This window comes from Acinetobacter brisouii, assembly GCF_008993995.1.
GTDB classification, from domain to species: Bacteria; Pseudomonadota; Gammaproteobacteria; order Pseudomonadales; family Moraxellaceae; genus Acinetobacter; species Acinetobacter brisouii_A.
This window is the reverse complement of the sequence record NZ_BKNN01000020.1, coordinates 1-41,204: the sequence shown is the minus strand read 5'-3', so window position 1 is coordinate 41,204 and position 41,204 is coordinate 1. Positions and strand designations below refer to the sequence as shown.

Sequence of the window (41,204 nt, the reverse complement as noted above, 5' to 3'; positions counted from 1 at the left end):
ACCAATATTTAAATAAATACATATCAGTTTTTTTAATTTAAATAATCAATATGCTTGTTAAGTATGCAAAAAATGCATCCAAATAGTGCAAAAAATGCATAATTTCAATAAGAAAATCTTAAGTATATTTTTGATCTGGCGATCTGTATTTGTATTTATTTACGAAATGTCTTAAGGTCAGAAAACAGAAAAATATCATTTGACTCATGTGTTAAAATTTCTCATTAGGCATGAAATTTGCTTTAAAAGAAACTGCAACCATAAAAGCATCATCATGATCAAGATGATTTACATTTAAGGAATAGAAAGAATGAAATCACGTGCTGCCGTTGCATTTGGCCCAGGTCAACCCTTACAGATTGTAGAAGTCGATGTTGCACCACCAAAAGCTGGTGAGGTTCTGATTAAAATTACCCATACAGGCGTTTGTCATACAGATGCATTTACTTTATCTGGTGATGACCCGAAGGTATCTTTCCTGCAATTTTAGGGCATGAAGGTGCGGGTATTGTTGTATAAGTGGGCGAGGGTGTAACTAGCGTGCAAGCTGGTGATCATGTTATTCCATTATATACAGCTGAATGTGGCGAATGTCTGTTCTGTAAATCTGGCAAAACTAACCTCTGTGTTGCAGTGCGTGCCACTCAAGGTAAAGGGGGCATGCCAGATGGAACAACCCGTTTTTCATACAATGGTGAGCCAATTTATCATTGTATGGGTTCTCAACCTTTAGTGAATATACGGTTGTAGCTGAAGTCTCTCTCGCAAAAATCAATCCTGAAGCCAATCCTGAGCAAGTCTGTCTATTAGGCTGTGGTGTAACAACAGGTATTGGCGCAGTACAGGTAATGTCAATGTAATGCGTTCAGCTTTAGAGTGTGCATTATTAAGGCATCACGATAGATTTTTGTTGTATATAAAAAACCTCAGCTTAAAGCTGAGGTTTCTTTGAGAAATGGCGTAACCATTTTTCGGATATTGGTTTGCGCATCTAAAACGGTCATAAAGGTATAGGCGCCAATAAATTTTCTGCTAATAAACATAAACTCTTTAGGTGGCACACTAAAATAGCGTGAAGCCATTGATTTACTTGCACGTTGCATCACGCGGCTATGCAATTGGCTCGCTTTCCAGTTATAACGGTTCTGTTCATCCATGACGCCAGCAGGAAGGTCAGGGTTATTGTGTAAACTGCTAAATGGTTCAGTTGCCAACAAAAAGACTTTTGCCATATCGGGTTTAATGCTAGCAGGAATATTGTCAAAGAAGTCATAGCCTGTCATGGCATCGACCATATGTGCTAAGTCGTGTTCATAGCCTGCATGAATCAGATTATGCGCAACAGTCAATAAAGTCTGATCAAATTGGCGAATTGCCCCAAAATCTAGTAATACAATTTGGTCTTGTACATCTTGTCCATTGCCTAAACGAACAAGATAATTGCCAAAGTTTGGATCAGTTTGCATTTCTCCCCATTCAAATAATTCACGAATGGCGATTTCAAGAGAAGCTTCACCTAGCAGATTTCGGCGTTGTTGTGGTAATGACAACATGACAGGACTATTGACAGGAACACCCTGTTCAAAGGTCATACATAGCACTTGTTTTGTGCAATATTCATCAATAATTTGGGGAACAATATAGCGAGAATCATTTCGTAGGTAGTTTGCAAAGCGTTGGGTTGTAGCGGCTTCAACTTGGTAGTTGACTTCACGATGCATCATTTCACGGACTTCATCAAACCACTGATCAAACTCACGGGTTTGTGGCACCATATTGGTCAGACGAATCATGCTACGAAATAGATTCATGTCGGAATCTATGGCATCTGCAACACCTGGGTATTGAATTTTTAAAACAATATCTAAGCCATCTGATTTACGCTTAGCACGATGTACCTGTGCTAAAGAGGCTGTACCAATGGGTTCAGGGTTAATCTCTAAGTCATAAAAGCGATTGCCTAATTCCTGTTTTAAGTGAGGTTCAATAGCGAACCATTCTAGTGCAACAGTTTGATTATTTAAGGTATTTAAGGCTTGTGTAATTTCTTCAGGTAAAAAATGTTCACCATATAACGCCATCATTTGCCCAATTTTGACAATCGAGCCTTTAAGTTTGCCAATTTCTGATACTAAATAATCAGCTTGTTCTTTGAGGGCTTTTTTGCGCTTACGTTCTTTTTCTTCTTCGTTGGAAAACATGGTCGTGGCATTGGAAGTCGCCCAACGCGTTCCTGCCAATAAAGATGCTTTTACAATGGATAAACGTCGATCTATGGAAGATGTTTTTAAATTCTTTAATTTATCTTTCTGACCTGACATTGAACACAATCCTTAAAAAACGGAAGATTTGGGCATAAGGGATTTATTGTAACGAAAAAAAAGTGCTTCGTGCGTATTAAAACGGTTTAATACGGATATTGTTGTAGGATTTTGCAGTCTTTTACGCCGTTTCTCAGGCAATCTTCTATAATGGTTTATCGCCTAATCAATGAGTATGGGAGTCAATGTGAGTTATAAGCATAATAATCTCATGGCAATGCGTAAACATTATTGGAATGACACTTCAGTAAAAGTACAACAAGAAAAACAGGCATTATGGCAGTTGCTGCAACAACAGCAGCTTTTTGCCACATTGCATGAAGATGATGTGAAGTATTTTTTCTTTACTTTACCCAGTGAAGTGATTGTTAAAGGTTATGCACTTGGTTTTGAGCATCAACGCGTACAAAGCATGATGCGACAGCACATCACTGAAAATAAATCACGCCTAGAGCGGCGTGAGTTATTTAAAATCAAATACAGAATGTAAAGCAGCAAACATAAACGCATTAGTCTGCCTTTTATATAGGCATTAGCGTGACAGGTTTTTAAAAATATGATGTAACTGTGTTAATAGCTTTTCGATTTGTAGTGGTGTTAAACCTGTAAAAGCTTGTTCAAGTACAATTCCAGTTAAGTCATTGACTTTTTTTAGAATTTCTTGACCTTTTTCGGTGAGTACAACACGGGTAATACGTGCATCTTCTGGGCATGAATAGGTGTTGACATAGCCTTCATCTTTAAGGCGATAAACCAATTTGGTTGTGGTCGACATTTTAGAAATCAACATTTCTGAAAGTTCAGAAACACTCGCATTTGGTTTAAGTAATAACGCACCTAGAACACGGCGGCGAGAGTTGTCCATACCGTATTTTTTTAATACGTGATCGACATTTTCAACGTATTTTTGATGAATCTGGCTAATCCAATAAAATGGAAAGTTGTTAATCTGAATATTATCCGAAGCGGGTAAATATTTTGCATACTTTTTAGTCATGTTGTTGCAAGCCTGTTTTTGTATTTACTAGGATTATATTGCGAAAAAAATCACGTAAAAAGTGCATCTTATCTAAAAAGTGTAATTTTTATATATCTTTAGCATAAACGTTTGTAAATAAAAGGAATATTTTTTCATCCCTAAAAATAAATGAGAAACATTTAAAAAAATAATGCCACCAATTTGATCAAAAAGAGGTCAGGAAAAAGGTTTCCTGACCTACGTGGTATTTTATTTAAACATTGAAACGGAAATGCATGACATCGCCATCTTGAACAATGTAAGTTTTACCTTCTAAGCGCCATTTACCAGCTTCTTTAGCGCCTGATTCACCGTTGTATTGAACAAAGTCGTTATATGCGACAACTTCAGCACGAATAAAGCCTTTTTCAAAGTCAGTGTGAATTACGCCAGCCGCTTGTGGCGCAGTTGCACCGACTTTAACCGTCCATGCACGAACTTCTTGTACACCCGCAGTAAAGTAAGTTTGTAAGCCAAGTAGGCGATAACCTGCACGGATAACCACGTTTAGACCCGGCTCTTCCATGCCCATTGCTTCGAGGAATTCAGCACGTTCATCATCTTCAAGTAATGAAATTTCAGCTTCAATTTGATTGCACAATGGAACAACGATTGCATTTTCTTCTTCAGCAAGCTTGCGAACAGCTTCTAGATGAGGGTTATTTTCAAATCCCTCTTCTGCAACGTTGGCAATATACATGGTCGGTTTAAGCGTCAATAAACCGTAACCACGCAATAGTTTACGATCATCATCGGACAAGTCAGCTGCACGAGCAGGTTTACCTTCATCGAGCAAGGGTAAAATGCGTTCAAGTACGGCTTTGGTTGCAACGGCTTCTTTGTCGCCGCCTTTTGCAACTTTGGTTAAACGAACCAATGATTTGTTGACTGTTTCCAAGTCAGCAAGTGCAAGTTCTGTATTAATGGTCGCAATGTCATCGAGTGGATCGATTTTACCATTGACATGAATGACATTTTCATCTTCAAAACAGCGTACTACATGTGCAATCGCATCAGTTTCGCGAATATTGGCCAAGAATTGGTTACCTAAGCCTTCACCTTTAGATGCACCAGCCACAAGACCTGCAATGTCTACAAATTCCATTGTGGTGGGTAAAATACGTTGTGGATTCACAATCGCAGCTAGTTTGTCTAGACGTGCATCGGGAACGGGTACAATCCCTGTATTCGGTTCAATTGTACAAAATGGGAAATTTTCCGCAGCAATTGCAGCTTTGGTTAATGCATTAAAAAGCGTTGATTTGCCGACGTTTGGTAGACCAACAATACCACAGTTAAAACCCATGCAAGACTCACAAAAGTTGTTATGTAAAATTGCCGATGATTTTACAACAAAGCCAGTCTAAAGTCAGGTCATGATCGTGGATTGCATCTGTGAAAGTTTTTATTTTACTAATTTTACGACAACATCTCGGTAGAAATGAGCATTGAGTTTCAACGCTTTCCTGACTAAAGTAATAGGGTATGGGTGGGTTGCTAGCTAAAATTGTGATGAATATGGGGGCATTATGCGTACTTTATATCAATTTCCATTGTCCCATTTTTGCGAAAAAGCACGTTGGTTACTTGATCATAAAGAATTAGATTTTGTTGCACATAATTTAGTGCCAGGTTTTCATCGTGCATTTGCGCGCTTAAAAACAGGGCAAAATCATTTACCAATTTTAAAAGATGGGACGCACTGGATTGCAGATTCAACCCAGATTGCACACTATTTAGATGATCGTTACCCAGAGCATGGTCTATTGCCAAATCGTTTTGGACAACGTGAAGCAGTACTCCAAATCAATCATCAGGCGAATATCCTTGGAACACATGTGCGGCAGTGGGTGTGGTCACAAATGATCATCCGTAATAATCCGCTGGATGTGTTGCTGGGTGAAACAGGATATTTACGCAAATTTGAGAAGTATTCTAAACCTGTCTTAAAAACTTTGGTCAATCGTAGTTTTCAGTTGGAAGCAGAAAAAATTGCTGAGTCGCAGCGGGCAATTTTAAGCTTTGCAGAACAGTTTAAGTTGCCCTCTCGTTATTTGGTTGCAGAACGGCTGACGCTCGCAGATATTGCGGTGTGTTCAATGTTTGCACCTTTGTTAAATATTGCAGGGACACCGTGGGAGTTGGAAACCTTTGATAGTGTGTCAGAGCAAGCCTATGCATTTTCAAGTCAACTGCAAGCTTTAGCTGTTGGGCAATATGTACACCAGATTTATGCGGAAGAACGTCAGGCTCGTGTGGATTGGCGTGGCATTTAGACAGTTTTAATTAGCTTGTTTTGTGGATACATTATTTTTCTAATGAAAATCTGTAGTGACAGTCGTAATTGATATTAATTCAATCAAAACAAGGTTATTTATTAGACATCTTCTGGAAGTAGACAGATAGGTCGCTAATTTTAGCGACCTAAACGCCAAACATATTGTTATCTAAGTTTGATTTTCTGAAGAATATAGTTTTTATTTAAAATGACTTACCGAGAGAGGTATTTAGCGAACAGAAAATTTCTTGGCAAAGCTTACACAGCCTACCACTAGTAAACTGGTTAGAAACATTGACCAGCCGACAGGCTCATGCAAAATAATTGCGGATAAACCCAGACCCAAAAAAGGCTGTAGTAATTGTAATTGCCCCACTGCAACCACGCCGCCTGTGGCTAAGCCGTGATACCAAAAAATAAATCCAATAAACATGCTAAATAGAGACACATAAAGTAATCCTAAAGATGCGCTGAATGTGACATGACTAAAGCTCTGAGGGAAATAATAGATGCTGCCAAATAACATGAATGGAAGTGTTAAGATCAGCGCCCAAGAAATAACATGTAAACCACCCAAATCTTTCGATAAACGACCACCTTCGGCATAACCTAGTCCACAAAGTAAAATTGCTGCCAGCATATACAAATCCGCAGAAATCGGGTGTTGTGTCTGCGGTGACATATAGATGAAAGCAATAATGCTACAACTGCCAAGCATTGCAAACAGCCAAAATTGATAAGGTGGTTTCTTCTCACCCAATAGGATGGCAAAAATAGCAGTTGCTAAAGGCAATAATCCAACGAATACAATCGAATAAGATGCACTCATTTGTTTGAGTGCCAATGCTGTAAATAAAGGAAAGCCTAATACGACTCCAATGGCAACCAGTATGAGTGATCTAAACTGAGCGATAGAGGGTAAACGCTGTTTAAAGCAAAGTACGGTACATAAAGCCAAAATACCTGCAATCAGTGCGCGGATTGACGTTAAAAACGCAGGGCTAAATCCGACAACAGCCAAACGTGTTGCAGGTAGCGAACCTGCAAAAATACACACGCCACAAAATCCACTTAACCAACCACGTGAAATATTCAACATTGAGAAACTCTCCATCCAATGATCTGAATGTATAAAATGAGAGGCTTGTTGAAACAGCCACAAAGCCATACAATTTAATAAAACTGTTAGGGTATAAAAATTACAACTGTTATGGACGAGTTCACTACATCGAGTAAAATTGAACGGGTAAAAGCCCATATTCATCAACAAATTGAAAACCGAATTTTGGTTGCAGGCTCGCGTTTGCCATCCCTCAGGCAACTTGCAGAGCAGTTGGATGTGTCTATTTCAACGGTCATAGAAGCTTATGCGCGTTTGGTCACGGAGCAACGGATTGAGGCTAGAGCGGGGTCTGGTTATTTTGTCACTGGCATTCGTGCATCTTATGCCTTTACGGCAATCGCACCCCGTTTAGATCGTGATGTCAATCCATTATGGATTTCTCGGCAGTCTTTAGAGGCCGATGCAAGTCACTTAAAACCAGGCTGTGGCTGGCTTCCTGAACACTGGATGCCAGAAGATTTGATTCGTAAGTCTTTACGAGCTGTTTCACGATCAACAACATCGCATTTGGTGAGTTATGGTCAACCCTTGGGTTTTGCCGAGCTTCGACATTTAATTGCTCAGCGCATGCAGACCACAGGTGTAACTGCGCATCCTGATCAAATTTTATTGACCGATAGTGGTACACATGCCATTCATTTAGTGTGTCGACTTTTTCTCAATCCAAATGATGTTGTACTGATTGATGACCCTTGTTATTTCAATTTCCATGCTTTGCTAAAAACACATCAGGTCAAAACCATTTCGATTCCTTGGACGGCGACAGGCCCAGATCTGGAACAGTTTCGAGAGGCTTTAGCACATAAACCGCGACTTTATATCACCAATTCGGGTATTCATAATCCAACGGGTGGTCAGTTGTCGCTTGCAACAGCTTATCAAGTTCTGAAAATGGTCGAGCAAACCGATTTAATTATTGTGGAAGATGATATTTTTGCAGACTTTGAATATATGCCTGCACCACGCTATGCGGTATTGAACGGTTTTGCTCAGGTGATCCAAATTGGGAGTTTTTCTAAAACACTTTCTGCTTCAATGCGTTGTGGTTATATTGCGACGCAACAACAATGGGTTGAGCAATTAATTGATCTGAAAATCGCGACCAGTTTTAACAATAATCAGCTCAGTACAGAACTAATTTATCATGCCTTAACCGACAATGCTTACCGAAAACATGTGGAGTGGTTAAAGCAGCAATTGGCATTGGCAATGAGTAAAACCATACAGAAATTGGCCCCTTTAGGCATTCGTCCTTGGTTGATTCCGCAATCGGGAATGTTCTTATGGTGTCAGTTGCCAGAAGGATATTCAGCGCAGCAAATTTCTAAACTGTGTTTGCAAGAAGGCATTATTTTAGCGCCTGGCAACGTGTTTAGTGTGCGCCAATCTGCTGACCAGTTTTTACGTTTCAATGTGGCGCAGTCAGCAGATCAACGGATTTATCAGGTATTGCAACGTGTGATGCAACAGCTTGGTTGATGCATGATTAACGTAAAAATAGACGGAAAATCAGTTTTTGTAGCCATGTGCCATACGGTGGGTAGATCAGTTTCATCAAACTGAATTTTGGACGGACAAAGACAGATTTGGCATGGCTAAAAGTCAAAAAACCTTCATGTCCATGATAATGTCCAAGCCCTGAAGCACCAACACCTCCAAAAGGTAAGTCGTCCTGTGCAACGTGAACCAAGGTTTCATTTAAACAGACCCCACCGCTATGTGTGTGCTTGATAAAGTGCTGCTGCTCATTTTTGTCGTAACCAAAATAATACAGCGCTAATGGACGTGGACGCTGATTGATATAGTCGATCACTTCATCAATATGCTGATAGGTTAAAATTGGCAAGATCGAACCAAAAATTTCATTTTGCATCAGCAACATATCATCATGTACATTTTGTACCAGATAATGTCCGAAATGCTGCTCAGTTGCAGGGTAAAGCGAGGTAATCTTGGCTCCTTGTGCTTGTGCATCATCTAAATAGCTCTGTAGACGATGGGTTTGACGTGTATTGATAATTTGACTGCAATCAGGATTGTGAGCGAGTTCAGGATAAAATTCCCGAGTGACATTTTTGTACGTTTCAATAAAGCGATTGAGCAAGTTTTCAGGAACAAAAACATAATCAGGCGCGACACAGGTTTGCCCAGCATTGATGGCTTTGCCAAACGCAATTCGACGTACAGATTCTTCAAACGGCGCATCTTTACCTAAAATGCTTGGTGATTTACCACCTAACTCTAAAGTGACAGGGGTTAAGTGTTCCGATGCTGCCTGCATGACTTGTCGACCAATCGAGGTTGCACCTGTAAACAGTAAGTGATCGAAGGGCAGTGTGGAAAACTTAGCAGCGATTTGATGATCTCCAGTGATCACACACACCAAATCTTCAGGGAAAACTTCAGCCAATATGGTTTTAAATAAGGCTGAGAAATTGGGCGTAAATTCACTCATTTTCAGCATCACCCGATTACCTGCAGCTAGGGCTTGGCAAAGCGGGCCAATTGCCAGAAACAAAGGGTAATTCCACGGCACAATGATGCCAACCATACCCAAAGGTTGATACAGCACATAAGCCTGAGCAGGTTGAAATAAAATACTGACTTGACGGCGACTCGGTTTCATCCATTTTTTAAGATGTTTCAGACTGTGCTGAATGCCCATAATGCTCGGCAACATTTCTACCAGTTGGGTTTCATCGCTACTGCGATGTCCAAAATCGGCAGAAATCGCAGCAATGATCGTATCTTGGTGTTTGAGTAATAAAGTTTTTAATTGTTTTAGCCAAGTGCGGCGTTGTTCTAGCGTTGGATATTGGGCGGTTAAAAAAGCCTTTTTTTGTTGTTGGAAAATATGATCAAGGTATTCTGCTGAATCGGTCATCGTGCCAAAAGTCTTGGAAAGTATCACTGCATACTAACTGAAAAAGTTGTGATATCGAATTGGATTTGTGAATCTTGAGTTTCCTTATTAACGATATAGAAATCAAAAAAGAGCATGATTGAGTATCTTCTTAGACTAAAGTTGTAAACCATTCTTAAAAATAGCCAATTAAACACATATTTTTTTCTATCTTTATGATTATTCGAATGAATTATAAATTTTAAACACTCACTTTAAAAGAAAAGTGAAATAAATTTCTATTTATATTGGTCTGACCAATATATAAAATATTTAGACCAATCTTGATCTTTTGGGTGTGAATAATTACTATTCGGCAACAAATCGATGCTTTTTGAATAAATTGGTCTGACCAATAATGAGAGCATTGGATGTCTATAAATATCGCCGAAGCATTTCAAGGAGAAGAGAATGCTACAACAATGGCAACAAATTTATGATCCTATGGGTAATGTCTGGCTATCTAGCCTAGTTGCCTTGATCCCTATTATTTTCTTTTTCCTTGCTCTGGCTGTATTTCGTCTGAAAGGCAGCGTAGCGGGAACGATTACTGTTGTTCTGGCATTGCTGGTATCGTTATTTGCATACCAAATGCCAACCAGTATGGCTTTTGCATCTATCGTTTATGGTTTCTTTTATGGGCTTTGGCCAATTTCTTGGATCATTATTGGTGCGGTGTTCCTCTACAAAGTTTCGGTAAAAACTGGGCAATTCGATGTAATTCGCTCAAGTATTCTGTCGATTACAGAAGATCAGCGTTTACAAATGCTCTTGGTGGGCTTTGCTTTTGGTACTTTCCTTGAAGGTGCTGCGGGCTTTGGTGCGCCAGTGGCTATTACTGCTGCATTGTTGGTTGGTCTAGGCTTTAAACCATTGTATGCCGCTGGTTTGTGCTTGATTGTGAATACTGCACCTGTGGCATTTGGTGCGATGGGGATTCCAATTATTGTGGCGGGTCAGGTTTCAGGTGTTGAAACTCATGCCATTAGCCAAATGGTCGGTCGTCAATTACCGCTTGTTGTGCCGATTGTTCTGATCTGGATCATGGCGATTATGGATGGCTGGCGTGGTGTTAAAGAAACATGGCCTGCGATCTTGGTCGGTGGTGGTGCATTCTCATTGGCACAATACCTGACTTCAAACTTTGTTGGCCCTGAACTTCCAGACATTACTGCGGCAATTGCTTCTTTGATCAGTTTAACTGTTTTACTTAAGTTCTGGAAACCAAAACATATTTTCCGTTTCTCTGATGAAGATGGTGTGGTTGATAACACAATTTTAGAACAGCAAAAGCAAAAACATACTGCGGGTCAAATCTTTAAAGCTTGGTCTCCATTTATGATTTTGACCGCAATGGTCACATTGTGGAGCATCAAGCCATTCAAGAGCTTGTTTGCCAAAGATGGTGCATTACATGATTGGGTAATTGCCATCAAAGTCCCATATTTGCATCAATTGGTACAAAAAATGCCACCAGTAGTAGGCAAACCGACTGATTATGATGCGATCTTTAAATTTGACTGGTTCTCTGCGACAGGTACAGCAATCATTTTTGCAGCGATCATTTCGATTGTTGTATTGAAAATGCGTCCTGCTGCGGCAGTTGCAACTTTTGCTGAAACCGTGAAAGAGTTAAAAACACCGATCTATTCGATTGGCATGGTACTTTCATTTGCCTTCATTGCGAACTACTCAGGCATGTCAGCAACATTGGCATTGGCTTTGGCGCATACTGGTCAAGCATTTACCTTCTTCTCGCCATTCTTAGGCTGGATGGGTGTGTTCTTGACAGGTTCAGATACTTCTGCAAATGCCTTGTTCAGTGCATTGCAAGCGACGACTGCACATCAAATTGGCGTGCCAGACGTATTGCTTGTTGCTGCAAACACTTCAGGTGGTGTAACAGGTAAGATGATTTCACCGCAATCAATCGCCATTGCGTGTGCTGCGGTCGGTTTGGTCGGTAAAGAATCTGATTTATTCCGTTTCACTGTGAAGCACAGTATCGCATTTACTGTGATGATTGGTATTATCATTACCCTTCAAGCCTATGTTTTTCCATGGATGATTCCATGAGTTGCAGATTGACCGAAGGGAAGTAAGATGAAAATAGCCGATCGCGTAGTACAAAGCCTGTATGACTTGATAGAAAAGCAAAGTATGCAGGTGGGTGATCGGCTACCTTCAGAACGTCAACTGTGTGAACAACTCAGTGTTTCACGCTCCTCATTACGTGAAGCACTCCAAAAACTCTCAAGTCAAGGTGTGATTGCGAGTCGTGTTGGGGTGGGAACCTATTTGGCAAAACGCCCTCAAAGTGATTGGTCTGACCAATTTATTATTCAGCCGCTCAGTGATCTGATTGATCAAGACCCGTTATATCGTTTTGATGTTCAGGAAGCACGCCTGATTTTAGAGGGTGGCACAGCTTGGTATGCAGCGCAGCGTTCAACTGAAGAAGATCGTGCCAAGATTCATCATTATTATGATCAGGTGTTACATTTCCAGTCGATTGGTGATGCAGATAAAGCCTCGGCATCGGATGCAAACTTTCATTTGGCGATTGCTGAAGCCTCTCACAATATTGTATTGACGCAGATGATGCGGAGTCTGTTTGACTTATTGCAATACAACGTGGTACTGGGTCGTAAAAAGATTTATACCGATGCACATCAATTTGGACAATTACACTTGCAGCACTTTCAGGTGATGGATGCCATCGATAAACAAGATCCCGAATTGGCACGTTCATCGGTTTGTGAGCATATCGGATTTATTATTCAACAGGTGCGTGCGATTGACGAAGCTGAAGCTCGTCTAAAACGCTCATCTCGCTTAAAAAGGATCGATTTATCATGATCATTTCTTCCTCAAATGACTACCGCGAAGCGGCACGACGTCGTTTGCCACCATTTTTGTTCCACTATATCGATGGTGGGGCTTATGCAGAATATACTTTAAAACGAAACGTCGAAGATTTATCTCAAATTGCACTGCGTCAGCGTGTACTCAATGATATGTCTCAACTGAGTCTTGAAACCAAGATTTTTGATGAAACATTGTCGATGCCTGTAGCGTTGTCACCTGTGGGTTTGACAGGCATGTATGCCCGCCGTGGTGAAGTGCAAGCCGCAGTTGCTGCCGATAAAAAAGGCATTCCATTTACCTTATCAACCGTTTCTGTTTGCCCGATTGAAGAAGTTACCCCAGCGATTCAACGCCCAATGTGGTTTCAGTTGTATGTACTGCGTGACCGTGGTTTTATGAAAAATGCCTTGGAACGTGCTAAAGCGGCAGGTTGCTCAACATTGGTCTTTACGGTGGATATGCCAGTACCAGGGGCGCGTTACCGTGATGCTCATTCGGGTATGAGTGGGCCAAATGCAGCGATGCGCCGTTATTTACAGTCTTTTGCACATCCACATTGGGCATGGAATGTGGGCTTGCTTGGTCGTCCGCATGACTTAGGTAATATCTCTAAATATTTGGGTAAACCGACAGGTCTGGAAGATTATATTGGCTGGTTAGGTGCAAACTTTGACCCATCTATTTCATGGAAAGACTTGGAGTGGATCCGTGATTTCTGGGATGGCCCAATGGTGATTAAAGGGATTTTAGACCCAGAAGATGCCAAAGATGCGGTACGTTTTGGTGCAGATGGGATTGTGGTCTCCAATCATGGTGGTCGTCAGCTCGACGGTGTTTTATCAACCACCCGTGCTTTACCTGCGATTGCAGATGCCGTGAAAGGTGATTTAAAAATTTTGGTGGATTCAGGTATTCGTAATGGCTTGGATGTCGTACGTATGCTAGCCATGGGTGCCGATCTGTGTATGTTAGGACGTGCATTTGTCTATGCACTCGGCGCAGAAGGTGGGCAGGGTGTATCTAACTTACTGGAACTGATTGATAAGGAAATGCGAGTCGCAATGACCTTAACGGGTGCGAAAACCATTCAAGATATCAATTCAGATTGCCTTGTGAATTTAGAACGTCTAGCAAAATAAGAGAATACTTATGTCGCACGCAAATCACGCTCAAACGATTCAGCAGTTAAAAAAAATCGTAGGTGAACAACATGTCCTGACTGATGATCAGCATACGCGTTTGTACCGTCAAGGACGCCGTTTTGGTGAAGGTAAAGTTTTGGCAGTGGTTGTGCCAGCGAACTTGCTGGAGCAATGGCAAGTCTTGCAAGCTGCGGTAGATGCGGATTGTATCGTGATTATGCAGGCTGCCAATACAGGTTTAACAGGTGGCTCAACACCGTATGGTGATGACTATGATCGTCCTGTGGTGTTGATCAGCACACGTCGCTTGGCGGGTATTCAAGTGATTAATGATGGTAAGCAAGTGATTTGTTTACCAGGCGCCACACTGGATGCCCTTGAGCGTGAATTGGCACAATATAACCGTGAACCACATTCTGTGATTGGTTCATCGTGTATTGGTGCATCAGTTTTGGGTGGTGTATGTAATAACTCGGGTGGGGCTTTGGTACGCCGTGGGCCTGCTTATACTGAGTTGGCACTTTATGCGCGTGTGACAGAGCAGGGCAAACTTGAGTTGGTCAACCATCTAGGTGTCAACTTGGGTCAAACCCCTGAAGAAATTTTGACACGCCTACAACAAAATCAATATCAACCGGGTGATATCGAGAATTCGGAACATCGCTGTGCGTCAGATCATCATTATGCCCATGATGTTTGTCAGGTCGATGAAGCAACACCTGCACGTTTTAATGCTGATCCAAGCCGTTTGTTTGAAGCTTCGGGCTCGGCAGGTAAAGTGTGTGTTTTTGCAGTACGTCTAGACACCTTTGAAAAAATCAAAAGTCAGGTGTTTTATGTGGGTTCAAATTCCATTCATGATTTGACTGCAATTCGTCGTTTCTTGTTGCAAGATTTACCTCGCATTCCGATTGCAGGCGAATATATTCACCGAGTGGCGTATGACATAGGCGCTGAGTACGGTAAAGATACCTTTGTCTTTATTGAGAAGTTTGGTACAGCCAAAGTACCACAAGCCTTTGCCATGAAAGATAAGGTTGATGGTTTCTTAGAAAAATTTGGGGTGCGTGGCTTGACCGATAAGGTCTTGCAAATCATGACCCATTTCTTGCCAAATCATTTGCCGAAACGCATGAACCAGTTCCGTGATTTATACGAGCATCATTTGATCTTGCGTATTGAAGATCAGGATGTAGCTCAGGTTCAGCAGTTTTTAGCTGGTTACTTTGCTGAGCATCGTGAAACTGGCAACTACTTCTTATGTGATACCGATGAAGGGCGTAAAGCATTCTTGCATCGTTTTGCGGTTGCAGGCGCTGCCATTCGTTATCGGGATACTCATCGTAGCGAAGTCGAAGACATTGTGGCATTGGACATTGCTTTACGCCGTAATGACCGTGATTGGCTAGAAACCTTACCGAAAGAGATGGATGAGAAAATTATCCATAAACTTTATTATGGGCATTTCTTATGTCATGTGTTCCATCAGGACTATATCGTGAAAAAAGGCGTTGATCCTTTGGATATGGAACATCAGATGTGGAAACTACTCGATCATCGTGGTGCTGAGTATCCAGCAGAGCACAATGTCGGACATTTATATGTGGCTAAGCCTGCCTTGAAACAGCATTATCAGAAACTTGATCCAACCAATAGCTTCAATGTCGGGATTGGACATACTTCAAAGTTAAAATATTGGAAGTCTAAGAATTCATAATTGCTTTAGAGAAAAAGCCACACAATCGTGTTAATGCCAGTCAGTTAAGCTGATTGGCATTTTTTCTTTGGATATTTTGCAGGTTTTGCTTTAATTACTCTCGGACACAGCCTATGCCTTTTTTCAGGTAATACATACATTTTTGAACTTTCTAATAAATGCTCTAAATGTCTAGGCAAATTACCTGCCGACTCTAAAGGCGTATGCCTCAATATATTGATAATACTCATTGATACGATCTTTGGCATGCCTCGATCCTGCAATGCTTGCTCTAATGCATCGAGCACCATATCGGTATTCATTCGTGTAGATACTTTCCATCCAACAATGGCTCGTGAGAACACATCAATCATAAATGCGGTATACACCCAACCTGATTTGGTTTGAATATAGGTAAAATCACTTACCTGAGAAGCACTGCTTCGCAAGGATTAGGCTGATCAGCTCTAAAATTCCGTTTCACCAAGTCAGGAGCTCGTTTTTGATCATCTCTACTACGTGTGGTTTATTTGTTCTTACCACGCCAAACACCCTGTATACCTAGCTTTTGCATCAATCGAAACACAGTACAACGGGCTATCATATAGCCTTCACGTTTCAATTGTTGCCATACTTTACGTATGCCATATTGACCTGAACTTTCCTTCCAAATATGTTTAATTTGTTCAGTATGATGCAGGTCATACAGATCCCGTTTTGCTCGATGTTCCCTTGCGAAGCAATGCTTCTCATCCACGAGATCTAAAGTTCGATAATAAGTTGAAGTTGCGATTGGTAGAATTCTACAAATCGCCTCAACACCGTATAGGTCTTTATGGTTATGAATGAAATCCACCATTATCTGTGTGGGCGGTCGAGCTCTGCCTGAGCAAAAAAAGCGGCTGCTTTACGTAGAATTTCATTGGCTCGTTGCAGTTCTTTATTTTCGCGTTCAAGTTGTTTAATGCGTTGTTGGTCTGAAAGCTGCTGTACTTTGATTGGATTCTGTTGATTTAAATGCTTCTGATGCTAGGAAAGTAGTGTTTCAGGGGTATGGTTTGATTTTTTCATTGGAGTAGTCTCTCAGAATATTGACTCTCCGACAAACTCAGTACGGTTCAGCTAACGTCAAGTTCACTTTGGGGGATGTAAAAATAGAGGCTGCTTTGATGTGGCTGGTCTATATAAAATATAATGCATAGCTTATGAAGAAAACTGCAAATGAGCGAATTGCTTAATCAGCAAACCTTTGAAAAATAAAACTTCTAAAGCAGAAAAAATGATTTAGGTATTCAGAAATCATAATGATTTAGAGTCACACTATTGTGCGCTAGACATGCTAACATAAAGCGCAAAATTTCCGTGTAGCTGGGTATATCAATGACTGAGGAAAGATTAACTCACCTTAAACAGCTTGAAGCTGAAAGTATTCATATTATTCGAGAAGTCGCTGCGGAATTTGAAAATCCCGTCATGCTTTACTCGATTGGTAAAGACTCAGCAGTAATGTTGCATTTGGCAATGAAGGCTTTTTATCCTGCAAAATTGCCATTTCCATTATTGCATGTGAATACTGGGTGGAAATTCAAGGACATGATCACTTTCCGTGATGACATGGTCAAACGACTTGGTCTTGAATTGATCGAACATAAAAATCTTGAGGGTATGGCACAGAACATTAACCCGTTCGATCACGGCAGCTCAAAATATACTGACATCATGAAAACGCAAGCCTTAAAGCAAGCGCTAGATAAATATCAATTTGATGCAGCATTTGGTGGTGCGCGCCGTGACGAAGAAAAATCACGTGCCAAAGAACGTGTGTATTCATTCCGTGACAGCAAACACCGCTGGGACCCAAAAAACCAACGCCCTGAGCTTTGGAATATTTACAACGGTAAAGTTAACAAAGGCGAAAGCATTCGTGTTTTCCCATTGTCGAACTGGACTGAGCTAGACATCTGGCAATACATCTATTTGGAAAGCATTCCATTGGTTCCGTTGTATTTGGCGGCTGAGCGCCCTGTGGTTGAACGTGATGGTACATTGATCATGATCGATGACGAACGTTTCCCATTGCGTGAAGGCGAAGTTCCACAAATGAAATCGGTACGTTTCCGTACCCTTGGCTGTTATCCGTTAACTGGTGCGGTTGAATCAACTGCGGACACCTTACCGGAAATTATCCAAGAAATGCTTTTAGCCACAAGTTCTGAACGTCAAGGTCGTATGATTGACCATGATGAAGCAGGCTCGATGGAAAAGAAAAAGCAAGAAGGTTATTTCTAATCTCTTTAGAAATTTCTCCTAACCCATCTTGAATAAAGAGGGGATAACTCCCGAAAAAAATGGAGGAAAGTCCTCCTTTATCAAAGGAGGATTTAGGTGGATTTAAAGATTAGAAACCGATTTCAACGAATTTGTGGAGTTTGAGCGATGTCGCATCAATCAGATTTAATTAGCCAAGATATTTTGGCGTATTTGAAACAACATGAAAACAAAGACTTATTGCGTTTTTTAACTTGCGGTAACGTCGATGATGGTAAAAGTACCTTAATTGGTCGTTTACTGTATGATTCAAAATTGATCTATGAAGATCAATTACAAGCAGTCACTCGTGACAGTAAGAAAGTCGGTACAACAGGTGATGCGCCTGACTTGGCACTTCTTGTTGATGGTCTGCAAGCAGAACGTGAGCAAGGGATTACCATTGATGTCGCTTATCGTTATTTCTCAACTGAAAAACGTAAGTTCATCATTGCTGATACTCCAGGGCATGAGCAGTACACACGTAACATGGCAACAGGTGCATCGACCTGTGACCTAGCGATCATCTTGATTGATGCGCGTTATGGTGTGCAAACTCAGACTCGTCGTCACACCTATATTGCGAGCCTATTGGGTATCAAGAACATTATTGTTGCCATCAACAAAATGGACTTGGTGGAATTTTCTGAAGCACGCTTCAATGAAATTCAAGCGGACTATGCAAACTTTGTGAGCCAGTTGGGTGACCGTCAGCCAAGTAACATCGTATTTACACCGATTTCAGCATTGAATGGCGATAACGTTGTCAACAAATCACCAAATACCCCATGGTATACAGGTGAAACGTTGATGGGTACTTTGGAATCTGTCGAAATCAGCCGTAATACAGCAAAACATGATTTCCGTTTCCCTGTACAGTACGTCAACCGTCCGAACCTCGACTTCCGTGGTTTCGCAGGTACGATTGCACTGGGTGAAATTAATGTCGGCGATAAAGTTGTGGCTTTACCATCTGGTAAGTCTTCAACTGTCAAAGAAATCGTGACATTTGATGGCAATCTTGAGCATGCATTTGCTGGTCAAGCGGTCACATTGACTTTGAATGATGAGATTGACGTATCACGTGGCAACATGTTGGTTCGCGCAGATCAAGGTGTTCCAACCATTTCACGTTCAGTCAAAGCAACTGTGGTGTGGATGGCAGATCACCCATTGGTGGTTGGCAAGCTGTATAACTTGAAAATTGGTACGCAAACTGTTCCTGCTAAAGTGACAGCGATTAACTTCCGTACCAATGTCAATACGCTTGAACATGTTCAGGTTGAAGCACTTGAGTTGAACGCAATTGCCAACGTGACCATCGAATTTGATGCACCAGTGGTATTTGACCGTTACCAAGACAGCCGTTACACAGGTTCATTTATCTTCATCGACCGTTTAAACAACGTGACTGTTGGCGCAGGTATGGTTGAAGAGTCTGTCGAGTGGACTGCGCATACAAGCCCAGTGACGGCTGAAGAACGTGCTGCACGTTTAGGTCAAAAACCTGCGGTATTAGCTGTGACTGCTGAAGTGTTTGCTCAAGCGCAACAGCTTGAACGCGCGTTGCTTGAAACTGGTGTGGTTGCGATTGCGAAATCAGGTTTCACTGCTGAACAAATCAGCTTGCTTCGTGAAACAGGTGTGGTCGTGATTGTGGATGATGCGGAACAAGCAGATTCAAGCGTGACTCAAACTGATTTTGATGCAGCAGTTCAATTCATTCAAGAATTAGTACAGCTTTAAGTTTCAGTTGGCTTAGTTTGAGATGCTTTTGCATCTCAACAGAGCGATAAAAAAGCCCAGTCAGTAGATTGGGCTTTTTGTTTCTGAGTGACATGAAATTTTTTAAAGCAGTGCGATAAAAATTCCTGCAAAAATAATCATACCCACCCAACGGTTATGCAAAAAAGTTTTAAAACAACGTTGAGGTTCACGCTTATGGGTTTGTGTCCATTGATAAATATAGTCTGCAATCACGATACACAAAGCAATCGTTCCATAAGGATGCAGGATATCTTCACGATATAAAGCTGCACCAATCAGAATGACACTAGCTGCCTGTAACAGGTTAATAATCGGAATATCGTAACGACCAAATAAAATTGCGGTAGATTTCACACCAATTTTTAAATCATATTCACGGTCAGTAATTGCGTACTGAGTGTCATAAGCAACCGTCCAAGCCAAGTTGCCGAAGTAAAGCAGCCAACAGGTTAAATCCAGTGGGCGTCCCATTGCGGTAAATGCCATGGGAATTGCCCAAGAAAATGCAGCACCGAGAAACACTTGTGGCAAATGCGTATAGCGTTTCATGAACGGATAAATGAACGCTAGAATTAATGCCCCAAAAGAACAGTAAAATGTGGCAATTGGTAGAAAGAACAGCAGACAAGCACTGGCAGCAACCAAAGCTAAAAATACCATGATGGCTTCAATTGGTTGAATTACGCCTGTTGCCAAAGGACGCTGTTTGGTGCGTGCCACATGACCATCGACCTTGCGGTCAGCAAAGTCATTGATGGCACAACCTGCTGCACGCATAAACACCACGCCGAGAAACATCACAAACAGGGTTTTAAAGTCAGGAATCCCTTTTGCTGCAACCCAAAGCGCCCACATGGTTGGCCATAAAACCAGTTCGGTGCCAATTGGTTTGTCAAAACGACACAGATAATAATAGGCTTGTAAGCGCTGTTGCCAGCGGGTGTGTTGTACCGTTGCCATAGCAGTCCTTATTACAATGTTTGTATAAAGCGTTCAAATGCAGGTAAAAAAGTTTCTTGGACAATAAATTTACAGCCATGCCAAGTATAACAACTTTGCCGAGTCCAGCCTTCACTTAGACGTAATACACGCCGTTCGCATTTAGGCGTGGTACGCTGAAATAAATAATGCCCAATTGGACGTTGCCCCAAATGCCGAAAACGACGAGCTTTACCTTGCAAACTTAAAATTGGAAAAATACTTTTAGCTCGTACCCAAGGTTCAGCTTCACAGCCATATAAATAGACGTCACGAACCCATGAAGTATGTTGCTGAGGCATACCTAACCATAAACTGTCTTGGCGTTGCATACGTTGAAAAGATTCTTGTAAGGGTTCAACCCGAAATGAGCCACCTGCAAGCTGAGTCAATTGTTGAGTCAGTGAACCTGAGGCATATAGCCAAGATTTTAGATGGGAATCTAGCCCTTGTGGGTCATGCTGAGTCATATGCCGTATCTTATTGCTTTTTCAGTCGTGTTGTTTGCCCGAAAGCCTACACGTTGCTTCAGCATTGTAATGTAACGAAGTTGATTGATGAAGTCATAAATTCCAAGAGAATGGAGTTTGTTCTGCTTTATAAGACTTTTCGGGTAATTTGACAGCATTTTTTAACGATAAATCTCTTATTTTAAATTGTATTTTTAATGGAATATGATCATATTCGGTACATTAATGTTGAATAACAATGAGAGGGAATTGCATGAAACTTTATATTTACGAACACTGCCCATTTTGTTTAAGAACCCGCATGATTAGTGGCTTAAAACAGCTTGATATGCAGTATGAAGTGATTATGGAAGGTGATGCAGAAACGCCAACACGTTTGGTGGGTAAAAAAGTTGTTCCAATTTTGCAAAAGCAAGATGGTACGCACATGACTGAAAGTCTGGATATTGTTCAGCATCTAGATCAATTGGCTGAGCCATCTTATGTGCAGGAAGTAGATGCTCCTGAGCTTGAACAATGGTGTAAAGACAGTGCAGATGCAATTTACAAATTGGTTGTGCCACGTTTTACCAAAGGGCAGTTTAAAGAAATTGCAACCGATGAAGCACGTACTGCATTTGTTGCACGCGAAACCCGAGTTTTTGGTGATTTGGATGATTTAATAGCGAATAGCGGTGAGCATCTTGCGAAAATCAATCAAAAACTTTTAGAGCTTGAAGACTTAGTCGATACACGTGAAGATGTCCATTTAATTGATTTTAAACTCTTCCCACTCTTGCGCTCTTTGTCGATTGTTAAAGGATTGCAATTTGGCAATAAGGTTAATCGCTATATGCAAAATTTGGCAGACAAATCCAAAGTAGATTTGCTTTTTGATCAGGCGCTTTAAAAATGACGGTGCAAGTCTTTTTAGATTTCAAATCTTGCACCGTTGTTGTTTGTTAAAATTAGAGATGAATTAAAACTTATAAGACTTAAATTGCTGTTGCCCATTTTCAATAATCTCTAAGATCATCGCTTCACCTGTTTTTTCACGCCAGTCACCAAGCACAATACGTTGTTTATCATTGATTTCATGATGAATCATCGGGCGGTGTGTGTGTCCATGAATGAGAACATCAACATCTTTGAGCGCAGCATTAACGGCGTGTTGGTTAACGTCCATAATTTCATCATGTTTTTCTTGTTTGGATTCATGACTTTTTTGTCGAAAGCCCTCAGCCAGTTTTTTACGGAAACTGAGTGGTGTTCGTCGTAAAATAAACACAAGTACAGGATTACGAATAATCTTTTTAAAGCGCTGATAGGCGACATCATCGGTACATAGTGCATCGCCATGTTCAAGGCGATAAATCCGACCATGAATGTTGAGCGTGGTCATGTCAGGCAAGAGTCGACCTGAAAATAGATTGAGAAACTTTTGGCTTAATGCGAAATCACGATTTCCAACTTGGAAATAAACCTGATTGCCTTGTGAAGTAAATTTCTGAAGCGCTGCTACGATTTCATCGAGCCATGCAGATCGGTTGTCATCTCCAATCCATGCATTGAACCAGTCACCTAAAATATAAAGCTGGGTCTGTTTTTGTTGATAGTCATCTAATAAAGCTAAAAACCCCCGAACGAGTCGAGGGTGATTAGGTGACAAATGTAAATCAGAGATAAACAGGTAGGTCACAAGGTATCCTTTTTTTAATCTCCCTAAATCCCTCTTTAAAAAAGAGGGACTTTCCTCCCTTTTGCAAAGGGAGGCTAGGAGGGATTTACTCAGCGATAATTTTCGCAGTTTCGATCACAACATTTTCTAAAGGAACGTCAGCGTGGTAACCACGGTTGCCTGTACGTACGCCTTTGATTTGTTCAACAACGTCCATACCTTCAACAACTTTACCAAATACGGCATAACCCCAACCTTGGGTAGTTTTACCAGTGTGGTTCAAGAAAGAGTTGCTTTTTACATTGATAAAGAACTGTGCAGAAGCAGAGTGAGGTGCTTGTGTACGAGCCATCGCAATAGTGCCAGCATCGTTGCTTAAACCATTGTCAGCTTCGTTTTCAATTGCATCACGAGTTGCTTTTTCTTTAAAGTTTTCGTCGAAACCGCCACCTTGGATCATGAAACCATCGATGACACGGTGGAAAATTACACCATCATAGAAACCATCACGCACATATTCTAAAAAGTTTGCGACTGTTTTAGGCGCTTTTTCGCTGTTAAGCTCAAGAACAATACGACCTTTATTGGTGTTTAATTCGACTTGAGGAAAACTCATTACATAATCTCCTGAGCATGGCACAAAAAGCCATGGGTTTTTTTGTTGAGAGAAGCATAAGCAAACTGTAAACTAGTTAGCAAGTATAAACGTTATTTTGTTTGAGAAAAGAGCCTGATAGCGTTTTAATTATCCTAATTTTTTAACCAAGAAGTGATTTACCCATTATGAAGCCGAATGATGCTGTTTCAAATCTGCCAAATATACCGACACCGAATACCCAAGCCACTGTCGATGCTGCGCAGCAAGAACAACAGCCCGGCTTAGACTTTATCCGTCAAGTCATTACAGAAGATGTTGCAGCAGGACGTACGCAAACGGTTGTGACTCGTTTCCCACCAGAACCCAATGGTTATTTGCATATTGGTCACGTGAAAGCCATTTGCTTAAACTTTGGTGTTGCTGAAGAATTTGGTGGTTACTGCAACCTGCGTTTCGATGATACGAATCCAGATGCAGAAGAACAAGAATATGTTGATGGTATTGCCAATGATGTGAAATGGCTCGGATTTAACTGGAAAGGCGAGCCATGCTATGCATCGAGCTATTTTGATCAGTTATATGCATGGGCTGTTCAACTGATTGAACAAGGCGATGCTTATGTTGATTTGCAAAGCCCTGAAGAAATTAAACTGAATCGTGGTAACTTTGTAGAACCTGGTAAAAACTCACCTTACCGTGATGCAACTGTACAAGAAAATCTTGAACGTTTTGAAAAAATGAAAGATGGTACATTTGCCGAAGGTCAGGCCGTGTTACGTGCCAAAATTGATATGGCAAGCCCAAATGTTCACATGCGTGATCCGATTTTGTACCGCATTTTGCATTCTGAGCATCACCAAACGGGCGATACTTGGAAAATCTACCCAATGTATGACTATGCGCATCCATTGTCAGATGCCATTGAAGCAGTGACACACTCACTGTGTACTTTAGAATTCCAAGATCACCGCGCGTTTTATGACTGGGTGATTGAGAAAGTTCACTCAGTCGCTGTACCACGTCAGTACGAATCTTCTCGTTTGAACATTGACTACACCATTACTTCTAAACGTAAATTACGCCGTTTAGTAGAAGGTAATTTTGTCAATGGTTGGGACGATCCACGTATGCCAACCGTTGTCGGTATGCGCCGCCGTGGTTTTACTGCTGAAGGTTTACGTGATTTCTGTAAACGCGTTGGTGTATCAAAAACTGATGGTATCGTTGATGTAGCGATGCTGGAATTCTGTATCCGTCAGTCGCTTGAAAATAGCGCAGCGCGTGGTATGGCGGTATTGAATCCTCTTAAAGTAACGTTAACCAACTTGCCTGAAGATATGGACTTGGCTCATGCACGCCATCCGAACGTAGACATGGGTGAACGTATCATTCCACTCACCAAAGAAATTTACATTGATCGTAAAGACTTTGAAGAAGTGCCACCAAAAGGTTTCAAACGCTTAGTACCTGAAGGTGAAGTGCGTTTACGTCATGCTTATGTGATCAAGTGTGATGAAGTAATTAAAGATGAAAATGGTGAAGTGGTTGAGCTGAAGTGTTCGATTGACCCTGAAACTTTAGGTAAAAACCCAGAAGGTCGTAAAGTAAAAGGTGTGATTCACTGGGTATCTGCAACTCAAGGTATTCCTGCTGAAGTCCGTATCTATGACCGTTTATTCAGTGTGGCTGATCCTGAACAAGGTGAAGATTTCTTGGATAACTTAAATCCAAATTCATTGACCGTTGTTCAAGCCGTGATTGAACCTGCTTTGGCACAAGCAAACCCAGAAGATCGTTTCCAGTTTGAGCGTGAAGGTTACTTCGTTGCAGACCGTTATGATCATAGTGCGGAAAAACCAGTGTTTAACCGCATTTTGGACTTAAAAGACAGCTTTAAGCCTGAAAAGAAATAAGATTTTGAGTCGATGATGCTTTGAAAGCATCAAGCCCGATATCAAAAGAAGACCTCAGCAATCGCTGGGGTTTTTTATTTCATCGGGTTTGAGTGAAGTATTATGGCTATATATGAAAGATAAAGGATGAAGTTTGGTTATAAAAAATTCTCTAAAATCTCATAAATTAGACAATAAAAATGCTTTAAAAAACCTAAAAAAGAAAAAAATAAGTTTTTATCGTATATATGTGAAAAAAAATCCCAAAAAGATGCTAAATTAACGTCATTCAGGAAAATAATTCGAAATGGCCGTTGCTATAGTATGAATCAGGGTGTGATGGGGATCGAGAAGATTGGTTAGTCAACATTGGGAGATAAGCGCTAACCTTGCTCAAAAAGTATCGACTCGGCTTTTAGACACAACAACCAAAAGTTGCTTGCAAATGCTTAATGTTACCATCATTAAGTTGTCAAAAGTAAACAGCAGTTTTCCCTTGACCCTTAAAAATTCGATTTCACTATACTAAAAAACCTTTCTGATTGTTTTTCCAAGTTTTGAATATGGGAAAGACACCATGCAATTAGACCGTTACGACAAACAAATTTTAGAAATTTTGACGCATGAAGATTTAAATCTCAATGAGTTATCTGAGCGTATTAACCTTTCTGTTAGTTCTGTACATCGCCGTATCAAGCACCTGATTGAATCCAATATCATGACCAGTTTGAAGCGTGAAATTAATTACGCCAAATTGGGTTTTACTTTACATATTTTGCTACAAGTATCTTTAAACAAGCATGATCGTGCAACATTTGACAGCTTCCTTGAAAAAATTGAAGAAATTCCAGAAGTGATTAACGCTTATCTGGTGACAGGGCAAAGCGCTGATTTTATTGTGGAATTAGTCGCTAAAAATATGGAAGACTACAGTGAAATTCTGCTGCGCCGTATTGCCAATATTGAGAATGTGGTCGCGCTGCATTCGAGCTTTGTGATTAAAAAATATGATGTTTTTAATTGCTATAATATGTTGAGCCGTATTTAAGGCTCAACATTCGCTTGATGAATCTCAATTAGAAACCTGCTTCAATCGCATGAATCATATTGACTAAAACTTGATTCACAGGGGTTGCGACATGGTATTGCTTGCCAAGTTCAATCACCGTTTCCCCAAAAATGGCTACTTCGGTTTTACGCTGGGCTAAAATATCCTGACACATTGAGGTGTATGCTTGATCATTGAGTTGCAGCATGGGGGTCATAATGCCTTGTAGATCTTGTTCAGTTAGACCAATTTTTGCCGCTTCTGAAAGATTTAACACCTCACGCGCTGCTGAAAATAACAGGGCTTGAACATCAGGGTTGTGTTTCACTTCACCATACGGAATTTTTAAAATCGCGGTAACTTGATTAGCCGCGACATTCAGCATAAATTTCTTCCAAAGCGCGAGGCGCATATCAACAGGGGTTTGATAGGGAATCTGTGCCTGTTCAAATAACTGCTGTACCTGTTTGACATCATCACTCAACGTTTCATTATTTGGTTCGCCAAAGACCAAGAAACCTGCTTTGCTATAGTTCACTTGAGTCCCTTGCCGCGTTGCATCCATCGCAACACCATAAGCGTAAAATGGATGATGTTCCCCAAGACGTTCAGCAATTAAAGTTTCGCTACTAATACCATTGAGCAGTGAAATAATACGGGTTTGAGGTTGAAGAATAACACGAGACAATTCAATCGCTTCATGAAGTTGAGTTGCTTTAACGCCAATAATAATCAAGTCTGCTTTAGGTGCATCGCTGCATTGTTCTGGGGTTATGTAATTAAAGTTATACTTTTTATAGTTCACCCAAAAACCATCATGTTCATAACGTTGTTTACGCTGTTCATCCAAAACGATATGAATGCGTGAAGGGTCAAAGTCATAGAGTTTAGATGCATAAAGTGCGCCCATAGCGCCTAAGCCAATCACATAAATATGTTGAAGTTGATTTGGCATGAGAATTCCATTTTTTAGTTTCGATGTTTTATGGAATAGTCTATAAAAAATGCCAAAGAAAAGCCTGTACTAAAATGTTTTTGCGAAAAATGTGCCGATTTAAAATAAAAAAAGGTCAATCACACTCAGGTGATTGACCTGTAAAGCGCGGGAGAGTTACGCAGAAGCTTTAGGTTGAATCATGTTTTCAATTGCAAGGATTTCAGAAAGTTGTTCTTCAGATAACAAGTTTTCTGCACGAATCAAATCCAACACATTGCGGTTTTCAACGTTTGCAGTTTTTGCAATACGTGTTGTATTTTCATAACCTAAGTACGGGTTCAATGCGGTCACGATCCCGATTGAGTTTTCGACTAAGTTTTTGCAATGCTCAGGGTTTGCAGTTACGGTGTTGATACATTTATCAGTAAACATCAACATTGCTTTAGCAAGTAAATCAATTGATTCAAACAATTTGAATGCAATTAATGGTTCCATTGCGTTAAGTTGAAGCTGACCTGCATCTGCCGCCAAAGTCACAGCCAAATCGTTTGCCATAACTTGGAAAGAAGCCAAGTTAACAGCTTCAGGAATAACTGGGTTCACTTTACCTGGCATGATTGAGCTGCCTGGTTGGCGTGGTTCAAGGTTGATTTCACCTAAACCAGTACGTGGGCCACTTGAAAGTAAACGTAAGTCATTTGAAATTTTTGACAATTTAGTCGCAGTGCGTTTAAGCAAACCAGAGAATAAAACGAAGTCACCCATGTCTGACGTTGCTTCAATAAAGTCAGGCGCAGCTTGGATATTTTCTTTGGTAATTTCAGCCAATGCAGAAATTGCATAAGGTGCATAAGCCGCTTCAGTGTTAATACCTGTACCAATTGCTGTACCACCAAGGTTGACATAACCCAACATGTCAGGTGCAATCGCATTGATTTTGTCGAGGTCTTTTTGCAAAGTTGTTGCAAACGCAGCAAATTCTTGCCCCAAAGTCATTGGTACAGCATCTTGTAACTGAGTACGACCCATTTTCAAGACATCTTTAAATTCAACCGCTTTGTTTGAGAATGCTTGAATCAAAGTTGCAAATGCAGTTTGTAAGCCTTTCAAACTTAACAATAAACCAACACGAATTGCTGTTGGGTAAACGTCATTGGTTGATTGTGACATGTTGACATCGTTGTTTGGGTGAAGATTTTTGTATTCACCTTTGGCAAAGCCCATGTGCTCTAAAGCAACGTTTGCAATCACTTCGTTCGCGTTCATGTTGGTTGATGTACCAGCGCCGCCTTGAAGCATATCAACTGGGAATTGGTCGTGGTAATGACCGTTAATTAACTGTTTGCATGCAAACTCAATCGCTTGATATTTTTCTTCGCTAAGTTGACCAAGTTTGTGGTTCGCTTGAGCACAAGCTTGTTTAACCATTGCAAGAGCAATAATAAAATTTGGATGATTACTAATTTTGCTGTGTGTTAAGTTAAAGTTTTCAATAGCTCTAAGTGTCTGAACACCAAAGTAAAATTGGTTAGGAATATCACGATAGCCTAAAAGATCTTTTTCTGAGCGAACTGAAACATTAGTATTCATATTGGGTAACAATCAAGAGGAGATAGCCAAATCATAAGAACAAAAAAGCCAAATTGATAATGCATAAAATTCTTGAGATATGCATTTTTTGCATATAAAAGATCAAAAAATCGATATGTATTTTCCGCATAAGGTGTGCGTATAATTCAGCGCTTTAGTCAAACCACCAATCAAAGTGATCTATGAATCTTGAAATTCGTTGGGCTCTTGATCTGATTACCTTAGATCAGGAACGTTCAATTTCAAAAGCTGCACAGAAAAGATATATTTCACAATCTGCGTTTAGTCGAAGGCTACAGCATCTCGAAGAAACTGTAGGTTTTTCGATTATTGATCGAAATAACAAGGAAGTGAATTTTACAGAATTAGGACAGGTTTTATTATCTACGGCAAATACGTTACAAGCGCAACTCAATGAAAGTATGCAGCTTATTTATGAGATAAAAAACACCAAAGATAATACCTTGAGATTTGCAGTTGTTCATTCTCTTGTGAACAGTTTTTTTGCAGATTATTTAGGTTCTATACCTGTCGATAATCAAGCCATTAAATTCGAAATTATGGCGATTAATACAGGCGAAGGATTAAAACTTTTAAAAGAAGGGAAAATCGATTTTTTAGTTTCTTATGCGTCTAAGCATGAAATGAATCAGGGAAAAGCTGATAGTTTATCTTCAGTACGAATTGGGGAAACAGCGATTATTCCCGTTTATGCAAAAAATGCGATTAAAAATAAGAGATATGATTTAAATCAACATTTTCCATTATTAACTTATAGCAAAAATGCTTATTTAAGAAACTTGGTTGATCAGGTGATTCAAGCCAATAATTTGGATTGTCATATTTTGTATGAGACTGATAATGCAGAAAATTTAAAACAGTTGGTGTTGCAAGGGGTTGGCGTGGCTTGGTTGCCAAGTATTACCATTATGGATGAGTTGACTCAAAATAAATTAACTGAATTGTCTGCTTCAAAATATGCAGTCAATCAAAGTATTTTTATTTACAAAAGTAAACTTAATAATAATCCACTTACCCAATTTGTTTTTGAACATTTTAAACGACTCAAAAAATAATAGAAATTGATGAAAAATTTCTAATAAAAAAAGGTGCTGATACATTCACAATCAGCACCTTTTTTTAATCGTTTAAAACTTAAAGAATTCGTTTTAAACGTTCAATCACTTGTTCACATTGTGCAATATCTGCAACGAGTGCCATACGCACATGATTTTCACCTGGATTACCTTGTTCAGTTTCACGAGATAAATAGCGACCTGGTAAAACTTTAATATGGACTTTTTCCATGAGCATACGTGCAAATTGCTCGTCATTATCGACTTTTAACCAGTAATAAAACCCTGCATCAGGTTTTTGTAATGGGAGTAAATGTCCAAGTTCAGATTGGAATAATTCAAATTTGGCACGATAAAGTCGGCGGTTTTCTTCAACGTGTTGTTCATCATTCCAAGCTGAGATCGACGCGATTTGATGTTGCACAGGCATTGCCGCACCATGATAAGTACGGTATTGCAAATACGGCTTGAGCAAGTTTGCATCGCCTGCGACAAAACCTGAGCGCATGCCTGGTAAGTTAGAGCGTTTAGACAATGAATGGAAAACGACACAGTTTTTATAGTCATGACGACCGATTTCGGCACAAACTTCGAGTAAACCCGTTGGCGCTTGATCAAACCATAACTCTGAATAGCATTCATCAGATGCAATTACGAAACCATATTGATCTGAAAGTGCAATCAGTTGCTTAAATTTCTCTTTAGAAAGTACCGCTCCTGTTGGATTGCCTGGTGTGCATACAAACAATAAAGCGGTTTTTTCCCAAACTTCAGCAGGAACAGCATCGAAATCGCCTAAATAGCCATTTTCTTCTGTACAGTTAATGAAGTAGGGTTTTGCCCCTGCAAGGATGGCTGCACCTTCATAAATCTGATAGAACGGGTTTGGCATGACCACATAAGGCGCATCTTCACGGCAAACCAAAGCTTGTACAAAACTGAACAGCGCTTCACGAGTGCCTGAAACAGGTAAAATCTCATGTTCAGCACTGATTTGCTGAAGATTAAAACGTTGAGTTAACCAATTTGCAATGCTATGACGTAATTCAGGAACGCCTTTACTGTTTGGATAAGTCGACAAATGTGCAAAGTTGTCGATAATTGCTTGTTTAACAAACTCTGGAGCAGGATGCTTTGGTTCACCAATTGAGAGCGGAATCAGGGGTAAATCAGCAGGCTGAATGTCCTGAAAAAGACGATTCAGCTTTTCAAAAGGGTAAGGCTTTAAAAGAGATAAACTCGAATTCATTGGGTTAACTACCAAAATTAATGTTGCACAATCACTTGGTTAGAGGCTTCATCTAAAGCCGCTTTGAGTTGTTGTGCTAAGGTTGAAGCTTCTGTATCTGACATTGGGATATTATTTTTCTTTGTAACAAAGAAAATATCTTCTGCACGTTCGCCCAAAGTGGCAATTTTCGCAGAGTGAATGTCCAAGCCCTGCATCATAAATAAGCCACCGACACGAGCGAGTAAACCGGGTTGGTCAAGCGTTGAAATTTCGACCATATTTTGATTGAGTGCTGGGTTTAAACTAATATCAACCGTATTTTCAATATCGAAGTGACGCAATTGACGTGGAATGCGTCGTTGCATCAGACCTGGATATTTGTCTGAATGGCTGAGTGCCTGAACCAACGCTTGTTTTACGGTTTCTTCACGTTCTGGGTCGGTGAGCAGAGTTCCAAAACGATCCAGTACAATATACGTGTCTAAGCTGAAGGCTTTGGTCGCGGTAATGATTCGTGCATCTTGAACATCAAGATTCATACGGTCAAGAATAGCGACCGTTGTTGCAAACAGGTTAGGCTTATCTTGCGTATAAATAAAAATTTGTACGGCATCTGGTGCAGACTTACGGTGTGCGCGCAGCTTGACCAATGGTGCAGGATTATCGCCATGTTCTAAAATGGCACGGGTATGCCATGCAATATCTTCGGCAAATTCTTTCAAAAAGTAATCATCGCCGAGTTCTTGCCAGACTTGTTCGACATCTGCCAAAGAAAATTCATTGACTAAAAGTTCACTTGCAGCAAATTTGGTGTCTTCGATCAGCATTTGATAGTCAACAGGACGATCTAGTCCAAGACGAATCACATCACGCGCTTGTGTATACAGTTGACGCATCAACGATGAGCGCCATGTATTCCATAAGTTTGGATTGGTTGCATTAATGTCGGCAACCGTCAGTGTATAAAGATAATCTAAATGCTCCATGTCACCGAGTTTTTCAGCAAAGTCTTTAATGACTTTCGGATCTGAAATATCTTTTTTCTGTGCTGTAAGCGACATGAGTAGGTGATTTTGAATGAGCCATGCGATCAGCTTACCTTCACGTTCAGTAAATCCATGCATACGACAAAACTCAATCGCATCTTCAGCGCCCAGTTCACTATGATCGCCGCCACGACCTTTGGCAATATCATGAAATAAAGCAGCAATTATGACGATATCACGGCGTTGTAAGCGCTGATAGACTGAACTCACTACAGGAAATAGCTTGGCAAATTCAGGTTCTTTAAAACGGCTGAGATTGCGTAACAGCAATAAAGTATGTTGGTCGACTGTGTAAATATGGAACAAGTCATATTGCATCAGCCCCATGATTTGCCCAAATGCTGGAAGATAATTACCTAAAATACCGTAGCGTTTCATTGCCGAAAGCGTTTCATACAAACGCCCAGAAGTGCGGATAATATCCATAAACAGCGCTTGATGCTCAGGCGTTTCACGGAAATTCTGATCAATCCCTTTGGCTGCAAGATTTAATAAACGTAAGGTACGGGCACGGATGCCTTCAATTTCGGGACGAGTAGCCAATAAATAGAATATTTCTAAAATGGCACTTGGATTTTCCGCAAAAACTTTATGGTGTTGAACCGCAATTTTATGATCGACCAGTTTAAAATGGGCATTAATCTGTACGATTTCACGCTCATATTCAGGTAATCTTGGCGTAATCACCGATTCATTAAAGTAAGCCAATAAAATTTCATTGAGCGTTGAAACTTGCTGTGCAGCCCGATAATAACGCTTCATGAATTGTTCTATTGGATAATTTGGTGATTTTCCTTCTTCTCGCTCATAGCCAAATTTGGCAGCAATCTCACGTTGATAGTCAAATAACAAACGGTTTTCATCGCGTTTGGTTAAACGGTGCAAATGATGGCGAATTTCCCAGTAAAAACTTTCCGCTTCTTCTAAAACTTTCAGTTCAAACTCTGAAATAAAGCCCAAATGTACCAAGTCATAGACACGATTGACCCGAAAGTGGCGTTTTGCAATCCAGCCAATTTGGTTCATATCACGGATGCCACCGGGCGCATTTTTAATATCGGGTTCTAAATTGCTTTCAGTATTGTTGTGCTGAGCATGGCGTTTGGCTTGCTCCTGCATTTTGGCATCAAAAAAAGTCTGATCTGTCCACGTTTCTGCCACAATTCGGCGAGGCCATTTGTTGAGTTGTACATTACCGATCAACATCCGCGCTTCGATAAGTGTTGTGGCAATGGTTAAATCTTGACGTGCTTGGTCAATACAGCTTGCAATGGTACGAACACTTACCCCTGGTTTAAAATTACCGACATCCCATAGAGATGCAATAAAACTAGATACTTGTTTTTCAAGATTTTCGGTGAGGTCATGTTCTGACAAAATCATGATGTCAACATCAGAATAAGGCAGCATTTCACGGCGACCATAACCACCAACAGCAAAAAGACTCAGTTCACTTTGCTCTAAGCCTGCATATTTCCATAAAAAGGTCAGCGCTTCATCAATTGTGTTTGACCGTGCAAGCACAATTTGGCGAATGCTATAGCCTTCCTTAAAATACTGTTCAAGTTGCTGTTCAACATCATTGCGCCATTGATTAATAGCGCGAATGTCTTGATCATCTTTCACATAATCCAACAGGGGCAAGGTTTCAATCATGGTTTTTTGGCCTATGTGTCAAGTTTGTTTTAGTGGTTTTGTTGCACAGTCACGCTTTGAGCTGCATGCTGAGCAATATCACGAGCTTGATCTGTGGTTTCTGCACGTGCAGTCACAACCCCCATACGACGGCGTTTAAAGCCCTCAGGTTTACCAAACAGACGCAAATCTGTATTTGGTTGCGTTAGGGCTTGTTCTAAGTGGGTAAATGATAAGTTTGTATCATCAACTCCTGCGTAAATGACAGCGCTTGCTGCTACGCTATGGCGCGCTGTATTGACAGGCAAGCCTAAAATTGCACGGGCATGTAGCTCAAATTCACTTTGGAATTGAGAAGCTAAAGTGACTAAACCTGTATCATGTGGACGAGGTGAAACTTCACTGAACCAAACCTGATCGCCTTTAACAAATAGCTCAACCCCGAAAATACCACAGCCACCTAAAGCAGTTGTGACTTTATCCGCAATATGTTGAGAGCTTTCGAGTGCAGCAGCAGACATGGGTTGTGGCTGCCAGCTTTCAACATAGTCACCCGCATCTTGACGATGACCAATTGGATCACAGAAGTGTGTTTCGATTGCACCTGTTGTTGGATTTTTAGCGCGAACCGTCAAAAGGGTAATCTCGAAGTCAAAATCAATTTGTGATTCAACAATCACTTTACCTTGATTGACTCGACCTGCCTGCATGGCGTATTCCCAAGCAGCATCAACCTCAGCAAAGCTTTTTACGCGAGACTGACCTTTACCTGAAGATGACATGACAGGTTTTACAAAATTTGGATAGCCAATATCATCACAAGCGGCGCGGAAACTCTCTAAAGAATCGGCAAAACGGTAGGTCGATGTCGCTAGACCAAGTTCTTCCGCAGCTAAACGGCGAATACCTTCACGGTTCATGGTCAAATTAACAGCTTTTGCTGAAGGAATAATCGTAGTTTGTTGTTTTTGTTCAATCGCAACTAAAACCTCAGTGGCAATTGCTTCAATTTCAGGAACGATTAAATGCGGTTGTACTTGATCAATTAAAGCATTTAATTCGTTGGCATCTGCCATATTGAGTGTGTAAGAAAAGTGTGCAACTTGCATTGCTGGTGCGTGGTCATATCGGTCAGCGGCATGAACTTCGACACCAAGGCGTTGCAAAGAAATGACGACTTCTTTACCCAGTTCACCAGCGCCTAAAAGTAAGACCTTAAATGCTGAAGATTGAAGAGGAGTACCGATAGAAACGTGCATGCAAATTCATCCTTGTTCAGGTGGACTTTTAGCATAACAGAACTGGGATAACTGTCATGCCTGTATTAAAGTAAAAATCAAATTTTATTAAAAAATAAGTAAATGGAAACTATTTATTTACAGTATAACAGGGAAATACGTGTAACTTACGCCATAAATCAGTGCAGCGAGTAAAGTTGCCAAAACCATACGCCGAGTTTTTAAATACAAAACGGTAAGTGTGATAAAGCCTAAACTCATTGCAAGGATTTTATTGGGTGTTGCCATCAGTGGCGGTAATGTAGCAACCATTAACATTGCACTAATCGCAGAAATTCCAATACAGCTCAGCGCAATTCGTAGCCAGATTGCTCCACGTTTCTGCTGATTTTGATGGCGTTTTTGAATAAACCATAACGGCATAAAGCGCGAACTAAAGTTGGCAATGCCAACAATAATTCCAATTAAAATAATGGATAAATTCATAAATGATGTTCATCCTGTTGTTTTAAGATGTAGTGTTTAAATAGCCCAGCGCCAATACCTGCTAAAATACCTAAGAAAATCGCTGCTGAGAGATTAATGAAATAGCAGGATAAGCCCGCAACCACCAAGGTCACTCCAACCACTAAGCTGTGACGTTTTTCAAAAGCAGCGAGCAAGAAACTTAAAAATAAGGCAGGAAGCAAGAAATCGAGAGAAGCTTGAATGAACTTGGGAAGAAGGTGCATTTGATTGGCAAATAAGCCACCTAAAAAACTTCCGAGCGCCCAAGAAAACCAGCTTGATAGGCTTAGACCCAACATCCATGACTCACTCCAATCTTGGCGGCGTTGGGACAGTTGAATCATGCCACGAGCGAAGACTTCATCGGTCAGCCCCCAACCCCAAATCGCCGTTTTTTTCAGATTGAGCTTTTGTTGAATGAGGTGATAGAGCGCAGGGCCATACAAGACATGCCGAATATCGAGCGCAATGACGGTAATCGCTGCAAGCCAAATCGAAGATCCACTTGCCAATAATGCAACCACCAAAAACTGACTTGCACCTGCATACATGGTACAAGACAGAAATAAAGCCTCAAAAGCAGAGAAGCCAAACTTAGAAGCTGAAACTCCAAAAGCAAAAGAAACAGGTAAATAAGTCAACATAATGGCTTGGCTATCTTTGACGCCGTGCCAGAAATTAGCATGAGATTGGGACATATTTTTTAGTTTGGGTGCATTGCACCAAAATATCGACTAAAATTCACGAAATGCTATTGTAAATGAAATCACGCAGATCAGCGCTGAAATATTTGAATGAGGCAACCTTATGTTGTTGAAAAAACATCAAGTCGTTTATATCTTAACGGCGTGTTTATGTTTGGGTTTGCAAGGTTGTGATCGATCTTCTTCTGAAAAGAAAGTGGAAATTAAGCCCGCACCAAAATTGACCAATGATGCAACACTTTATGCACAAAAGGCATGGGTATTAATTAATCAGGTTGAACCAATTGTTGCAGAAAAGCAACTTACGAAAATTGAACCAGAAGTTCGTAAACCATTGCGTGAATTAGGCATTCAGTGGCGAGTCAATGTGAAAATGACAGATTCGGTGACAGAAGGTCAGTATGCATTGTGCCGAAAAGCGTTAACCAGTTTAGACTCTTGGGCAACAGCTACACTGAATCAGGATTCTGCTATTCAAGATGCTTATGCAGAATACAGTCGTGATAAAGCATTATGTAAAAATGCGATTGATCATCCTAGTTTAGGCAATACGCCTGCAAGTTAAACATTAAACATAAAAAAAGCGGCATAACCGCTTTTTTTATAACATAAATTAGGCTTTATGCTTATTTTGAGCAGGAGCTGCTTTTTTCTCTTGAGCTTTAGTTGGAGTCGCTTTTTTTACGACTACACATTTGCCACCTTTATGTTTAGGACCAGTACCACCTTGTAGTGTTGTACCTTTAGGGCAAGCCATCGCATTCGCACTTAAAACAGCAAAAGTTAAAGCAACTGCAGAAGTTAGAATTTTTTTCATCATCAAGCCTTTTTTATCAGCAATCTAGGCAAAATTACCTAGTTGCGATGATACTGAACTTTATAGATTGAATAATGTATTGAATGTGGATTTTTAATTAAATTATTTTAATTTGAGACTTTATGCTTAAATTTTAAGTTTATTTTAAGTTAAATTTGATTCAGACATAAAAAAACTGGATCAAGTCCAGTTTTTATCAAAGCTTATTCTTTACGAAATTTATGATCGATGACCGCCCACACTGCAAATGCCAGTGATACGACTAATGCATAAAAAAAGTATGCAGGTTTCAAGTTTCCTGTAATTGCTCCCTGAAAAGTAAGCGTTAACATCAGTGCGAGTGTTGTAAAACAATACGTCAGAAATTGTGGGTTATGTTTTACTGCGTTGTTAATGATTAGCTTGTTCATTGAAATCATTTCACACCTCCTGTCGGTCACGACAAACACATTTGTTTTTATCAATTCATACTGTTTTACTTTGATTTTCATCTCAGTTCAATAGCTGCTAGCAGTTTTTTGTTAAACTAATATGACAAAAACACCTGTAAGTTATAGCTGAGTCACATTATGTGAGTTCACAGCGATCTTCTGTAAACTACAGTAAATAAATAAGCAAAAAAAATGCCTGAATTGATCAGACATTTTCAAAAAAATCTTAAGTTTTTGAAATTTAAATTTCTTTAGTTTTGACGCTGAGCCAATCCAAGGAATTTATCAATCACAAAAAACAGCACAAAAATAGCAACCGAAGGAATTAACCATGCCAAATTTTGTGCATCTAAGGGTAATTGTGACAAAAAGCTTGGCACTAAATGACTTAAACTTGATGCTTTTAAACCTTCAAAAATTCCAAAGATTAATGCGATGATGGTCACAGGCATGACAATTAACGATGGACGATTAAAGAATTTCCAGAAGAAACTCAAAATAATCACCACAATTGCAGGGGGATAAATTGCGGTTAATACAGGCACAGAGAACGCAATCAGTTTAGTTAAACCAAGATTTGAAATGATCAATGCAAAAATAACCAAAATAAACACTAAAAGTTTATAAGAAACTTTGGTTAATTCATGAAAATATTCAGCACATGAACATGTTAAGCCAATTGCGGTAACTGTACATGCAAGGAAAATTAAGATCGTCAAGAACAGCGAACCTAAATCACCAAAAGTATGTTGTACATAGGCATGTAAAATTTCTGCACCATTGGTGGCAGTCGTCATAAAGGCATAACTTTGCAATCCAAGACGGAATAAGCAGAGATATAAGATGGTTAAACCAACACCTGCCATTAAGCTTGCAATGATTGCATAACGCATAATGAGTTTCTTGTCAGAAACACCACGTGAATGAATGGCTTGCACGATCACAATACCGAACACCAATGCGCCTAAAGTATCCATGGTCAAATAACCATTGACCAAACCCTCAGAAACAGGCTGCTGAATATAATTATGGACTGCTGGTGGTGTCACCAAAATAGGGAATACCAGTGTTGCAATACATAAGATTGCTAGAGCTACAATTTTAAGTGGTGCAAGAACATGTCCAATCGTATCAAGCAACTTGTTTGGATACAGTGAAATAATTCCCACAATGGTGAAATAAATACAGCTATAAATAAATAGATGCGAAGATGAATCACCAAAATAAGGAGAAAAACCAATTTCATAAGAAACGGTTGCTGTACGAGGCGTTGCAAAAAGAGGGCCAACCGCTAAATAACAAACGATAGTGAGCAGTAAACTTGAAAAACGACCTAAAGGCGCGCTAAGCGTTTCAATAGATCCTTCGACACGAGAAAGTGCCATGATTGTTAAAACGGGCAACCCCACAGCAGTAATCAAGAAACCAATGGCTGCGAGCCAAACATGTTCACCAGCTTGTTGTGCGACAATGGGAGGGAAAATAATATTTCCTGCACCAATAAAGAGCGCAAAGGTCATAAAACCTAAAGCAATAATATCTCGTATATTGAGCTTATTCATAAAAAACGGGAGGATGTTGAAACAAAGCGGTAGATTCTAGTGCAAAAATATTTTTTTTAAAATCCTCATGCTTCCAAATAAAGCATGATTATTTTTAATTAATTTAGTTTTTAAAGTATCGCTTCTCAGCTTAATAGTTTTAAAATAAAATTATTAAAATAATTTTTTTGAATTATTTAAAAATAAAATTGTTATTTATTAGTATTTTAAAAATAATAAAAAGTATAATTTTCATTTAAAAGCTTTCAGTTTTATACAATGAGGATTATTTTCTAATATTATTTCTAATGAAATAGCCTAAGTAAATCTACGTTTTATTTTCATCATTGCAATGAAATAAGGACAAATAGCTATGCGTGCCAACAAAGTCGTAATTAAAACTGAACAAGAAATTGAAAAATTAAGAATTTCAGGACGGCTTGCCGCAGAAGTGTTAGCCATGATTGGTGAACATGTACGTCCTGGGGTGAGTACAGAATATTTAGACAATTTATGTAATGACTACATTGTCAATACTTTAAAAGTGATTCCTGCCAATGTTGGATATTATGGTTATACCAAAACGACTTGTATTTCTCCAAACGAGGTTGTTTGTCATGGCATTCCTTCTGCAAAAGTCATTTTAAAAGAAGGCGATATCATCAATATTGATGTTGCTATTATTAAAGATGGATTTTATGGCGATACCAGCCGCATGTATTATGTCGGTCAAGCTGCACCTCAAGCTAAAAAATTGATTGAAACTACTTATGCAGCAATGGTTGCGGGAATTCATGCTGTTCATCCAGATGCAACACTAGGTGATATTGGGCATGCAATTCAAACAGTTGCTGAAAAAGAAGGCTATAGTATCGTTCGTGAATACTGTGGACATGGAATTGGTCGTGTTTATCATGAACAGCCCAATGTGCTGCACTATGGACAAAAAGGGCAGGGCATGAAATTAAAAAAAGGGATGGTGTTTACAATTGAGCCAATGGTCAACATGGGTAAACCCCAAGTCCAAGAACTCTCTGATGGCTGGACGGTGATCACGAAAGATCATTCACTGTCTGCACAATGGGAACATATGATTGCTGTCACAGATCATGGTTTTGAATTATTAACACCGTGGCCTGAAGGGACTGGAACTTACCCTAAAATTTAATTTTGAGTCAAAAGACCATGCAATATCAAATTGAATCTGCTCACTTTTCAAGTTGTGGTGAACAACTAGCTGCCGATATTTATATGCCGAAGCAAGTCGATCTTCCACCTGTGATTATTATGGCAAATGGCTTTGCTTGTGAGCGAAAATTTAGTTTACCCGATGTAGCAAGCCGTTTTGCTGAGCAGGGTTATGCAGTGGTCTTATTCGATTATCGTAGTTTTGCAGATAGTACAGGCGAGCCACGACAATGGGTTTCTCCAAAAAGACATTTGCAGGACTGGGAAAATGTGATTCAGCAAGTCAATACTTGGTCGCATGTCAATCAGCAACAGCTTTTTTTATGGGGTATTTCTTTTAGTGGTGGGCATGTCATGACACTTGCCGCAAAAATACCAAAGATTAGAGCCATTATTGCATGTGTTCCACATATTGATGGCTTGGCGAGTGCATTGGATTATCCTAAAAAATTCTTTCCTCAAGCGCTAAAATTAGCACTAAAAGACCTTTGGGCATCTCGTTCAGGTCAAACAATTTATATTCCTGTGATTTCAAAACAGCATGTTTGCTGCCTAGCAGGAGAGGGTTGTTATGATGCTTTTATGCAAAGTGTGCCGACAGATTCAACTTGGGAAAATAAAGTTCCAGCAAGAATATTATTGGAAATAAATACCTATCGACCTACGCATATTGCTCAAAAAATCAAGTGTCCAACATTGATGATTGCGGCTCAACATGATCAATTAATTCCGATTCGTGCGACACGAAAGGCAGCAAATAAAATTTCTGATCTTCAATTTGTTGAGTATCCGATGGATCATTTTGCAGTGGTCAATAGAGAAAGTCATTTCTTTGAGCAAGCGATCAAAGTCCAGCTTCAATTTTTAAAGCAGCAGCAAATTTAACTTTCTAAATATAGGCCGATAATGTAGTTTTCTTCCTACCATAAATAGCCTAAGTAAATATAAAAATTAACCCACAAGCAAAAACAACATACATAAAAAAACACAGAAAAATCTGTAATGCCAGTCAGTTAAGCTGATTGGCATTTTTTCTTTGGATATTTTGCAGGTTTTGCTTTAACTACTCTTGGACACAGCCTATGCCTTTTTTCAGGTAATACATACATTTTTGAACTTTCTAATAAATGCTCTAAATGTCTAGGCAAATTACCTGCCGACTCTAAAGGCGTATGCCTCAATATATTGATAATACTCA

Annotated in this window: 34 protein-coding genes, 4 pseudogenes and 1 other annotated feature; of the genes and pseudogenes, 17 read left to right on the top strand and 21 right to left on the bottom strand. The window is 40.0% G+C overall.

Features of this window, described 5'->3' with window-relative positions:
* Window positions 1-310 precede the first annotated feature (310 nt).
* Window positions 311-842, top strand: a pseudogene (locus GBN19_RS07220) (alcohol dehydrogenase catalytic domain-containing protein); the annotation flags it as partial.
* 84 nt (window positions 843-926) lie between these two features.
* On the opposite strand, the gene GBN19_RS07215 reads toward GBN19_RS07220, so the two are convergent.
* Window positions 927-2,321, bottom strand: coding sequence for an ABC1 kinase family protein (locus GBN19_RS07215; RefSeq protein ID WP_151777654.1), 1,395 nt, complete (start codon window positions 2,319-2,321; stop codon window positions 927-929).
* A 187-nt stretch (window positions 2,322-2,508) separates the two neighbouring features.
* On the opposite strand from GBN19_RS07215, the gene GBN19_RS07210 reads away from it, so the two are divergent.
* Complete coding sequence (locus tag GBN19_RS07210; protein ID WP_151710565.1) at window positions 2,509-2,811, top strand: hypothetical protein; 303 nt, start codon at window positions 2,509-2,511, stop codon at window positions 2,809-2,811.
* A 42-nt stretch (window positions 2,812-2,853) separates the two neighbouring features.
* On the opposite strand, the gene GBN19_RS07205 is transcribed toward GBN19_RS07210, so the two are convergent.
* Both GBN19_RS07205 and ychF read right to left on the bottom strand, forming a co-directional pair.
* The gene (locus GBN19_RS07205) at window positions 2,854-3,318 is read right to left on the bottom strand and encodes a MarR family winged helix-turn-helix transcriptional regulator (RefSeq protein WP_151777653.1); all 465 of its coding nucleotides are present in this window, start codon (window positions 3,316-3,318) and stop codon (window positions 2,854-2,856) included.
* 235 nt (window positions 3,319-3,553) lie between these two features.
* Window positions 3,554-4,645 carry a redox-regulated ATPase YchF gene (gene ychF, locus GBN19_RS07200; protein ID WP_151710563.1) on the bottom strand — a complete coding sequence of 364 codons (1,092 nt, stop codon included), beginning with the start codon at window positions 4,643-4,645 and terminating at the stop codon, window positions 3,554-3,556.
* Window positions 4,646-4,868: 223 nt separating this feature from the next.
* Here ychF and GBN19_RS07195 point away from each other — a divergent pair, with 223 nt between their 5' ends.
* Window positions 4,869-5,615: a glutathione S-transferase family protein gene (locus tag GBN19_RS07195; protein WP_151777652.1), complete on the top strand. Its 747-nt coding sequence runs from the start codon at window positions 4,869-4,871 to the stop codon at window positions 5,613-5,615.
* Window positions 5,616-5,846: 231 nt separating this feature from the next.
* Here the strand turns inward: GBN19_RS07195 and GBN19_RS07190 are convergent, their stop codons facing one another.
* Window positions 5,847-6,716, bottom strand: a complete 870-nt coding sequence (locus GBN19_RS07190; protein ID WP_151777651.1) for a DMT family transporter — start codon at window positions 6,714-6,716, stop codon at window positions 5,847-5,849.
* 111 nt (window positions 6,717-6,827) lie between these two features.
* On the opposite strand from GBN19_RS07190, the gene GBN19_RS07185 reads away from it, so the two are divergent.
* Window positions 6,828-8,219, top strand: a complete 1,392-nt coding sequence (locus GBN19_RS07185) for an aminotransferase-like domain-containing protein (protein WP_151777650.1) — start codon at window positions 6,828-6,830, stop codon at window positions 8,217-8,219.
* A 7-nt stretch (window positions 8,220-8,226) separates the two neighbouring features.
* On the opposite strand, the gene GBN19_RS07180 is transcribed toward GBN19_RS07185, so the two are convergent.
* Window positions 8,227-9,624: a coniferyl aldehyde dehydrogenase gene (locus GBN19_RS07180; protein WP_151777649.1), complete on the bottom strand. Its 1,398-nt coding sequence runs from the start codon at window positions 9,622-9,624 to the stop codon at window positions 8,227-8,229.
* Between the two features lie 429 nt (window positions 9,625-10,053).
* Between GBN19_RS07180 and lldP the strand changes: the two genes are divergently transcribed.
* Genes lldP through dld form a run of 4 tightly spaced genes read left to right on the top strand, consistent with a single transcriptional unit; the run spans window position 10,054 to window position 15,369 of the window.
* Complete coding sequence (lldP, locus tag GBN19_RS07175) at window positions 10,054-11,718, top strand: L-lactate permease (protein ID WP_151710558.1); 1,665 nt, start codon at window positions 10,054-10,056, stop codon at window positions 11,716-11,718.
* 27 nt (window positions 11,719-11,745) lie between these two features.
* Window positions 11,746-12,501, top strand: a complete 756-nt coding sequence (gene lldR / locus GBN19_RS07170) for a transcriptional regulator LldR (protein WP_151710557.1) — start codon at window positions 11,746-11,748, stop codon at window positions 12,499-12,501.
* Window positions 12,498-13,649, top strand: a complete 1,152-nt coding sequence (gene lldD, locus GBN19_RS07165) for an FMN-dependent L-lactate dehydrogenase LldD (RefSeq protein ID WP_151710556.1) — start codon at window positions 12,498-12,500, stop codon at window positions 13,647-13,649. The genes lldR and lldD overlap by 4 nt, the downstream gene beginning before the upstream one ends.
* Before the next feature lie 10 nt (window positions 13,650-13,659).
* Window positions 13,660-15,369 carry a D-lactate dehydrogenase gene (dld, locus tag GBN19_RS07160; RefSeq protein WP_151777648.1) on the top strand — a complete coding sequence of 570 codons (1,710 nt, stop codon included), beginning with the start codon at window positions 13,660-13,662 and terminating at the stop codon, window positions 15,367-15,369.
* A gap of 44 nt (window positions 15,370-15,413) precedes the next feature.
* On the opposite strand, the pseudogene GBN19_RS07150 reads toward dld, so the two are convergent.
* A pseudogene (locus tag GBN19_RS07150) lies at window positions 15,414-16,371 on the bottom strand (IS3 family transposase); the annotation flags it as partial.
* Window positions 16,133-16,249: a sequence feature (AL1L pseudoknot), on the bottom strand. (Overlaps the previous pseudogene by 117 nt.)
* 357 nt (window positions 16,372-16,728) lie before the next feature.
* On the opposite strand from GBN19_RS07150, the gene cysD reads away from it, so the two are divergent.
* Both cysD and cysN read left to right on the top strand, forming a co-directional pair.
* The gene (gene cysD / locus GBN19_RS07145) at window positions 16,729-17,637 is read left to right on the top strand and encodes a sulfate adenylyltransferase subunit CysD (RefSeq protein WP_111894356.1); all 909 of its coding nucleotides are present in this window, start codon (window positions 16,729-16,731) and stop codon (window positions 17,635-17,637) included.
* A gap of 147 nt (window positions 17,638-17,784) precedes the next feature.
* Window positions 17,785-19,401 (top strand): sulfate adenylyltransferase subunit CysN, encoded by a 1,617-nt coding sequence (gene cysN, locus GBN19_RS07140; protein ID WP_151777647.1) that lies wholly within the window; start codon window positions 17,785-17,787, stop codon window positions 19,399-19,401.
* 102 nt (window positions 19,402-19,503) lie between these two features.
* Here cysN and ubiA read toward each other — a convergent pair whose 3' ends face one another.
* Both ubiA and GBN19_RS07130 read right to left on the bottom strand, forming a co-directional pair.
* Window positions 19,504-20,382: a 4-hydroxybenzoate octaprenyltransferase gene (gene ubiA, locus GBN19_RS07135; RefSeq protein WP_151777646.1), complete on the bottom strand. Its 879-nt coding sequence runs from the start codon at window positions 20,380-20,382 to the stop codon at window positions 19,504-19,506.
* Window positions 20,383-20,393: 11 nt separating this feature from the next.
* Window positions 20,394-20,870, bottom strand: coding sequence for a chorismate--pyruvate lyase family protein (locus GBN19_RS07130; protein ID WP_151710759.1), 477 nt, complete (start codon window positions 20,868-20,870; stop codon window positions 20,394-20,396).
* Window positions 20,871-21,123: 253 nt separating this feature from the next.
* Between GBN19_RS07130 and grxB the strand changes: the two genes are divergently transcribed.
* Window positions 21,124-21,759 (top strand): glutaredoxin 2, encoded by a 636-nt coding sequence (gene grxB, locus GBN19_RS07125; RefSeq protein ID WP_151710760.1) that lies wholly within the window; start codon window positions 21,124-21,126, stop codon window positions 21,757-21,759.
* Window positions 21,760-21,828: 69 nt separating this feature from the next.
* Here grxB and GBN19_RS07120 read toward each other — a convergent pair whose 3' ends face one another.
* Both GBN19_RS07120 and GBN19_RS07115 read right to left on the bottom strand, forming a co-directional pair.
* Window positions 21,829-22,548, bottom strand: coding sequence for a UDP-2,3-diacylglucosamine diphosphatase (locus GBN19_RS07120; protein ID WP_151777645.1), 720 nt, complete (start codon window positions 22,546-22,548; stop codon window positions 21,829-21,831).
* An 85-nt stretch (window positions 22,549-22,633) separates the two neighbouring features.
* Complete coding sequence (locus tag GBN19_RS07115) at window positions 22,634-23,143, bottom strand: peptidylprolyl isomerase (RefSeq protein ID WP_004752066.1); 510 nt, start codon at window positions 23,141-23,143, stop codon at window positions 22,634-22,636.
* Window positions 23,144-23,310: 167 nt separating this feature from the next.
* Between GBN19_RS07115 and GBN19_RS07110 the strand changes: the two genes are divergently transcribed.
* Together GBN19_RS07110 and GBN19_RS07105 are read left to right on the top strand one after the other, a co-directional pair.
* A complete protein-coding gene (locus GBN19_RS07110; RefSeq protein ID WP_151777644.1) occupies window positions 23,311-25,038 on the top strand; it encodes a glutamine--tRNA ligase/YqeY domain fusion protein in 1,728 nt (575 codons plus the stop codon).
* A gap of 556 nt (window positions 25,039-25,594) precedes the next feature.
* Window positions 25,595-26,065, top strand: a complete 471-nt coding sequence (locus GBN19_RS07105; protein ID WP_151777643.1) for an Lrp/AsnC family transcriptional regulator — start codon at window positions 25,595-25,597, stop codon at window positions 26,063-26,065.
* 28 nt (window positions 26,066-26,093) lie between these two features.
* Here GBN19_RS07105 and GBN19_RS07100 read toward each other — a convergent pair whose 3' ends face one another.
* The gene (locus tag GBN19_RS07100; RefSeq protein ID WP_151777642.1) at window positions 26,094-27,020 is read right to left on the bottom strand and encodes a ketopantoate reductase family protein; all 927 of its coding nucleotides are present in this window, start codon (window positions 27,018-27,020) and stop codon (window positions 26,094-26,096) included.
* A gap of 156 nt (window positions 27,021-27,176) precedes the next feature.
* A complete protein-coding gene (locus tag GBN19_RS07095; RefSeq protein WP_151777641.1) occupies window positions 27,177-28,592 on the bottom strand; it encodes an aspartate ammonia-lyase in 1,416 nt (471 codons plus the stop codon).
* A 182-nt stretch (window positions 28,593-28,774) separates the two neighbouring features.
* On the opposite strand from GBN19_RS07095, the gene GBN19_RS07090 reads away from it, so the two are divergent.
* Window positions 28,775-29,668, top strand: a complete 894-nt coding sequence (locus tag GBN19_RS07090; protein WP_151777640.1) for a LysR substrate-binding domain-containing protein — start codon at window positions 28,775-28,777, stop codon at window positions 29,666-29,668.
* Window positions 29,669-29,747: 79 nt separating this feature from the next.
* Here the strand turns inward: GBN19_RS07090 and dapC are convergent, their stop codons facing one another.
* The 5 genes from dapC to GBN19_RS07065 all read right to left on the bottom strand — a co-directional run bounded on the left by dapC (window position 29,748) and on the right by GBN19_RS07065 (window position 36,023).
* The gene (gene dapC / locus GBN19_RS07085) at window positions 29,748-30,917 is read right to left on the bottom strand and encodes a succinyldiaminopimelate transaminase (protein WP_151777639.1); all 1,170 of its coding nucleotides are present in this window, start codon (window positions 30,915-30,917) and stop codon (window positions 29,748-29,750) included.
* 17 nt (window positions 30,918-30,934) lie between these two features.
* Window positions 30,935-33,601: a [protein-PII] uridylyltransferase gene (gene glnD / locus GBN19_RS07080; RefSeq protein WP_151710886.1), complete on the bottom strand. Its 2,667-nt coding sequence runs from the start codon at window positions 33,599-33,601 to the stop codon at window positions 30,935-30,937.
* Between the two features lie 29 nt (window positions 33,602-33,630).
* Entirely contained in the window at window positions 33,631-34,839 is a 1,209-nt protein-coding gene (gene purT, locus GBN19_RS07075) for a formate-dependent phosphoribosylglycinamide formyltransferase (RefSeq protein ID WP_151777638.1), read from the bottom strand.
* A gap of 117 nt (window positions 34,840-34,956) precedes the next feature.
* Window positions 34,957-35,304 carry an L-valine transporter subunit YgaH gene (ygaH, locus tag GBN19_RS07070; RefSeq protein WP_151710888.1) on the bottom strand — a complete coding sequence of 116 codons (348 nt, stop codon included), beginning with the start codon at window positions 35,302-35,304 and terminating at the stop codon, window positions 34,957-34,959.
* Entirely contained in the window at window positions 35,301-36,023 is a 723-nt protein-coding gene (locus tag GBN19_RS07065) for an AzlC family ABC transporter permease (protein ID WP_151710889.1), read from the bottom strand. The genes ygaH and GBN19_RS07065 overlap by 4 nt, the downstream gene beginning before the upstream one ends.
* A 109-nt stretch (window positions 36,024-36,132) precedes the next feature.
* Between GBN19_RS07065 and GBN19_RS07060 the strand changes: the two genes are divergently transcribed.
* Window positions 36,133-36,594, top strand: a complete 462-nt coding sequence (locus GBN19_RS07060) for a hypothetical protein (protein WP_151710890.1) — start codon at window positions 36,133-36,135, stop codon at window positions 36,592-36,594.
* Window positions 36,595-36,645: 51 nt separating this feature from the next.
* Here GBN19_RS07060 and GBN19_RS07055 read toward each other — a convergent pair.
* The 3 genes and pseudogenes from GBN19_RS07055 to brnQ form a co-directional block, all read right to left on the bottom strand.
* A pseudogene (locus GBN19_RS07055) lies at window positions 36,646-36,846 on the bottom strand (hypothetical protein); the annotation flags it as partial.
* A gap of 203 nt (window positions 36,847-37,049) precedes the next feature.
* Window positions 37,050-37,256 (bottom strand): hypothetical protein, encoded by a 207-nt coding sequence (locus tag GBN19_RS07050; RefSeq protein WP_375707862.1) that lies wholly within the window; start codon window positions 37,254-37,256, stop codon window positions 37,050-37,052.
* Window positions 37,257-37,528: 272 nt separating this feature from the next.
* Window positions 37,529-38,839, bottom strand: a complete 1,311-nt coding sequence (brnQ, locus tag GBN19_RS07045; RefSeq protein ID WP_151710893.1) for a branched-chain amino acid transport system II carrier protein — start codon at window positions 38,837-38,839, stop codon at window positions 37,529-37,531.
* A 352-nt stretch (window positions 38,840-39,191) separates the two neighbouring features.
* Here brnQ and map point away from each other — a divergent pair, with 352 nt between their 5' ends.
* Both map and GBN19_RS07035 read left to right on the top strand, forming a co-directional pair.
* On the top strand, window positions 39,192-39,986 hold the full coding sequence (map, locus tag GBN19_RS07040; protein WP_151710462.1) for a type I methionyl aminopeptidase: 795 nt from the start codon (window positions 39,192-39,194) through the stop codon (window positions 39,984-39,986).
* Window positions 39,987-40,003: 17 nt separating this feature from the next.
* Window positions 40,004-40,891, top strand: coding sequence for an alpha/beta hydrolase (locus GBN19_RS07035; protein ID WP_151777637.1), 888 nt, complete (start codon window positions 40,004-40,006; stop codon window positions 40,889-40,891).
* Window positions 40,892-41,019: 128 nt separating this feature from the next.
* On the opposite strand, the pseudogene GBN19_RS15905 reads toward GBN19_RS07035, so the two are convergent.
* Window positions 41,020-41,204 (bottom strand): annotated as a pseudogene (locus GBN19_RS15905) (IS4 family transposase); the annotation flags it as partial.

Excerpts from the sequence above, each read along its gene's own strand:
- GBN19_RS07065 (WP_151710889.1), bottom strand. The coding sequence starts at position 36,023 with ATGTCCCAATCTCATGCTAATTTCTGGCACGGCGTCAAAGATAGCCAA.
- cysN (WP_151777647.1), top strand. The coding sequence starts at position 17,785 with ATGTCGCATCAATCAGATTTAATTAGCCAAGATATTTTGGCGTATTTG.
- GBN19_RS07060 (WP_151710890.1), top strand. The coding sequence starts at position 36,133 with ATGTTGTTGAAAAAACATCAAGTCGTTTATATCTTAACGGCGTGTTTA.
- GBN19_RS07130 (WP_151710759.1), bottom strand. The coding sequence starts at position 20,870 with ATGACTCAGCATGACCCACAAGGGCTAGATTCCCATCTAAAATCTTGG.
- purT (WP_151777638.1), bottom strand. The coding sequence starts at position 34,839 with ATGCACGTTTCTATCGGTACTCCTCTTCAATCTTCAGCATTTAAGGTC.
- lldP (WP_151710558.1), top strand. The coding sequence starts at position 10,054 with ATGCTACAACAATGGCAACAAATTTATGATCCTATGGGTAATGTCTGG.
- dapC (WP_151777639.1), bottom strand. The coding sequence starts at position 30,917 with ATGAATTCGAGTTTATCTCTTTTAAAGCCTTACCCTTTTGAAAAGCTG.
- GBN19_RS07100 (WP_151777642.1), bottom strand. The coding sequence starts at position 27,020 with ATGCCAAATCAACTTCAACATATTTATGTGATTGGCTTAGGCGCTATG.
- dld (WP_151777648.1), top strand. The coding sequence starts at position 13,660 with ATGTCGCACGCAAATCACGCTCAAACGATTCAGCAGTTAAAAAAAATC.
- GBN19_RS07180 (WP_151777649.1), bottom strand. The coding sequence starts at position 9,624 with ATGACCGATTCAGCAGAATACCTTGATCATATTTTCCAACAACAAAAA.
- cysD (WP_111894356.1), top strand. The coding sequence starts at position 16,729 with ATGACTGAGGAAAGATTAACTCACCTTAAACAGCTTGAAGCTGAAAGT.
- GBN19_RS07205 (WP_151777653.1), bottom strand. The coding sequence starts at position 3,318 with ATGACTAAAAAGTATGCAAAATATTTACCCGCTTCGGATAATATTCAG.
- lldR (WP_151710557.1), top strand. The coding sequence starts at position 11,746 with ATGAAAATAGCCGATCGCGTAGTACAAAGCCTGTATGACTTGATAGAA.
- GBN19_RS07190 (WP_151777651.1), bottom strand. The coding sequence starts at position 6,716 with ATGTTGAATATTTCACGTGGTTGGTTAAGTGGATTTTGTGGCGTGTGT.
- grxB (WP_151710760.1), top strand. The coding sequence starts at position 21,124 with ATGAAACTTTATATTTACGAACACTGCCCATTTTGTTTAAGAACCCGC.
- ygaH (WP_151710888.1), bottom strand. The coding sequence starts at position 35,304 with ATGAATTTATCCATTATTTTAATTGGAATTATTGTTGGCATTGCCAAC.
- glnD (WP_151710886.1), bottom strand. The coding sequence starts at position 33,601 with ATGATTGAAACCTTGCCCCTGTTGGATTATGTGAAAGATGATCAAGAC.
- GBN19_RS07090 (WP_151777640.1), top strand. The coding sequence starts at position 28,775 with ATGAATCTTGAAATTCGTTGGGCTCTTGATCTGATTACCTTAGATCAG.
- GBN19_RS07215 (WP_151777654.1), bottom strand. The coding sequence starts at position 2,321 with ATGTCAGGTCAGAAAGATAAATTAAAGAATTTAAAAACATCTTCCATA.
- GBN19_RS07195 (WP_151777652.1), top strand. The coding sequence starts at position 4,869 with ATGCGTACTTTATATCAATTTCCATTGTCCCATTTTTGCGAAAAAGCA.
- ubiA (WP_151777646.1), bottom strand. The coding sequence starts at position 20,382 with ATGGCAACGGTACAACACACCCGCTGGCAACAGCGCTTACAAGCCTAT.
- brnQ (WP_151710893.1), bottom strand. The coding sequence starts at position 38,839 with ATGAATAAGCTCAATATACGAGATATTATTGCTTTAGGTTTTATGACC.
- GBN19_RS07105 (WP_151777643.1), top strand. The coding sequence starts at position 25,595 with ATGCAATTAGACCGTTACGACAAACAAATTTTAGAAATTTTGACGCAT.
- ychF (WP_151710563.1), bottom strand. The coding sequence starts at position 4,645 with ATGGGTTTTAACTGTGGTATTGTTGGTCTACCAAACGTCGGCAAATCA.
- GBN19_RS07110 (WP_151777644.1), top strand. The coding sequence starts at position 23,311 with ATGAAGCCGAATGATGCTGTTTCAAATCTGCCAAATATACCGACACCG.
- GBN19_RS07035 (WP_151777637.1), top strand. The coding sequence starts at position 40,004 with ATGCAATATCAAATTGAATCTGCTCACTTTTCAAGTTGTGGTGAACAA.
- GBN19_RS07115 (WP_004752066.1), bottom strand. The coding sequence starts at position 23,143 with ATGAGTTTTCCTCAAGTCGAATTAAACACCAATAAAGGTCGTATTGTT.
- map (WP_151710462.1), top strand. The coding sequence starts at position 39,192 with ATGCGTGCCAACAAAGTCGTAATTAAAACTGAACAAGAAATTGAAAAA.
- GBN19_RS07185 (WP_151777650.1), top strand. The coding sequence starts at position 6,828 with ATGGACGAGTTCACTACATCGAGTAAAATTGAACGGGTAAAAGCCCAT.
- GBN19_RS07050 (WP_375707862.1), bottom strand. The coding sequence starts at position 37,256 with ATGAACAAGCTAATCATTAACAACGCAGTAAAACATAACCCACAATTT.
- lldD (WP_151710556.1), top strand. The coding sequence starts at position 12,498 with ATGATCATTTCTTCCTCAAATGACTACCGCGAAGCGGCACGACGTCGT.
- GBN19_RS07095 (WP_151777641.1), bottom strand. The coding sequence starts at position 28,592 with ATGAATACTAATGTTTCAGTTCGCTCAGAAAAAGATCTTTTAGGCTAT.